Genomic DNA, 56010 nt, shown 5'->3' on the forward strand with positions numbered 1-56010 from the left:
CTGCCTACTACCGGCATGCCGTCAATTCCGTAATGCTCCAGCTTATCAAGCACTGATCTGACAGAATCGTCAGGACTTGCCACATAACACTTGCCTTTTGGTATCATAATCGTTTTTAAGTACATATCCATCCCCCTAATTTGCTTACTATTCAGGTATGACTAATGTCTGTCCTGCCCCGATTGCATTGCCTGAAATGCCATTGGCACGTCTAATCTTTTCTACGTTTGCAGGTGTACCACTGCCATAATATTTAATGGCAATGCGGTATAAATTCTCGTTGGCGCCTACAACGTGAGTCGCTGCTACTGTATGATGGCTATCTTCAGTTGTGACTTTCTCGGAAGCCGGTGTTTCTGTCGTTGGCACCTCTGTTGTCGGTGCTTCTGTTGTTACTTCTTCAGTTGCTACTTCTGTCATCGGCGTTTCCGTCGTCGGTACTTCTGTTGTTACTTCTTCGGTCATCTCTTCGGTCATCGGTGCTTCTGTCGTTGGTGCTTCTGTCATTGGTGCTTCTGTCGTCACTTCTTCAGTTGCTGCTTCGGTCATCGGTGCTTCTGTCGTTACTGCTTCTGTCGTCGCCGGCTCTTGAGCTGTGTCTGTCGTTTCAGCCTTTGATTTCGTCGCAGCTTTGTCTTCTGTAGACTGCTCTTTATTTTGAGTGACCGCTACTTGATCCTGCTTTGGACCGTTGATCTGCTTGTTAATATACATTCCAATCAGCAGTATGATCGGTATTAAGATTAACAGAGCCGCTAACAGAGGTATCAACTTGCTTGCAGGCTTATGCTCGTCTGCTTCATCACTTTCATGTTCTGCTGCGACGGGCTCGACAGGAGTCGGCTCAACCGCATCCGCTTCTGCACTTTGTTCCGCCGTGCTGCCGGCACCGGCAACAAATGTCGTCCGGCTGATTGTTTGATCCGCTTCACCGGCTGCCGCGTTGCGCTTACGCCGTTTGTCTCTTCCTCTTTCTTCCGCCGGTTCATCTTCGTTCTGTTCGACACGACGTCGTCTTTCTGCTGAACGGTTCTTTCTGGACACACCACGCTTCAGAAATCCTTGCGTGTCATCCGCCTGCGCATCAGACGTCACCGTCGGCTCTTCTGTCACATCTTCCTGTCTTTCGATAGGCTGTCTGCTTTTTTCAAATTCATCTCTAAAATCATCTTTTGACATGTTCTCACCTGCTTATTCTTTATATAAATATATTATTTATTATAGACAATGAAAGACTTATTAGTAAAGCACTACTAGGCCGGAAACAAAGAATTAATGTATTCCTTGTAGCCGAGCTCTGTTTTCTGCTGCAGCACCGTCTGGAAGCTGAACGCTTGATCACCGACACAGACTTGACAATGTCGGCACCCTTCTTCTACATCATAAAGCCTGCTGGTCAGACAATGGTCTTTTGCCCCGTATTCAGTCATCGCCCGCAGCGCCTCATATTTGACGGCGGTTTCCAGTGTCAGCAGCCGCTCAAGTTCCTGATACGAAAATCGTCTGAGCAGAATCGAGATAGACTCCTGTTTCTCTTCACTGAGCCGGATATTGTCCCGATATAATATCAGGTCTTGTTCTGTCACCCGGTCTTCTTCAAGAAATCTGTAGGCAATATTCAGGTCTTCTGCATTAAACAGCAGAATGGCCTGGGACTGCTCACCGTCACGCCCCGCCCGGCCGATTTCCTGCACGTATTGAAACATCGACTTCGGGACATGATAGTGGATAACCGTTCTGATATTCTTCTTGTTGATTCCCATGCCAAACGCGCTGGTGGCGCAGACATACTGGATGCTGTCATTCTGAAAGGACAGCTGCACGCCCATCCTATCCTCATAGCTCATATCAGCATGATAGGTCATCCCCTTGAAACCCGCACTTGTCAGCTGCTGATGGATATCATCGCACATCCGCTTTGAAGAGAAGTAGATGATTGACGGTCCGGCAGACCACAGCAGCTCTTTCAGCAGCGACATTTTCCTGGCAGATGGCGCAGGCAGCACCTTCAAAAAGATGTTCTCTCTGACCGTTCGATTGTCGATGACATGAAGGCGCCGGTGCAGCAGATGCTGGATGTCATGAATGGTCTTATCATTAGCAGTCGCTGTCAGGGCTATCACCTGGACGCCGGCATAATAATCCAGCAATTCGTTCAGCAGCAGATAATGCGGCCTGAAATCATAACCCCACTCAGAGAGACAGTGCGCTTCATCAATGATGATATGGGTGAAATCAACAGCAGAGATAAAGGCGCGCGCTCTATCAGTCGCAAGCCATTCAGGAGAGCAGAAGATGAAGTGATACTGCTGGAGCCGATCAAGAATCATCCGCTTCTCCCGGATATCAAGATGGCTGTGAATGCACACCGCTTTGATTTTCAGCCGTTTAAGCTCTGCGACCTGGTCCTCCATCAATGAAACGAGCGGTGTAATGACCAGCGCCCTGCCGTTGACAGTCAGGACAGGAAGCTGATAGCAGAGTGACTTGCCGCCACCTGTCGGCAGCAGCGCGAGAATATCCTCGCCGCGGTTCGCTGCCTCAACAATAGCCTCCTGCCCGGGACGGAGCGTCTGGAAGCCGTATATTTGCTTAAGAATCTGCTTCTGGTCCATTATATTCCCCCTTAATTACAAGACAGATGGCAAGCTTAATCTTGAAGTAATCATCGATACTTGAGTTTTCGAAGTAAGGCTTCAGCCGTTCAAAAGCATGCTTGTCGTACAGCGCCCGAATTTCACCGACCTCTGCCGGCCTGATGAAGCGCTGCCAGTCAAACGGATAATCTTTAATCATCATCTCTATGAGGTGATCTTCTATAGTGTGATGTTTAACCCCGCGGGCAGCAGCCATCTGCTGAATGGTGAGCCGCCCGCTGAGCAGTGCTGCTGTTTTCTCAGTGGCACTGTGAAGCGGCAGCCGGATGTAGAGAGGAGACAGCACCGGATGCTGTCGGATGAGCTCGGTCAGCAGATTGAACTCCTTCAGCAGTACAAGCTCCAGTGCGTCTGCAGGCAGCTGAAACCGGGTCGTCAGTTCGGACCTGCTACTATGCTGTCCGCATCCGTCCGGCAGCAGCAGGAAGCTGCAGCATGCGCCGAGCTGCTGTTCGACCTGTTCGTATAGACTGATAAGTTCCGCTTTAAATTCATCAGGATGATTTTTGTAGTAAGCAAAACAGTGCTTGACCTGCTGCTGCACATAAAGATGATTGGTGACCGGATAAAACGTCGTCAACTTCCCGGCATAGGCGGACAACGACTGTGTCAGCAGCCTCAAACTCTGGAAGGTCAGTGCAGCGGAATCATAGAAATAAGGATAGAAAATATAATCTTCCACCGCCCCATCCTGTTCAGTCAATAGTGCTTTAAGCTCAGGAAAAGCATGATAGAACGGCATCATCCCCTGCATTAAAGCATCGAAATACGTCTGGTGGGATTTATAGCCGGTCAATATATTAATGAAACTTTTATCCGTTTTTGACTGAAACTTCTTTTTTGCCGCCAGTGCTAGTACAGAATTCATTGGTTCCTCCGAATAATATAGGTTGAAAAATAAGGAATGAATCTCTAAAATAAGTATGTACTGATAGTGTAGCACTTTTATGTAAGGAGGCGAATAGTTTGGCAGGTAAATATACGATTGTCGATATGGATACATGTATCGCATGTGGTGCTTGTGGTGCCGCTGCGCCCGATATATATGACTATGATGATGAAGGCATTGCATTTGTAATCCTCGATGACAACAAAGGGACTCAAGAAGTTCCTGAAGAACTGGAAGAAGACATGATCGATGCGTTTGAAGGATGTCCGACCGATTCTATTAAAGTAGCAGATGAATCATTCGACGGAGATGCACTTAAATTCGAATAACCACATAAAAAACGGATGGAATCTATTATTCCATCCGTTTTTTTATGACAATCACTTTCTTAAACTAAGCTTTCTGCACGGTGATGGTCCATGACGCATCATCCAGCTGCTCATAGTTCGTCACCGGGTAGTTGTTGTCCGCTGCCCAGTTCGGAATGGCTTCTGTTGCCTGCGTGCAGTCGAAATCTATTTTAAGTTCTTCACCTACTGCTAGTGTCTCCATTTTTTTCTGAGCTTCGATTAACGGGAATGGACAGACCATCCCAACCGTCCCTAATTCGTGTACCATAATAACTTCTCCTGTCTATTAGGCAGTCTGCGCGACCGCTTTAGTTTTTGCTGATTTCTTAAACTGCTGCATCGGTCTGACAAATACAAAGTAACTCATAAACCAGGTGCCAAGGATCATAAAGACTAAGGACAGCCAGCCCTGCCATGACATCGTTGCTGTTGCCACCATACCGTTACCGATAGAACAGCCGCCTGCCATAGATGCGCCGAATCCCATCATCACACCACCGATGACGCTGTTTCTGATCGTCTTAATGTCCGGCAGTCTCCATCTGAATTCGCGTGACCCTTTAGCAGCGATGTATGAGCCGGCGACAATCCCAAGAACAAGGAATACGCCCCAGTCAAGCAGTGATACATTACCTGTCGTAATAAACTGAACCAGTTTAGCTGATGGTGTCGTGATGCCGAGACCGCCGACCCTACCAGTCGATATGCTCATCGGCCAGGCAAGTAGTGCGATCAAACCGATGACGACCGCTGCTGTAAATGTATGATAACGCTTCTCGAACAAGTAATGTCTTATACCTGTGTAGCGCTGTTTCAATTGAGGAACAGCGGCTGACTTTTTACTCAGTGAACGGTTCACAAAGAATAACGTGACGGCTGCCAGCACTACAACGAACACCCAGAATGGAATGCCTGTCGTTTCCGTCATACTAGAGCTGACGACTGTTTTGCTGTTGATTTTGTCGAGGACCGGTTTCAGGAATCCGAATTTCGTCGCTGATGCACTGAGAGCATACATGAAGAGGGCAATCCAGCTGCCGATCAGCCCTTCACCTGCACGGTACCATGTTCCTGTGGCACAGCCGCCTGCAAGAATAATACCAACACCAAAAACAAACGAGCCGATGATGGTTCCGACGACCGGAAATGCTTCATAGCTCAGCTGATAGACACCTGCCGCTGATAAGATCAGCAGCCCGATGCTCTGAATGGTAATGGCGATCAGTAACGCATAAAACATTTTGTTGCTTTTTTGCACGTACATATCTCTGAAGCCGCCTGTCAGACAGAATCTTGTCCGCTGCATGACAAAACCGAGAAGTGCACCTACGATTAAACCACTAATAATTGTCCAGATCAATTGTTTACCTCCTACAATTCCGATATATTTAATAAGATATATCATAATCAATAGGCGATTCAATTGCAAGTGTTTGTTTCCATAAAAAGAACCGGCAAATGCCGGCTCTGTTATGTCATGTTAGTTTGTTATCAAGTATGATGTTAAAAACGTCTGCGCAGCAGTGGCAGCAGCGGTCGTGCGATGAGCATGAAAATGACTGAGACAACTAACCCTTTAACGACATTGAACGGGATAATTCCTGCAGACACGATAACTTTTAAGTTCGCCGCGATATCCTCAAGATTCATGATCATGCCGTAAAGCGGCAGCAGCACAAAGTAGTTCAAAATGCTCATCACAGCTGCCATGACAAGTGTCGCCACTAAAAAAGCAGGTACGAGATGATGCTTCAGCTGCCGTCCTGACACAAAGTAGATGCTCAGCAGGAAAGATGCACCTGCTAAAAAGTTCGCTACCGGACCGACAGGATCGGCCGGAGTGAACAGGAAGTTAAGAATATTTTTAATCGCTTCTACAGCCAGTGCACCAGCGGGTCCTACAGTGAATAATGCCAGCAGTGCCGGAATATCACTGAAATCAATCGTTAAATAAGGCGGTAGAAACGGCAGTGGAAATTTGATGAACATCAAGATGAAACTGATTGCGCTTAATAGACTGATCAAGATCAGCCGTTTTGTCTTATGAATATTTGCCATGGTAAACTCCTTACATTCATCCGAGAATGAGGAGGTGGCATCACAAATAAACATGACGATATTCATGTGTTCCCTCCATCTTCTCCCATCCAGACTTTACTGTCGGCCCTGGAGTTCCACCAAGTCAGCCATCATCATACGATGACAGGTCGCGGGCTATAACCGCCGGTACGGAATTTCACCGTCCCCGAAGATGAATATTTAATTATTTTGGACTTAAGTCCATCACTAATCATATCAAAAACCAATAAAAAATCAATGTTTTGGTATTGAAATCATGAATTTTGTCCCCTGCCCTGCTTCACTGGCCACAGTAATCGTCCCGCCGTGAGACTGCACGATGGCCTGCACGATGAACAAGCCGAGCCCTGTCCCGTGATTCCCTCGCGTTCTTGCGGCATCCACTTTGTAGAACCGGTCAAAAATATGAGGAAGATGCGACGCCGCTATACCTACACCTGTGTCCATGACAATCATCTCAAGCACATCATCCCCGGCTGCCTGAAGCATAACTTTGTCACCGGCATGCGTGTACCTGATGGCGTTATCTATTAAGTTGGTCAGCACCTGGATCATCTTGTCATAGTCCATCCTCCAGTGCAGCTCATCATCCACTTCAACAGTCAGCTGGACACCGTTGTCGCTCAAGCGCTGGTTGAAGTTCGTCGCAACTTTGTCAAACAATGACTTCACCTGCACATCCTCCAGCAGCATTTCATTGCTGCCGGCATCATAGCGGGCTACGTTGAGCAGCTCGTTGACCATCCGGTTCAGCCGTTTGCTCTCATCGAGAATAATATAGAGAAATTCATCGCGTTCTTCCTTTGTCTCACCGATTCCGTCGAGCAGTGCTTCTGTATAGCCCTGCAGCATCTGAATCGGTGTTCTCAGTTCATGGGAGACATTCGCGATAAACCGCTTCTTCATCTCATCATTCTGATATTCCTCAGTCATGTCACGGATGAGAGCAACGGCTCCGATTTTCTGGTTGGTCTTCACCGGTGAGATGATGATGACAAAGTGATGATGGTGCGCGGTGACTGAATAAGTCTCCGTCTGTTCAAGTGTCGTCACTGCATTAAACCGTTCAGTGAGCACTGCTTTCGCTTCGTCGTCTATCAAGGCGAGAAACCGGTCGGCCATCGGATTTTTAAGCTGCGCTTCAATATCGAGATTGTAGCTGAGCACCCCGTCTGCCATCGCGTCAATCAGTTTGTCCCGCACGTTCCGTTCTGCTTTGATGGAACTGATGTTGCGGCGTATGTCCTGTTCCATCTTGTTGAAAGCGACCGTCAGTTCACCGATCTCATCCCTCGACTGCGTATCCAGTCTGCCGGTCTGTTCACCGCGTGCCACTTTGAAGGCCGAGTCTTTCAGCAGCAGCAGCGGCTTCGTGATTCTTGTCGACAGAAAGAAGGCAAAGATCGTCGTCAAAATAATAAGCAGCAGTGTGACGATGAGGATAATCAGGCAGATGTACTGGATGGTGTCCGAGATGGAGTTGATATCCTGATAGAGGATGATCGCACCGTTCGTATTAAAAGCCTGGGAAGGAAAACCGAGCAGAATATAGCGGTGCAGCTCTCCTTGATACTGGACATTGATAGTCTTTGTCACGTGCTGCTCCTGCTCAAACACCTTCTTGTAATCTTTGTTCGTCCGCACTTGATCAACCATCATTTGTTTGAGCGGGTCATCAAACGGTTTCGTCAGTGCAGCCTTACTTTTAATGATGATCAGTCCGGCCGGGTTCTCAATCAGCTCCTTGGCATAGTCCAGTGAATCCTGCTGATTGTGCCGGCTCATCAGCACCTGTTCTATTTTAGTGGCATTCTGATAGAGGTTGTTGCCCGTCTCAGAAATGAAATAAGCGTTGAAGAAACTGACGAGTGCTATCGACAATATAATTAAAACTGTAGTCACTATCAAAATGATAGTTAACCACAGTTTAATGACGACACTATTTAAATACTTCATTGGTCTTTGACCTCAAATTTGTAGCCCACGCCCCATACCGTATGAATCATCTCGGCTGTCCGCGGGGATACTTTATTCAGCTTCTCACGCAGTCGCTTGACGTGCGTATCCACTGTGCGTAAGTCACCATAAAACTCATAGTGCCATACTTCTTTCAGCAGCTGTTCACGGTCAAAGACTTTGTCCGGTGACTTTGCCAGAAAGAGCAGCAGTTCATATTCCTTCGGTGTCAGATTGACTTCCTTGTTTTCTGCGCTCACCCGGTGGGCATCATTATCGATGACGAGGGAGTCGAATACTATTAAATCTTTGGCATGACTGTCATGCTGAAAGAACAGGGAACTTTGTGAGCGTCTTAAAATCGCTTTGACACGCAGCACTACTTCGCGGGGCGAAAACGGTTTGACGATATAATCATCAGCGCCGATCTCAAAGCCTTCCACCCGGTTGTTCTCCTCGCCTTTAGCCGTCAGTATAATAATCGGCGTCGACTTCTCCTCCCGGATTTTGCGGCAGACTGCCATGCCGTCCATACCGGGCAGCATGATATCCAGTAAAATACAGTGGAAGTTGCTCGCCAGTGCCAGCTCGAGTGCCTGTTCACCATCTGCTGCTTCCACGGTTTCAAAGCCTTCCCGTTCCAGATACATCTTAGCAAGTTTTCTAATTCTATCTTCATCATCTACAATCAGAATTCTCTCTTTCATATGACACATCCTTTTCTAGGCGTATGAATGCAGCCCTGCAATAATTAAGTTTACCGCAATGACGTTAAATAAGATGATTCCCATACCGACTACTGCAAGCCATGCTGATTTCTTGCCTTCCCAGCCGCGTCCTAATCTTAAATGCAGGAAAATGGCATAGAACAGGAACGTAATCAGTGCCCATACTTCTTTCGGGTCCCAGCCCCAGAATCTGCTCCAGGCGATCTGAGCCCAGATGCTTGCAAATAATATGCCGCCTAGCGCAAACAGCGGGAAGCCGATAATGACTGAGCGGTAGCCGATTTCATCCATCATCGGCAGTGAAACTTTGGTCGTCAGTGGTTTGACCATCGAAAAGATCGTCCTTCTTGCAATCAGGCGAATCAGCGCGTAAAGAATCGAACCGATAATAATCGACCAGAGCACAGTCGTTAATTTCTGTGCGTTCAATACCGGCGGGACTTCAATACCGGTCATAAAATGTTTCGTTTCTTTCCACTGATTATCACCATTCGGATTGACAGGAATCGCATCCTTAAATGTGATCAGCGCAGGGAGGTGATAGCTTGCGACCGCATCACGGCCATTTTTATCCGTATAGAAGAAGTTGTCCTCATAATGGACAATGCCTTTCATCACAATCGTCGTCAAAATAAAGGCGATGACAAGGACGATGAAATACATGACGACTTCAAGCCAGAATGCATCTTTTGATTTCTTGCTGCTGTCAACATAGCGCAGCAAATAGATGAGACCGGCTATAGAACTGACCGATAAAATACCATAGGATAATGTCACTGTAATGACGTGAATAGCCAGCCAGTTACTCTGCAGCGCCGGAATCAGCGGTGAGACATCGTGCGAAAACATACTTGCATAAACGATGACCAGCATCGCTACCGGCAGTGAAAATAAGGCAAGAATCGGTGTATGATAGATGGCGTTGATGACGAGGAAGCCGCCGACCATCATAATCCCGAACATCGTTAAAAATTCATACATGTTGCTGACCGGCGCATGACCGGCAGCAAGCCATCGTGTGACAAAGTAGACAAGCTGCATAATAAAGCCGACAGCTGTCAGTATGACAGCGATGCGTTCGCTTCCTTTTCTTTTTGCTTTAATGCTTGCAGAAAAAGGAACGATTGCTATTAAATAAAGAATGAATGCAGCGTATAACGCCGTGCTGCTGATATTCAATAGTGTATCATGATTCATGACTGATCCTCCGATTCATCATTTTTGTCCTTAACTTCAGGTAGATGATAAGTTTCTAATAAACTGTTGATTTCATTTTTCAGACCGAAATAGTTTTTGTTCGTATGTGCTGCCAGTTTAAAGCCGTTCTCCTGATTGATCCATATTCTGCGGTGATTGATATAGGAGCCGATGAACAGCCCGAGCAGGAAGATAGTGAAACCGGCGAATAAAATAGGCAGCGTCAAGTCTTTTTTCACTGTCAGGAAAGTCAGTATATGATTAGTCGCACTGACAAACTTGATGGAATAGTCGTTCCCCTGTGAAATGTCTTGAGATGAACGGATTTTCAGCATACTGAATTCAGGTTTCCGGCCTTTCTCCGCAACTTCAAAGACGAAGGCCGGGTTGATCGTATTCGGTGACTTTGTAGACAGTGTACCATTTGCCTCGACCTTATCAAAATCAGGGGCATAGTTCCTTAAATGAATCGATAAGTTATTCGCGATTTTATAATCGGACGCGGGTTCATCCAGGTTCACCGTGAACTGTTTCCCTGTCTCCTGCCCTGTCTTGTTATTGATGAGTTTAAAGGTCATTTCCTTCAGCTGGCTCTGATCAAAGCTGTTCTGATAAAGCTCGAAATGGTCAAACTTAAACGGGTGATTGACGCGGATACTGCCTTTTCTCAGTTCATTGAGAGCAGGTTCTGCACCCGGGATGTTCTTATTGCCATTGGTAAAGAGTGTCAGCTTCGTTTCGTAGTTCTTTGCTATCATATTCTCTGACGCATCTGCTTTCATCGAAACAGTATTGGACTGCGCCGTCTGATCATACTGCTCAAAAATAAACTTGTCGTGTCTGATGTAGTAATGCTTGTTTGTGCCGGGAACACTTTTCGTATCCCCTTCCTTCAGCGCGATCGAGCCGTCGTAATAAAACGCCGGAATAAAACGCAGCATACTGCCGGCAAGCAGAATAATCAGCCCGAGATGGTTGATATAAGGACCGTAACGGCTGATCCTTCCTTTTTCAGCAAGCAGTGAGCTGCCTTCTATTTTCACTTTATAGCGTTTTTTCTCAAGCGTCGCTTTGACGTCTTCAAGCGCCACTGTTTTAGAATCAGTCAATGTCAGCCGCTGTCTTTTCAGGAAAGACGGATGCTTTTTGACTGTCTGGCTGCGCAGCGACTTAAAGAGCGGCACACCGCGGTCAATACTCGCTGCAATGATTGAGAAGGCAACCAGTGCCAGCAAAATCAAAAACCACCATGATGTATAAAGGTTATCAAACCCGAGCTTGTAGTAGAGATAGCCGATAGAGCCGTACTTCTCACTGTAGAATGTTGCGGGGTCTTCATTCAATGGGATGAAGTACTGCTGCGGCAGTATAGAACCGATAGCCGCTCCGATGACGGTCAGCACAAGAAGTGTCACTCCTGTTTTGACCGAGCTGAAGAAGATCCATATTTTATCGATCAACGTTCTGTTTTTCGTCTTACTGCGCACGGCAGAACCATCGTAACGCATAATATCTGTCGTTTTCTTCTTATCATAATCATCGTTGATCAATCGTCCGCAGTTCTGGCACAGCTGTGTCCCCGGAGGATTGACGTGTCCGCATGTGCAGACTATTTGTTTTTCATTCATTGACCGGCCCTCACTTACGGTGTAATGCTTTTCATGTATTTTTCGATAGTCCCGCTGTTCATTTCGCCTTCATGGACCGCTTTGACTGTGCCGTTCTTATCAATGACCACAGTCGTCGGCAGCGGATCGATACCAAAGGCATCGCTCACTTCATTGTTGTTATCAAAAGCAATGGGCAGCCGGACCGGTTCATCCAGTCCTTTAAAGAACTGAGTCACCTGCTGCGGCGTCTTCTTAATATGGATGGCAAGTACTTCGACACCTTGCTTCTTATACTTCTCGTAGTTCTTATTCAGCGCAGGCATCTCCTTGCGGCACGGCTTACACCATGTTCCCCAGAAGTTCAGGATGAGCCCTTTACCTTTATAGTCACTCAAGTTGACTGTTCTGCCGTCCATTGTCTTCAGCTGAAAGGCAGGTGCCTGCTCTCCAACTTTCACAATACCTTTGTTGTCTTTTGTCATCGTGATGTAGATGATGAACCCGATCGCCGCGATAATCAGCAGCATAACGATATATTGAGTGATTTTCTTCGCTTGTCTGGACATAACATACTCCTTACTTAAACATGATTATGTCTATTATAGCATTCAACAAAATTGATTTAGTGGCAACAATGTGAATTTTAGCCTTTAAACTGTGCCATCTGACGCAGCGTCTTCACTTCATGCGGCGAGAGTTCGCGCGCATCTCCGGCATTCAGACTTTTCAGCGTCAGATTACCGTATTCAATGCGTGATAACTTCACCACTTCATGACCGAAATGCGCAAACATACGGCGGACCTGCCGGTTTCTGCCTTCAGATATAGTGATCTCAACGAGCGTTGTATTCTTCTCCCGGTCCTGTGATTTCACTTTGACCACAGCTGGTGCCGTTTTGCCGTCTTCAAGCATGATGCCTTGCTCCAGCTGTCTCACTTGTTCACGCAGCAGATAGCCTTTCAGCTTCGCCACGTATTTCTTCTTCACTTTATATCGCGGATGTGTCATGTGGTTCGCAAATTCGCCGTCATTCGTCAGCAGCAGTAATCCTGACGTCTCGTAGTCCAGCCGGCCGACCGGGAATATCCGTTCCTGCAGCTGCGGAAAGAAATCAGTGACGACGGTTCTCCCTTTATCATCGGATACACTTGTAATGACTTTCGCCGGTTTATGGAATAAAATATACAGCTTATCCGGATTCTCAAGCGGTATCCCCTCCACTTCTATCTTGTCGGTCGGTTTCACCTTCGTGCCCAGTGTCTTGACGACTTCACCGTTCACAGTCACTTTACCTTCTGTAATGAGGACTTCCGCTTTTCGGCGTGATGTTACACCGCTTTGTGCAATGACTTTCTGCAGTCTTTCAAATTGTTCACTCATATGAGTCTCCTTTGTCGTTCATAGATTTAAAGAACTGTTCCATCTCAAGTTCATGTTCTGTCGTGCTGTCCGCAGGCAGTTCAGCAAGTGATTCAATGCCGAACACCTGCAGGAAATAATCAGAGGTATAAAGCTGCTGACTTCGTGTCTCCTCCTGCTTAGTGATGACCAGACCTTTGTCGAGCAGCGTCTTGACAGGACCGTCGGAACTCACGCCCCGCATCGCTTCAATATCACTTCTCGTTACGGGTTGATTATAAGCGATGATGGCCAATGTTTCCATTGAGGCCTGTGTCAACTTACGTCCGACTTCCTGTGTCACCAGCCGGTCGATATAAGGATTCAGTTCCGGCATAACGCCTAAAAAATAACGGCTGCCGTATTTTTGGATGCGCATGACCCGCGAGTCGAAGTGCGCGACGAGTTCAGTGATTTCATCTGCGGTGACATCAAGCAGCTCACAAAGCGTCAGCTGTTCAATGCCTTCGTCTCCTACGGTATAAAGGAGACCTGTTAATATATCCTGATTGCTTAACATGCTAACTTCCCTCTTCTAATTTCGATTTCGCCGAACAATGTCTCCTGGCTGACGGCAATTTCCTGATGCTTGATCATCTCAAGCATCGCGATAAAAATGGTCACGAGCCGATGCCGGGATTCATTGAACGTAAATAAGTCCGTAAAGCGGATATGACCATCCGCACTCAAGCGCTGCCTGATTAAGTCTGTACCCTGCTGTATCGTATAGGATTCACGGGCAAGTGTCACTTCAGGCACCTGCACTTTCTTTCTGGCCCGTGCCTTCTGATAGGCCGCCATGAGGTCAATCACAGACAGTTCCAGCGCTTCATTGACAGGGCGCTCGTACTGAGACAAGTCTGCCGGTGCTTTAATGAAGAACTGGTCCCGTTCGTGCCGCTTCTCTTCCAGCAGTTCTGCATAGTATTTATAATTCTGATATTCAATCAACTGAGATACCAGCTCATCCCGGGGATCGTCTTCACTGGCTTCATGCGGCACAGGGAGGAGCATTTTACTTTTAATGCGCAGCAGTTCTGACGCCATGACCAAATATTCACTTTGCACATTGATATCCAGTTCAGTCATTGAATTGATATAATGAAAGTACTGTTCAGTCAGATGTTTCATCGAGATGTCATAAATATCGATTTCAAATTTTTTGATGAGATGCAGCAGCAGGTCTAACGGACCTTGAAAGGCATCGAGTCTTACTTCGTACATAACGTCACCTCACAGTCAGGAGTTTTCTAATGAATATAATGTTGAATTACTACTATCAGTTTTTACATGAACGTCACTACTTTGAATGCCATGAACTGCTGGAGGACGTCTGGAAAGCCAGACCCTCCTATAGCAAGAAAGACATTGAAGTCGCGTTTATTATGCTTGCGACCAGTCAGTATCATCACCGGCGCGGTAATACGGCCGGCGCTGCACGCTGTCTGCGAAAAGCAGTGGACGGCTTCCGGCGGCATGCCCAGCTGCTGACTGAATACGGTGTTGAACCAGCCCTTATTCCTATACTGGAGAAACGGCTTGGAACAGCCGGCCCATACACGCCGCTGCAGCTGCCGCTGACCGCTTCATGTCTCCGTCAGCTTAAAGCGCTCTATCCGGACTTTGATTCCGAGCGTCCGGCCGATGACGCCTGGATTAATTTCCATGCGACAAGAGACCGCAGTGCAGTGATCGCTGAGCGTGAACGTCAGTTAATGGGCAATAAACATCCAGTAGTAGATCCCCCAGCCAAGGGCAATGGCCAGTAAAACAATCAATGTGATGTACTTATTCTTTTCCTGATTCATAACAGCCTCCTTATGCTCTTGGATGTGTCTTCTTATAGACATCCCGTATTTGTTTCTTCGATATATGGGTATACAGCTGCGTCGTGCTGATGTCCGCATGGCCCAGCATCTCCTGGACCGCACGCAGGTCCGCCCCGTTTTCAAGCAGATGGGTCGCAAATGAATGCCGCAGTGTATGCGGCGTCAGTTTTTTCTTGATGCCTACTTCTTCCTTCAGCTGCTTAATAATTTTCCAGAAGCCCTGGCGTGTCATCCGGCGGCCGTGAAAATTGAGGAACAGGCTGTCGGTGACTTCTTTTTTGAGCATTTTCGGACGCGTATGCTTAATATAATCAGCGAGCACGGTCATCGATTTGGAGCCGAGCGGAATGATCCGTTCCTTGTTGCCTTTACCGAACACCCGGACATAGCCCATGATCAGATTAATATCCTCCAAATCAAGATTGATCAGCTCGCTGACCCGCATGCCCGTCGCATATAACAGTTCAAGCATCGCCTGATCTCTTCTGCCGAACAGTTTGGATGTGTCAGGCGCTTCAAGAAAAACATCGACTTCGGCAATAGACAGGACGTCCGGCAGATGTTTCGCCACTTTCGGCGGTTCGAGCATGACTGACGGGTCTTTCACCGCGTATTTCTCCCGGAGGGCAAACTGGTGAAATCCTCTGATGGATGCTGTGTTTCTTGCGATGGTCTTCTGAGACTTGTTCTCTTCTTTCAGCTGACCTAAATACAATGTAATGGTAAAGCGGTCGACGTTATCCAGATGGCCGATTTTCTCTCGCTCAAGAAAGTTGATATAACCTGTTAAATCTCTTCTGTAGGCAGCAATCGTATTCTCGCTCAGCCCTTTTTCAATCATAATGAAATGCAGAAACTCTTCTACTATATCACGCATCTTCTCACCTCTCATTAAGTTTACCATAATCTTTTTATAATCATAGAAAAAACCGCATTCTTGACGACTGCGGTTAGCGCTGGCACCGGTGACATATTCCGTGGAACGTCAGACGATGGTCCATAATTTTAAAGTTGTAGTCTCTTTCCACTTTCAGTTCTACTTCTCCGAGAAGGTCTTCCTCTATTTCATCGACGGCACCACATTCCATGCACACAAGATGATGATGGAAATGCTCTGCCCCTTCTTTTCTTAAGTCAAATCTTGCCACACCGTCTCCGAAATTGATCTTATCGACCACTTTAAGTTCAGCAAGAAGTTCCAATGTCCGGTATACCGTCGCAAGTCCTATTTCCGGCGCCTTTTCTTTGACCTTTAAATAGACATCCTCAGCACTGAGGTGATCTGCTTCATTCTCAAGCAAGACGATGACAGTCGCTTCTCTCTGGGGGGTCAATTTATAGGAAGCTGCGTGCAGCTGGTCTTTAATTTTCTGAATTCGTTCCTGCATGTGTCACCTACCCTAGCACCCTGATAATATATTAATAAAATAGCAGTAATTCACGTACTTTGCAACTACAAATGGTCATTTAATTAGAATGATTACAATTTAGCAGTAAATACTGGAGTGCCAGCATCGTCTTGGCATCTCTGACTTGATTTGACTGCAGCAGCTGTTTCACTTTATCCACCGGCACCCACATTTTTTCGACAAATTCATCATCGTCTGCTGTCAGTTCGTCGGATGGAATGAGCTGGTCCGTGTAATACAGCGAAATCAATTCGTCACAAAACCCCGGCGAGACATAAAAATCATAGAGATGTGTGATATCATCCGTCGTATAGCCGGTCTCCTCCTCCAGTTCACGCAGCGCTGTGTAATCACGGGTCTCTCCCTGTTCGACCTTGCCGGCCGGCACTTCAATCAGCACTTCCTCCATCGCTTGACGGAACTGTTTAATGAGCAGCACTTTACCTTCATGGACCGCAAGGACAGCGACGGCACCCGGATGCTTGACGATTTCTCTTGTTGTTCTATGACCGTTCGGCAGTTCTACATCATGTTTCTCCACCGTAATGATGCGGCCGCTGTAAATCTCTTCTTTCTGCAATGTACGTTCTTCAAATGTCATTATTTTGCCCTCATTTCTCAACGTGTTAAACTATGATTATCATACCACTAGGAGGGAACATTTGTGAATTATAGACGTACAAGAGGCGGACTGGAACTATCAGAGATGGGGCTCGGCTGTATGAACTTACCCCATCGCTATAACGATGCCGCTCTGATTATGAACACAGCTATCGATCAGGGCATCAATTATTTTGACACAGCTGATTTATACGATAAAGGGAAGAATGAAGAACTGATCGGCAAGTTTCTGAAGGAGCATAACAAACGCAGTGATATCATCATCGCGTCAAAAGTCGGCAATGCGTTCAACTATGAGGATGATGACGTAAAGTGGGACCCATCAAGGGCACATATATTGTCAAGCGTCAAAGAGAGTCTGAGAAGGCTCGGCACAGACTATCTCGATTTATATATGCTGCACGGCGGCATGATTGAAGATAATAAAGATGAAACAATCGATGCCTTCAATACATTGAAACGTGATGGCCTGATTAGAACGTATGGCATCAGTTCCATCCGGCCGAATGTCATCGACTATTATTTAAACCACAGTGACATCGATGTTGTGATGATGCAGTTCAATATGATTGATAACCGTCCGGAAATGCTGACGGAAGCCATTGCGGCCCACGATGTCAAAATACTTGCACGCGGCCCGGTCATGAAAGGCCTGCTGACTGACAACTATGCAGAAGTCATCGACAGAAAATTCAAAGACGGCGTCATGGATTACAGTCGTGAAGAACTGACAGAGACGCTCACAAAAGCCGCTCAAGATGCGCCGCTCGCTGAAAGCGCCATCCGTTACCTGCTCAATCAGCCGGTCGCATCGATCGTCTCCGGTGCAAGCAGTGTGGACCAGCTCACGACTAACCTTGCTCATTACGAGCAGGTGAGCAATTCCAAGACAACAACACGTGATCACTTCAAGGACCTTGACTACAAGGACCATTTATCATGAACTGGAAGCAGGCAGCGCTTGTCACTTCTCTGGCGACAACGGGTGCACTTGTAACAACCGGTCTACTCGCAAGCAACTATATTCTCAACTTCAAGCTGCGGGACGTTGAAGTCATCCGCCGCCGGGAGATCAAGGCGAAACGGCTCGACGAGAAAGCCTACTATGCCCTGAAGCCGAAACAGGTGACCATCTCATCGAAAAACGGCTATAACATCGAAGCGGAAGTCATCAAGAAATACCCCCACAAAAAATGGATGATCTTCTGCCACGGAGTGACTGAAAATCGAATTACATCTATTAAATACATGAACTTATTTCTTGAGCTCGGCTTCAATGCGATCATCTTCGACCATCGAAGACACGGCTCAAGCGGCGGTGTCTATTCGACTTACGGCTACTACGAGAAGTTTGACCTTGAAGCCGTCATTCTCCATTTGAAAGAGCATTACGGCTATGATGTGGAATTCGGTATTCACGGAGAATCTATGGGTGCCGCGACGATGCTGCTCTACGCCGGCGAGCTGGCCAGTGAGGCTGAGTTCTATATTTCTGACTGCTCCTTCTCTTCTTTCGAGCGGGTGCTGACACACATTATCGGAGCGCGCCTTAAAATCGGCTCCGGCTTTCTGCTGTATATCATCAACATTTTCCTACGCATGCGCTCCAAGTTCTCATTATATGCCGTGTCACCGATCAAGATTGTCGAGAACATTGAGCAGCCGGTGCTATTCATCCACTCGAAGCCCGATACGTTCATCCCGTATACGCATTCAGTGGACTTGTACAACAAGAAGAGAGGCCCGAAGATGAAGTGGTATCCGGAGTACGGCGGCCATGCCGCAAGCTACAACGTCAATCCAGTTACTTACCGCAAAAAAGTCACTGAGTTTCTTGAATCCTATCATCTGCTGCCTGAACAGCAGAAGTAATGCCCGGCCATTTTTCGGCCGGGCATCACTTCTTTTATCATTAAGATTAATCCAGCCTGCTCTTGGACAGAAATGGCCGTTCAAGTTTCCGCTCGATGAAGCGTGGGAACAAATTGTAGAGCGTCAATCCATAATGCATCCACTGCGGGCGGTTGATCTCTGTTTTCTTTGTCACTATCCCGTCGACAATTTCGCGGGCGAGCTTATGGCGGTCCAGCTGCAGCCGCTTCGTCATCGCGTCATACTTCCCGCTGCTGTCTGCACGCGTAAAAAACGCAGTGCCGATGGGTCCTGTCTGCACGGTCATCACATGCAGCGGCTCTTCCATGCGCAGCGCATTGGTGAATGCTGATAATCCTGCTTTGGAAGCAGCGTAGATGGAGCTGTAAGGCGTCGTCACTCTCGCTGCCTGTGAGGAGATGTTGACGATCGACCCCTCTGCTCTTATATAAGGGATCACCAGATGAGTCAGCAGTATCGTCTGCGTCAGATTGACATTCAATACATCATGAATCTCTTCAGGCGTGTGGTCCATAAATGATTTGAAGTAACCGAACCCCGCATTGTTGATCAGTCCGTCATAAACCGTTTGCCCGCTGCGCAGAAAATCTCCGAGCCGGTCGACCGCTTCCCGTTCGTTCAAATCCGCCTTGAACACGTCCACTTGTGCCGGATATTTGGCCGTCAACCCAGCCAGCTTCTCTTCATTCCTGCCGATGACCGTGACGAATGCCCCGTTTCTAATCAGTTCTTCAAGTATCGCTTCCCCTAGTCCGCCAGTTCCACCGGTCAGTAAAAACTTTTTACCAAGCATGACTTCATCCCTCCTTGTGTCATAGTAGCAACTTACAGTGTTATGGTACACTAATACTGATATTAATTAAACAGCACAGGTGTCAAAGATGAAAATAATCTTCTGCGGTGCAGTAATATGGCTGTGAAAGACTGATGGACTGCAGCGTCCTTCACAGCCACGATATTTGACGAACCGTTTAAGTGAAGCCATGCTGAAAGGCTGTCAGGAGAAATTCAATATTAACTGCGGCTATAATGGGAACTGCTGACCAAGTGTTTTTAGCGGCCAGGTATTACGATGTTCAGTCGCTCGCACAGCGTATTAAAGATAAAATCAGACCCGAAAATCATTTCACCTCTATTATGGCAGGCATATCGATCCATCAGATCAAAACCATGCTTAACACTGCAAATCCTGTCGCACGACTTATGCCGAACACCAATGACCGGCTGCAGCACTCCATGACCGGCATTACATTCTCTGAGTCATTCGCTGAGCGTCATAAGGCTGAGAATTCGGCGCTTGAAGTGGCAGAAGACATGCAGCAGGTGACTGCCTGCAGGAAGGGCACAAACGCAGCAAGGAATTATCCGAATAAATAGAAGCCCTCAATTGATTGAGGGCTGCTATTGTAATGAACTACAGTTCATAACACATATAGTCTTCTGCTATCCGGAAAGTGAATTCAGGATGCTCGTCCTGCAGCCGGCGCATGAGCACTTCAATATCTTCCTTCGTGTAGCGGTTGCTCACATGATTGAGCAGTGTCATCTTGACACTGCTTGATACTGCCAGCTGCATGACATCTGCGATATGGCTGTGGTAATATTTATGGCTCAGTTCATGGTCACCTTCCAGATAAGTGCACTCATGAACGATGACATCCGCCTGGTCAGCCAGCTGAGCTTCACTTGCGGCAGGCATCGTATCCCCGAAGAACGTGATGACTTTACCGCGTTCTGCCGGCTCCTTGAAGTGAGCCGTCGTATATATCACCCCGTTATAGTCGACAACGTCCTGCGTCTTAAAGGCTTTATAGATAGGTCCCGGTTCTATCCCTGCTTCCTGCAGCGACTGCTGCTTCAGGCTTCCTTCCTTATCCGGAAACTGCAGCCTGTAGCCGTATGAAGGGATGCCATGCTGCAGCAGGCGAACCGAAACTGTGATGTCATGAATCAGCAGCTGGTTTTCGTCACCTTCCAGTTCAATGATGTCAAGCGGATAGTTCAGATGAGAGGCCGATACAGCAAGCGTCGTTTCTATATACTGCTTAATCCCCTTCGGTCCGATGACCTGCAGGGGTTTCCCTTCACCGCCCTGGAAACTTCGTGATGTCAACAGCCCCGGCAGACCGAATATATGGTCCCCGTGAAGATGCGTGATCAATATGGTCGTCAGTTTGCCGAGCTTGATGTTCGTATTTAATATACGGTGCTGAGCGGCCTCACCGACATCGATGAGCCAGTATTCGTTATAAACCGGGTTTAAATCCAGCACTGTCGTCTGCGTATTCCGCTCTTTAGTCGGCAGGCCCGCGCTTGTGCCTAAAAAAGTAATTTTCATTCATTTCACCTTCTTAATTAATCAAGTCATTATAGCATGTTTTATTTGTGTTTTCAGAGATTGTATGAAAAAATAAAAAGGACTTTTAACGAATCGAGGTTACTCAGTTGGATATCGAAAAACAAAATATACCATGTTTAATCACAATTTTTGGAGCGACCGGCGACTTGAGCCATCGAAAGCTGTTCCCATCGCTGTTCCATCTATTTCAACAGAATAATCTTAATGAACATGTCGCAATTATCGGCGTCGGCCGACGTGACTGGACCAACGAAAAGTTCCGCGAAGAAATTAAGGCTTCCATCGGTGAGCACGTGAAGGATACGCATCGCATCGATGAGTTTATGACGCATGTGTTCTATCAGCCCAACGATGTCAATGACCTGAACAGTTACAAAGCGCTCATGACTTTGTCTGATGAGCTCGACCAGCAGTTCAAGCTTGAAGGTAACCGGCTGTTCTATCTGGCGATGGCACCTGAGTTTTTCGGCATTGTAACTGATGCTTTGAAATCAAGCGGACTGACTAAGACGAAAGGTTTCAAGCGATTGATCATCGAGAAACCGTTCGGTACTAACTTGAAGACAGCGGAAGCACTGAATAAACAGATCACTAAATCTTTCAAGGAAGAAGAAATCTTCCGTATTGACCATTACTTAGGGAAAGATATGGTGCAGAACATTGAGATCATCCGCTTCAGCAACGCGATGTTCGAACCATTATGGAACAACAAATACATCTCGAACATCCAGATTACTTCATCTGAGACGCTCGGTGTTGAAGACCGCGGCGGATATTATGACAATTCCGGCGCGCTGAAAGATATGGTGCAGAACCACATGCTGCAGATTGTATCACTGCTTGCGATGGAGCCCCCTATTTCTCTTCAGTCAGAAGATATACGGAACGAGAAAGTCAAAGCGCTGCGCTCCATCCGTCACGTGAGTGCGTCTGAAGTGAGAAACTACTTCGTCCGCGGTCAGTATGATAAAGGGATCGTCAATGAAGAAGAAGTGCCTAAATACCGCGATGAAGAACATGTAGACCCTATGTCCAATACGCCGACATTCGTCGCTGCCAAAGTAATGATCGACAACTTCCGCTGGGCAGGTGTGCCATTTTATATCCGGACCGGGAAACGCATGAAGAAGAAGGAAATCCGCGTCGTTGTTGAATTCAAAGAAGTGCCGATGAACCTTTACTATAAGAAAGACCAGCATCTGGATTCCAATCTACTGGTCATCAATATCCAGCCGAACGAAGGCATAGAGCTTCACCTGAATGCCCGTAAGTATATCGAAGGCATTGATACAGAGCCGGTGAAGCTATCCTACGCCCTGACGACTCAGGATAAGATGAACACAGTCGATGCCTATGAAGGACTGATCTATGACTGTCTGCGAGGCGATTCAACGAACTTCACGCACTGGGAGGAACTGAAGGCGACCTGGGCTTATGTCGATACAGTCGACCAGTACTGGAATGATAATCCAGCGCCTTTCCCGAACTATCCGGCCGGTTCAAACGGACCGGTCAAAAGCCAGCTGTTACTCAGCCGGGATAACCTGCACTGGTGGGAATTTTAATAGAGACCTCTTCCGTAGTGGAAGAGGTCTTTTACAGGAGGCGCACTAATGGATTATGATACTTTACTCCACATTGAGACCAATGGCACGAACCACCAGTTTCCGACCATCAGGCACTATCACCGCTACGAACCGACGAGTTATGACGACCTGTTGACATTAAGCAGTCAGTTACAGCCTTTCATCCGGAAAAATGACAGACTCGTTGATTTCGGCTCAGGACTGATGCGTGTGCCTATCTTTATGAACTACAGATTTGATATCGATACAGCGGGTATTGAACTGAATAAAGCACTGTACATGGATGGGATGAAAAATATCCGCTCCTATGAAATGCATCATCAGGCAGCCGGTCGCGTTCATGCCTTCAATCAGAATGTGACGGATTACCGCTTCACCGGCCGCGAGACGATCCTCTTTTTCTTCAATCCTTTTTCAGCGGATATATTCAAGTCTGTGCTGCATCAGTTCCTGACCCATGCTGCTTACAACACACGCGTTTTAGTGATATTATATTATGCAAAGAGTGACTATATCGATGTCATCAACCAGCTCAATCTGTTCACTGAGATCAGCCGTATCCCGCTCAGCGGTTATCCTGATGATAAGAATGACTTGATGATCATTTATCAGTTCGGCTCATGAAAAAATAATGGAAGTGTGATTTAATGGAAGCTTTACAACTGGTGCAGCAGACCATCGTCTATCTGGAGGACCATCTGCTGGATCACATCGACTTAACAGAAATGGCGGACTACATCGGTGAGACTGCCTATCATCTGAATCAGACCTTCACGATGATCTGCGGCATGAACCCTGAAGAGTATGTGCACCGCCGCCGGTTATCAGAAGCGGCACAGGAACTTATGACTGGTGACCGCCGACTTATAGATGTCGCTGAATACTACGGCTATAACGACGCGCATAGTTTCTCTGATGACTTCAGTGACTACCACGGCATCTCCCCGATGCTGGCAAGAACGACTAAGGAATCCTTGAAAGTATTCAACCGACTGTATGTGAGACTCGGAGTGACTGAACAGCCGCCTCTGTCATTCAGCATTCAGGATTTTCATGAAGTCCGGCTCGCCGGCTACCGGACGATGGTTGACCATCAGGAATTATTCAATCATTTTCTCATTCCCGACCTCTTATATGAAGCGAAGGAAAGCGGCCATTTTGATGTTTTGCGCAGCCTGACTGCCGCTCAACAGCTTCATGTAGTCGTTCATCCGACGAAGGACGGGACCGAAATCTTCTACGGGGTTCCATACGACGCGCATACGACACTTGACATTGAATATATGAAAGAGACGAAAAGCGCTGTCTTCCAGCAGCAGGGCCATATCGATTTTCTTTATAACAAGCTCTGGCAGTCGATAGAGCAGCAGCTCATGACACTGGAATACAAGAAAAATGATTACTACGTCTCCCTGCTGCCGCTTCAGCTTGATTTTGACAGCGATTATACACGGATGACTTTTGTCCTGCCGATTAAATAAAACCATGATGACTGAGTCATCATGGTTTTATTGTTATTTCCAGTCTGTATGGAAGATGCCTTCTTTATCTTTACGTTCATAAGTATGGGCACCGAAGTAGTCACGCTGCGCCTGAATTAAGTTGGCCGGCAGGTTTTCTGCTCGGTAGCTGTCAAAATAAGTGATGGCAGCTGCAAATGACGGCACCGGGAATCCTGCTTCGATGGCAGTTCCAGTCACTTTGCGCAGTGAACCGTTATATTTGGAGACGACATCCTTGAAGTAAGGATCAAGCAGCAAGTTCTGCAGCTCCGCATTGTTATCATAAGCCTCTTTGATCTTCTGCAGGAACTGCGCACGGATGATACATCCTTCACGCCAGATCATCGCAAGATCGCCGAGTTTAAGATCCCAGTTGTTCGTTTCACTGGCGACTTTCATCTGGCTGAACCCTTGGGCATAGCTGCAGATCTTGCTCATATACAACGCCTGACGGATCTGCTCAAGAAACTCCTCCTTATCGCCTTTGAATGAATATTCCTGACCGACGAATTCCTTCGCGGCGATTCTGCGTTCGTCTTTCTGTGCGGAGATGAAGCGCGCAAATACGGATTCCGTGATGATCGTAAGTGGAATACCCAGTTCAAGTGCATTGATGGATGTCCATTTGCCTGTGCCTTTCTGTCCCGCTTTATCCATCACTTTCTCAACGAGCGGCGTGCCGTCTTCGTCAAGTTTACGGAAGACATCCGCTGTGATTTCAATCAAGTACGAATCCAGTTCACCGTTATTCCATTCCGCGAACGTATCAGCGATGTCATGATGGTCCATCTTCAATACATTCTTCATCAAGTCGTAGCTTTCTGCGATCAGCTGCATATCCGCATATTCAATGCCGTTATGCACCATCTTGACATAATGACCTGCCCCGTCCGGACCGATGTATGCAACACATGGCTTGCCGTCGCTTGCTTTGGCAGAGATAGCCTCCAAGATCGGCTTCACTAATTCATAGGCCGCTTTCTGGCCACCCGGCATAATTGACGGTCCGTGAAGCGCGCCTTCTTCACCGCCGGATACACCGGTACCGATGAAGTTGAGACCTTTTTCTGACAAGTATTTGCTGCGGCGGATCGTATCCAGATAATTCGTGTTACCACCGTCAATCAGAATATCGCCTGCGTCAAGCAGCGGAATCAGACTTTCAATCGTATGATCAGTCGCTTCGCCTGCTTTGACCATCATCAGAATTCGTCTTGGAACTTCAAGACTTGCTACGAACTCTTCAAGAGAGTATGTCGGGAAGATGTTTCTCCCTTCAGATTCCTGGACCATTTCATCTGTCTTCTGGGGAGAACGGTTGAACACCGCCACAGAATAGCCTCTTGATTCAATATTCCATGCCAGGTTCTTACCCATTACGGCAAGACCTACGACACCGATTTGCTGTTTAGTCATGTACATACCTCTTTCCTAGTATTTTACTCAATCATTATAACACAGTCCAAGTACCGTCACTAAAAGAAAGACTGAAGAAAATCATGACTGCTTCTTGAATGGACCGGCGCTGTGCCATAACAAAACCAGGGCTGTAGCCCTGGTCCGGATTAAACAAGTTTAATGATTTCGAGCACTTGCGCTGTCAGTTTCTTCAGCTGGTCAATCGGCATTTTTTCGTTCTTCGTATGGATTTCCTGATAACCGACAGCCAGCACAATCGTCGGTACGTCCAGACTGTTGAAGATGTTCGCATCGCTGCCGCCGCCGCTGTGGATAAGCTCCGGTGTGACACCGATATTTTCTGCCGCCTGCTTTGCAACCTGCACGACTTTCGCCTCTTCTGCGACATTAAAGCTCGGATAGGCAGGGATGATCTTGACGTCTGCCTGGCCGCCCATCTCTTCAGCGGTCCGTTCAAATGTCTCTTTCATATGAGCGGTCTGCTGCTCCAATTTGTTCTGATTGATACTTCTCGCCTCACTGAGCAGGTAGCAGCTGTCTGCGACGATATTCGTTACTGTACCACCTTCAAAGCGGCCGATGTTCGCTGTTGTCTCGTGGTCTATGCGGCCGAGTGTCATACGGCTCACGGCTTTTGCAGCGATATTGATGGCACTCACGCCTTGCTCCGGCGCGACGCCTGCATGGGCCGTCACACCTGTGATTACTGTCTCTACTTTCGCCTGAGAAGGTGCTGCAGTAACAATCGTTCCGACAGTGTTACCTGAATCAAGCGCAAAACCAAAGTCAGACGTCAAATACTTCTTATCGAACGCTTTAGCGCCGACGAGCTGGCTTTCTTCCCCGACTGAAATCACAAACTGCAGATCGCCGTGCGGCAGTTGCTCCTCCTGGATCACCCGTATGCTTTCAATCAATGCTGCGATCCCTGCTTTGTCGTCTGCGCCAAGAATCGTTGTGCCGTCTGAGGCAATGATGCCGTCCGCAATAACCGGTTTGATGTTCCTGCCGGGTGTGACGGTATCCATATGACATGAGAAATATATCGGAGTCTGGTCGGTCGTCCCCTTCATGTTGATGATGAGATTACCTGCACCGAATCCTGTTCTCTCCTGGCTGTCGTCTTCTGTGACGTCAAGACCGAGACTTGTAAACAGCGCTTTCAGATGGTCTGCAATCGCTCGTTCCTGGCCTGTTTCACTGTCTATTGTGACAAGTTCGACAAATGTTTCTACTAATCTCTGCTGGTTGATCATACGTTCACTCCTCACGAATAATTAAATTTGCTATAATAGAATAAAACTTGAAAGGAAGATATCACTTGAACAACAAACGTTTCAGACAAATTTTCATCTACCTGATGCTGATTGCTATCGTGGCGTCACTTATACTCTCAAGCTTAATTCCATTGCTCGCAAACTAAGTCTACTTCATCGTAGACTTTTTTTAGTAATTTTTCAAAGACCCGAACTTCGACTTGATCGTCAAGTAGGATTCTATTTCTTTGAGCAGCTGCATGGCGGCTGCCCTTGAATGCAGTTCCTGGTAGTTCTTCGGCAGCTCATGCGCTTTCATATCGAGCCTGACTTCATACAGATCATGCAGCCGTATCGCCGTATAGTCATTGCTGGACACGCCGCGGCTCATGTCCGCTAAAATGTCACTGCATCTGCTGTGGATCTGATCTGCACGGTCCATCTCATTGATCAAGTCAGCCATGCGGTACATCAGCTCCACCTGCTCGCCCCGCATATCAAAGTAGTAATAATAGGAGTTCTCATTTCTGACGAAGTGGTTCTCGACATCCATGAAAGCCACAGATTTCGCTTTTTCTATCGTATGGTTCAACTGATCAAGTACGCCTGTCTCCAGTTTAATGTCAACGTATCTCAAGGCATCGCTGAACTGGGACAGTATTTGCTGGAAGTCGCCTTCTATACGCTTTTTATACTGCTCAAGCTCTGCCTGGCGGTTAGGCATATAGCTGTTTAAGATAAGGGCGATGCCGAGGCCGACGACGAGCAGGATCATTTCGTTGACCATAAGAGCCGGTGTGACATGGCCGGAGTTGAAGCAGTGCAGCATGATGACACAGGCGGTCACCACGCCTTCCTGAGCGCCGAGCATGACGGTCACCGGAATAAACAACAGCACAAGTAAACCGAGGACGACCGGATTGTACCCAAGAAATTCAAAGAAAATATATGAGAACAAGATGGCAATCATACATGACACGAGACGCGACAGCGCCGCTTCCATCGATTTGATTTTTGTGTTTTTGACGCACAGCACGACTAGAATGGCCGCTGACGAGAAATTCTCAAGACCGAGCAGCTTTGCAATCAGGACGCCGAGCGCCATACCGAACGCCGTCTTTATTGTTCTGTAGCCGATCCGATAAGGTTTCAAGGAAAAATTCTTCATCAATGAAAATAAAGCCGGGGGAAATCCCCAGGCTTATCTCTCCTCCCCGTGTTCTTCGAACAGGGCTTGAATACTTGTAATGACGCTCATCGGATCATGGCCTTCAATTTCATGACGTTCAATCATCGTCACGACTTTACCATCTTTCACTAAGGCGAATGACGGGCTTGACGGCGGATAACCTTCAAAGTATTCTCTTGCTTTTGCTGTCGCTTCTTTATCCTGTCCTGCAAAGACAGTCACCAGACGGTCAGGCAGTTTATCATAATGCAGCGCATGCGCAGCAGCAGGACGTGCAATACCGCCTGCACAGCCGCAGACTGAGTTGACCATGACAAATGTTGTACCCGGTTTGTCAAGTGTCGCCTGTACGGCTTCTGCTGTACGCAGCTGTTCGTAGCCTGCGCTTTCAATTTCCTGCCGCGCAGTATCAACGACCTGGTTCATATAAAGATTAAAATCCATTTCCATTACTTACACCTCTTCAGTTAGTCATATTATTATATTACATAAATCAACATGAATAATCTAGAGAGTTGTTTGACTAATAAATCGATGTGTTGTCAACCGTCATCTGTTCCAGGTTCTTTTTGACGTGCTGCAGGAACTGACCGGCGACAAGTCCATCAAGAATTCTATGGTCTATCGACAGACAGAGGTTGCACCTATCGCGCACGGCGATCATGCCGTCAATGATGACCGGACGTTTAACGATGGTTTCAACCTGCAGAATCGCGGCCTGCGGATGATTGATGATGCCCATGGACTGAACAGAGCCGAAAGAACCGGTGTTGTTCAGTGTAAATGTGCCGCCCTGCATATCGGCACTGCTCAGCTGATGGCTGCGTCCTTTGTCAGCCAGTTCACTGATGCGCTTCGCGATTCCTTTGATGGACAGGTCATCGGCATGATGGATGACCGGCACATACAGTTTATCGTCACTTGCGACAGCAATCGACAAATTGATGTCCTTATTGATGACGATCTGGTCGCCCTGCCATGAACTGTTCAGCATCGGGAATGCTTTCAGCGCTTCAGCCACTGCTTTGGCGAAGAAGCTGAAAAATGTCAGATTATAGCCTTCCTGCTGCTTGAACTGATTCTTATGTTTGTTGCGCGTTGTCACAAGCTCAGTGACGTCCACTTCGATCATCATCCAGGCATGAGGAATTTCTGTGACACTCTGCACCATTTTATTCGCAATCGCTCGTCTCACACCGTTGACAGGAATTGTTTCGCCTGCAGCAGGTGCGGGAGCTGGGGCGGATGATGGTGCCGAAGATGGAGCTGCTGCTCGTTCAGGCATCGTGCTGTCTTCACGTGCTGCCGGTGCTTCAGGCACACCGTTCTCTATCGCATTCATGATGTCTTTCTTTGTGACGCGGCCTTCAAACCCCGTTCCAGTGACCTGCTCAAGATCAATACCGTGTTCGCCGGCAAGCTTGAAGACGACCGGCGAAAACTTGCCGTTGTTCTTGCGGCCGGCTGACTGTGCGGCAGGCTTCACTGACTCTTTCACTTCTGCCTTCTCTTCGTTTGGTGTTTTCACTTCAGCCGCTGCCGGCACTTCACCTTCGCCATCGGTCGCAATGCGGCAGATGACTGTTCCGATATCCACGGTCTCTCCTGCTTCAACAACAATCTCACTGATGGTTCCAGTCACTACAGAAGGGACTTCTGCTGTCACTTTATCTGTGATCACTTCACATAACGGCTCGTACTCATTGATTGTATCTCCGACTTTGACGAGCCAGTTCTCTATTGTTCCTTCATGTACACTTTCACCGAGTTTCGGCATTGTTATATCCATGATTAACCTCCATTAAAAGTTTGCAAGCTCGCGCATTGCATTTTCAATTTTTTCCGGATTCACCATGAAGAAATCTTCCATCGGCGGTGAATAAGGCATCGATGGAACATCCGGTCCAGCCAGCCGTCTGATCGGCGCGTCCAGGTCGAACAGACAGTTCTCAGCGATGATGGCTGATACTTCACTCATGATGCTGCCTTCAAGATTATCTTCAGTGACGAGCAGCACTTTCCCGGTTTTCTTAGCCGCATTGATGACATACTCTTTATCGATCGGATAGACGGTTCTTAAATCCACGACTTCTGTCTCAATGCCTTCTGCAGCGAGCTTCTCAGCTGCCTGCAGTGCATAGTTGACGCACAGGCCGTAAGTGATGACTGTGATGTCATCGCCTTCACGTTTAGAGTCTGCCTTGCCGATCGGTACGATGTAATCCTCTTCCGGCACTTCCTGCTTGAGCAGGCGATAAGCTTTTTTGTGTTCGAAGTAGAGCACAGGGTCGTCATCACGAATCGCCGCCTTCAGCAGCCCTTTCGCGTCATATGGTGTTGACGGAATGACTACTTTCAAGCCGGGTGTCGACGCAAAAATCGTCTCGATGGACTGCGAATGATACAGCGCCCCGTGAATACCGCCGCCGAACGGTGCACGGATAGTCAGCGGGCAGTGCCAGTCGTTGTTTGAACGGTACCTGATTTTCGCCGCCTCATTTAAGATCTGGTTGGTCGCCGGCAGTATATATTCAGCGAACTGGATTTCTGCGACCGGACGCTTGCCGACCATTGCGGCACCGATAGACGCGCCGACAATATTTGATTCCGCAAGCGGCGCATCGATGCTCCGGTATTCACCGAACTTCTCCTGCAGCCCTTTTGTCACACCGAAGACACCGCCTTTTTTACCGACGTCCTCACCGATGACAAAGACACTGTCATCGCGTTCCATTTCTTCAGCCATCGCCTGGTGAATCGCTTCTAAATAAGATAGTTTAGCCATGATTAACCTCCATAAACATGCAGCAGCGCTTCTTCAGGTGCCGGGTAAGGTGCCTGCTCTGCTTTCTTCGTGGCATCGTTGACGATAGTAGTGAGTTCTTTGTCCAGCTCTTCAAACCACGCCTCGTCTGCTGCCCCGTGTTCCAGAATATATGCCTTGAATCTGATGTTGCAGTCCAGCTCTTTATTGGAATTACGTTCATCGAGTGTCCGGTAGCTGTCATCATCATCTGACGAATGGGCCGTCAGTCTCGTCGACATCGCTTCGATCAGCGTTGCACCGTCACCATTCACTGCACGTTCTCTTGCCTCTTTTACCGCTTTGTAGACAGCAATCGGGTCATTGCCGTCGATATGTTCGCCGTGCATGCCGTAACCGATGGCACGGTCCGACAGTTTGTCAGCCCCGTACTGCAGTGTATGCGGCACACTGATCGCATATTTATTGTTTTCAATGATACAGATGAACGGCAGGTCATGCACGCCTGCAAAATTCAGTCCCTCATGAAAATCACCCTGGTTGCTTGACCCTTCGCCCAGTGTTGTCAATGCGATTTTTTTCTCGCCGTCCATCTTGAAGGCAAGTGCGGCGCCGACTGCATGCAGCACTTGTGTCGCGACACATGAGCCCTGTGTTAAAATACCGCATGACTTCTTACTGAAATGTGACGGCATCTGCTTGCCGCCGCTTGAGACATCTCCTGACTTTGCGAATGCTGAAAGCATCGTCTCTTCAGGGGTCATCCCCATATGGGTCACGAGCGCAAGGTCACGGTAGTACGGTGACGTGATATCTCCTGATTCCAGTGCATAAGCCGCGCCGATCTGCGTGGCTTCCTGCCCCTGACAGCTGATGACGAACGGTAGTTTACCGGCGCGGTTCAGCAGCCACATGCGCTCGTCCAGTTTTCTGCCGAGCAGCATTGAGCGGTACATTGCTTTTAAATCATCCGGTGTGAGTCCGGCTTCTTTGTGATCCATCATTACTACTTCCTCCTATATATGAATGGCACGGCCTTCACCTGCAAGTCCGAGTTCCATCAGTACTTCCGATACAGACGGATGAGCATGGACCGTCAGTCCGAGTTCAAGTGTCGACGCATTCATAAATTTTGCCAGTGCCACTTCATTGATGATCTCGGTGACATTCGGGCCGATCATAGACAATCCAAGCACTTCATCACTCTTTTTATCTTTGATCAGTATGGCCTGCCCGCTCGTATCACCATTGATGACTGCCTTGCCGATCGCTGCAAACGGCACAGCTTTTGTCACTGTGTCAAAGCCTGCGTCCTTAGCAGCTGCTTCGGTCATACCGATGCTCGCTACTTCCGGGTTTGTATAAATACATTTCGGCACGGTGTCGTAATCAAGCGTGATCGGTGCCGCATCGTTCATATGCTCGACTGCAATGACACCTTCCTTTGTGGCTACGTGTGCCAGCTGCAGATTGCCGATGACATCGCCGACCGCATAAATATGCTTATCTTCAGTCTGATAGAATTCATTGACTTCGATAAAGCCGTTTGTCGCTTTGATCTTAGTGTTATTCAGACCGATGTCATCGCTGTTCGGCCTTCTGCCGATAGCGACCAGCACCTGCTCGGCATTAACCACTTCAGACAGCGTGAATGTGATTCCCTGCTCATCCTGTACAATCGTCTCCGCTGACAGGCTTTCGCCAGTCAGAAACTTGATGCCTTTTTTCTCAAGCTCCTTCTGCAGAATACGGCTGATTTTCTTCTCTTCAGCCGGGATGATCGAAGAACCTGCTTCGATAACAGTCACTTCCACTTCCAGATCAGCAAGCAGCGAGGCGAATTCAAGGCCGATGACACCACCGCCGACAATGGCCATCGATTTCGGCAATGTTTCAAGCGTCATCATATCATCACTTGATAATACTGTCTTATGGTCAAAGGGCAGAAACGGCAGTTCCCGCGGTGTGCTTCCCGTGCAGATCAGCACGTGCTTATTGACCAGCAGCTCTGATTCTCCGCTGCTGTTCTCAACAGAAACGGTACCCGCCTGTGGTGAGAAGATAGACGGCCCTAGAATTCTGCCTGTCCCAGAGTAGACATCGATATGGTTGGCCTTCATCAAATGCTGGACGCCGCCGTACATTTTCGCTACGACTTCATCTTTACGGTTCCTGATATCTTTGAAATCATAGGCAGGCGTCTGTGCCTGAATGCCGTACTTCGCCGCCTGCTTGATATAAGAAAACACTTCAGCAGACTTCAGCAGACTTTTCGTCGGAATACAGCCTTTATGCAGACATGTGCCGCCGAGCTTCTCTTTCTCGACAATCGCTACTTTCATTCCCAGCTGTGACGCACGGATGGCAGACACATAGCCTGCCGTACCGCCGCCGAGCACTACTAAATCATATTCATTTGCCATACTAATCTCCTTTATGCATAGACTTTAGGCTGTTCTTCCTTGTTCAGGACGCGCAGGACACCTGCAGTCAATGCCTCCATTTCTTTTTCACCGGGCATCACTGTGACACCCGCAATAAACTGCACGCGCTCTGTGATCATATTGACGAGACGATTGCTGTAGGCAAGTCCCCCGGTCATAATAATTTGATCGGCACTGCCGTTAAAGTAGACGCTTGCCGCGGCAATGGATTTTGAAATCTGATAGGCCATCGCTTCATAGGCAAGAACCGCTGCCGCGTCACCCTGCAGTGCACGCTGTTCAACAGCAATGGCATCTGTCGTACCGAAGTGAGAGACAAACCCGCCCCGCTTCGACAGCAGCTTTGCCACGTCATCGATAGTCAGCTGGCTTTCGATGACGTGGCGCGCCAGCTGATTCGCAGGCAGAGAGCCTGCACGTTCGGGACTGAATGGTCCCTCACCGGATAATCCATCATTGACATCGACGACCCGTCCTCCTGCATGTGTCCCGACCGTAATTCCCCCGCCGAGATGGGCGACAATCAAGTTCAGCTCTTCGTAGCTGCGATTGATCCGCTCGGCGTAGTTTCTTGCCACAGCCTTCTGATTCAGTGCATGAAATATGCTGCGGCGTTCCATGAATTTCAGTCCTGTCATCTTCGCCATCGGGGACATTTCATCAACGACGACCGGATCAACAATGTATGCAGGTTTATTGTATGCCTTACTCAGCTGTCCGCCAAGTAATGTACTGATATTTGACGCGTGACTGCCATATTTAGAAGCCAGCAGGTCTTTTGTCATCGCCTCATTGATCAAATAAGTGCCGCCCGAAATCGGCTTCAGCAGTCCCCCGCGCGCCGCTATAGCATCGAATGTCTCGATATGATGGTTCTGCAGAAAATTATTGACGACCTGCAGACGAAAGGCCGTCTGTTCCTCCACTGTTCCACTGACTTCTTCGACTGTATGTCTCAATGTCTCCGTAATTACACACGTATGGTCATCAAATAAAGCAATCTTGGAAGATGTACTACCAAGATTGAGTGTCAATATATGTGCCATTATTTTCTTCTTGAGATGAGCGAGTGTTCGTTAATGCTGAACGTGCTGCGGACGCGCATCATCTGGTTGATTCTTTCTTCTGCCATACGGTCTGCTGCCAGTGCAGTAGAGATATTATCACGCGCTGCGATTGCAAACACTTTATCCATCTGGTCATAAATCTCTTCGATTTTCTTCGTTGCACGACCTTCATTGTAACCATGCAGTTCATCAGCCACATTGATCACACCGCCTGAATTGACCACGAAGTCCGGAGCGTAAATGATGCCGCGTTCTGCAAGCATCGCTGCGTGCTTCTCAGTTTCTCTCAGCTGGTTGTTGGCACTGCCGCACACTGCTTTGACTTTCAGCTGTGGAATGTTGTCATCATTTAAGATGCCGCCCAGTGCACATGGTGCAAAAATATCAGCTTCCACTGCATAAATTTCATCAGGTGCCACTGCTTTAGCGCCAAACGCTTTAACCGCACGGTCGATGGAATCCTGGTTAATATCTGTGACGATCAAATGAGCGCCTTCTTCATGCAGATATTCACATAGGCTGTATGAGACGTTGCCGACCCCTTGCACAGAAACCGTTTTTCCTTCGAGCGAGTCAGAACCGAACGCTTCCTTTGCAGTCCGTTTCATCGCTTTGTATACACCGAGTGCAGTCATCGGACTTGGATTACCTGAAGAACCGAAGCTCTCAGACAGTCCTACGACATAATCTGTCTCCTCGTGAATTGTATCCATATCTGTCACTGTCGTACCGACATCTTCCGCAGTGATATAGCGGCCGTTCAAGCTTTGGACATAGCGTCCTAATGCGCGGAACAGCGCTTCTGATTTATCTTTTTTAGGATCGCCGATGACCACGGTTTTACCGCCGCCGAGATTTAAACCTGCTGCTGCATTTTTATAAGTCATACCGCGCGCAAGACGCAGTGCATCATCAATCGCTTCTTCCTCACTTGCATACGGCCACATTCTGCAGCCGCCAAGAGCCGGGCCAAGTGTTGTATCATGAATGGCGATGATCGCTTTCAGTCCACTCGCTTCATCATAACAGAACACTACCTGCTCATAATCATATTGTTCTAATCGTTCGAAAATCATTCGGATACCCCTTTTCATGATTATATTAAGCTCATTACTTCTTTAATTTTACATTAAAAACTTTACTAATCAAATATAAATTATAAAACTTACAGTTTACATGATTAAGTAAATGTTAATTTATTATTAAGGAATACGTCAAATTTTAACACTTTTATTTGATAAAGCGCTTACAAAAGCTGTCACTATAATTCATTCATGCGTTTTTTAATTTCTATACATTATATTATAATAATAATTATAACGTACTTAAAGCCAGTACGATGGAATTATATTTATCGCTGAATTTGTCTGCACGTGATGATAGAATGACCGGCACTTTCGCTCCGACGACCATGCTCGCTACATCTGCGCCGGCGAGATAGGTCAATGATTTATAGAGGACATTGCCTGACTCAATCTGAGGCATGACCAAAATATCAGCATCGCCGGCGACGACTGAATCCATCCCTTTATGAAGCGCCGCGTCCTTACTGATGGCATTATCAAGTGCAAATGGACCATCAATGATACCGCCTTTGATCTGTTTTCGCTGGCTCATCTGAGCGATCAATGCGGCATCAACGGTTGACGGCATCTTCGGATTGATGAGCTCGATAGCAGAAATCAGGGCGACTTTCGGCTCCGAATAGCCGAGCTGTTTTGCAGTGATCAGCGCATTGTTGATAATATCGACTTTTTCATCGAGCGTCGGACTGATATTCATTCCTGCATCTGTCACCATCAGCATTTTATGATAAAGCGGCACATTGAAGAATGCGAGATGACTGAGTTTTCTGCCGGTCGTCAGCTGATGTTCTTTCTTCAGCACTTCCTTCAGGATGACAGGCGTGGCGACAAGTCCTTTCATGAGCACATGGGCCTCGCCGCGCGCGACAGAGCGGACAGACCGCTCTACTGACTGCTGTTCTGATAGCGTATGGCGTATCTCAAGCCGCGCTGTCTGCTGCTGCTGCTCCTGTTCAAGCAGTGCTTTTATTTTCCGTTCATCTCCGTACAGCCTGAAAGTAGCTTCTGTCTCCTTGAGCGCCCTGCAGACTGCCTTAATGACGTCCGTATCTGCCGCCTGACAGACAGCGACTACTTTTTTTACTGATTTTCCTGCTGTTAATATATCATTGAATTGCATGTCATTCACCCTTTCCCTTTCATTGTAGCTGATTTACAGCAGTTAGCAATTTAATTTGTCAAACCTCTCCGGATTAAGTATAATGATTCCGGGTGATGATCATGCAGAAAATAATAGCGCTGCTCGTGCTCGTCGTTCCCATCTACTTCGCCGGTCTCGGTGTTAAATGGATGCGCGACGCCGTATTCGGTGTTTTAGTGCCGGAACTCCACTTTATATGGCTGCAGTTTCTGTTAGGGTTAATCCTTGCAGTAGCAGGCATTGCGTTCGTCGGCGGCTATATCCTTCATATGGAAAAAAGAACCGAACGGGTACAAAAAAAATTCATCGACAAGAGCAAACACTAATCTCTGTCAGATGAATTTTTTTGTGTTCACCGCCAGCTCGACGTCATCTGTAATAATGGCATCGACATCTGTCTTCAGCCAGTATGCTATATCTACCGCTCGATTCACTGTATACAGACGCACGTTCAGCTGCTCAGCGGCAATCTTAGCGGCAAAATCTTCAGACGTATAGAATGTATTCGTATGTATGCCGTCAAACAAGTAGACGGACTTCAGCTGCCATGGTCTATCGACATATCTGGAATAAAGATAAGCTGTCTCAAGCGCCGGCTGCAGCTGCTTGATGCGCCGCACTGACTCCAGCTGGAAGCTCGAAATAATGAGCCGCTCATCCATCGAATACCGGGCAAGCAGTTCAATAAGCCGTGCTTCAAGCACCCCGCCGGTCTTACCTTTGATTTCAATGTTGAGTTCAAGGGGCGTATCCTCCAGCAGGTCGAGAACATCTTTCAGCAGCGGGATGCGTTCGTATGTGAAGCGTCCCGTTCTGATTTTCGCCTTCCGCAGTTCAGCAAAGGTCAGGTCTTTCACAGTGCCGCTCCGATTCGTCGTCCGGTCCAGCGTGTCATCATGAATGACGACGAGCTGCTCATCCGCAGTCAGATGGACATCAAGCTCTATGCCGTCTGCTCCGTACTCAATGGCCTTCCGAAAAGCAAGCATGCTGTTTTCCGGAAACTTCTTCTTATACCCTCTATGCGCAAAAATTTTAACCATAAGCTACCTCATTAAGTAGTCGAGCAGTTCACCGACTGTCGGCTTTGTATATTTGCCTTCTGCCTGCCATTTCTGTTCAAATCCCTGCTTCCATGCTTTATCAATGGAATGCCGGATCGCTCGTTCAACACTTGCCGTATTGACATCATTCAGCTGCGCGATTTCCGGATACAGCGACCGGGTCAACTGCTCGATTTTTTCCGGCGTCTGTTGAAGAATCGCCATAGCGTCATTGATGTACTGCGTGCCTTTCAATTTTTCAGAGAACAGCTCATCAAGTGCCGGTTCAGCCATATGCTCACACAGCCGTCTGATAGTCTGTTCAATCACATCAAGATCGACTGGTTTAAGCAGAAAGTAATCCACGCCGAGTGCCGTCGCTTCAGTCAGCACCGATTCTTTGCCGAATGCAGAGAAACAGATGACTTTATAGTCCCGTTCTCTCGGCATGTAATTTTTCACAAGTGTCAGACCATCGATATTTGGCAGCACCAAATCCAGCAGCAGAACATCGAAGTTCCGTTTTTCGATCAGCTGCCGTCCATCCATGCCGTTATTAGCGATATCTGTAACAATTATGCCTTGCTTCGTCAGATGCGCTTTTATAGTTACCGCCAGTTCTTTTGAATCTTCGATGATAGCAACTCTTAACATCCAGTCACCTCCACCTATTCCTTTTTGTTCTGGGCGATCAGTTCTGCCGCGTGCTCTAAAGTGAGCGGCGTCACTTCCACCCCCGATATCATCCGCGCCACTTCATTGACTTTTGCCGCTCCTGTCAGTTCTGTCACAGAAGTCACCGTTCTTTCATCACGCTCATGCTTCTCAATATAGAGATGGTGATCGCTGATCGCTGCAACCTGCGGCAGATGGGAGATACAGATGACCTGCATATGCTTTGCGATTGCTTTCATCTTCTCTGCCATCTTCTGCGCCACCCGGCCGGAGACGCCCGTATCCACTTCGTCAAAGAGAATAGCGGTCTGCCCTTTGTTCTCAGCGAATATGCTTTTAAGCGCCAGCATAATCCGTGACAGCTCACCGCCTGAAGCGATCTTATACAGCGACTTAAGCGGCTCCCCTTTATTCGGGCTGATCATGAACTCCATCACTTCCAGCCCATCCATACTTGGTTCCGTCTTTGTAAATGCCAGTTCAATGTTAGCGCTTTTCATTTCAAGATGATGAATCTCTTGCAATATATCATTTCTCAGCTGATGCGCATCTTTTCTTCTTTCTTTCGACAGAATGCTCCCTGCTGACAGCAGCTGCTCATACAGTGCATCTATTTCTTCTTTCAAGTGAGAAGTGCTTTCCTCAAGATTTTCAATTTGATTGATCTCTGTCTCCAGCCTGCCGATCAAGTGAATCAGTCCGTCATGATCCACGCCGTATTTACGCTCCAGCTGCTGAATGAGATTCATGCGCTCTTCCAGTTCGTTCAGCGTCTGCTCATCGTAGTCATTACCGGTCATTTCATCATGGAGCCGGTGCTTGGCATCCTCGAGCAGATAATAAGTGTTCTGCGTTTCTTCCACGAGCTGCGTATACTGGCCGGACAGAATGTCATCGACTTCCTTCAGTGACTCCGTGAAATCAAACAGCTTATCCAGAATGTTATCCTCATTTGATAAACAGCCGACTGCTTTAGTGAGCTCAATATTCAGCTTCTCAAAGTTCCGCAGCCGGTTGATGTCTTCAGTCATCACTGTTTTTTCTCCTGTGACCAGCTTTGCCTGAGAGAGTTCATGATGCTGGAATTTAATGAGGTCCAGCCGCTGCAGCAATGAATCATCCTGCCGTTCCAGTCTTTTCAGCTCATCCTGCTTCTTCCGGTATTTGCCGTAAATGGTCTGATACTGCTGCTTGACAGCAGCATATCTCCCTTTTGAATACTCATCGAGCAGTGACAGATGATATTTCGGTTTGAGCAGGTGCTGCGTTTCATGCTGCCCGTGAATATCGAGCAGCTCCTGCATGATGGTCCGCAGCTCGTTCAATGTCACGGTCTGATTATTGATTCTGCATATACTTTTCCCTGACTTCATGATTTCGCGCTTAACAAGCATGAAGTCGTCCCGGTCAATTCCTTTAGCGTCAAGCATCTGCTGCACGACCGGATTATGATCGATGTCGAATACCCCTTCAACAACCGCCTTATTCTCACCGTGACGTACAAGATTCTGGCTGGCGCGTGCACCGATCAGCTGCGAAATCGCATCGATGATAATGGACTTACCTGCGCCTGTCTCACCGGACAGAACGGTCAGTCCTTGTTTCAGTTCAATTTCAAGTTGTTCAATGATTGCAAACTGTCTTATAGACAATGTCTGTAACATATTCTGCCTCCACCTAAAGCATATTAAATAAGCGCTCCGTCACCACTTTGCCTGAATCGGCATCTCTGCAGATGATCAGACACGTGTCGTCACCGCAGATCGTCCCTAAAATCTCATCCCATTCCAGCTGGTCTAAAATAGCACCGATAGACTGTGCATTCCCGGGCAGAGTCTTCAGCACAAGCAGGTTGCCCGTCCCTTCCAGCTTCACGAAAGAATCCATCAAGTAGCGCCCGAGTTTATCAAGCGGATGATATTTGCGGTCTCTCGGCAGACTGTAAATATATTGGCCGCTCGGCGTCGGAACTTTAATGAGCTGCAGTTCTTTTATGTCACGGGAGATTGTTGCCTGAGTGACATTCAAATTGAATTCATTCAGTTTTTCAACCAGTTCCTCCTGAGTTTCAATTTGCTGACTGGAAATGATTTCCCTTATTTTTATCTGCCGCATTGTCTTATTTGCCATATGCATCCCCCAATTGTATATTTATTCACTAATCGTAGCATAAAAACAAATAATTTCCTAACAAAAAAACCGTTTAATTCGTTAATTACACGGCTTTTTTCATATCTATCCAGCGATGACGTCAGCAATCATATCAGACGTTATTTCTGTATCACTTGGTGTATTTGATAAATAAACTAAATATTCTGTGTTACCGGCTGCCCCTTTGATCGGGGAGGTCGTCAGCGCCAGTGGAAAGAACTGGTCGTGCTGTGCCAGGGCCAGTACTTTCTGGATGACTTTATAATGAACAGCAGGATCCGTGACGATTCCTTTATCACCGACTTCATGACGCTCCGCTTCAAACTGCGGCTTAATGAGTGCGACCACTTCTGCCTGCTCAGCAAGTATCGTCTTCAATGTCTTGAAAATCAGTCCTAAAGAAATAAAGCTCACGTCAATCGTCGCGAAATTCGGCCGCGGATCAAACTGCTCAGGTGTCACATAGCGGAAGTTTGTCTGCTCCATCACGGTGACACGGGGATCGATGCGCAGCTCATAGGCCAATTGATTTGTCCCGACATCGATGGCATAGCTTTGCAATGCGCCGTTTTGCAGGGCGCAGTCTGTAAAGCCGCCGGTCGATGAGCCGATATCCACATGAACTTTATGCTGGATATCGAGGTTAAATGCAGCCAGTGCCTTCTCAAGCTTATAGCCGCCGCGGCTGACATATTTTTTGTTCAGACCCTTCACCCGGATCTTGACCGTCTCCGGTGTGATTTTTTCAGCGGCTGAGTGAATGCGTTCATGTTCGTTGAATACTTTGCCTGCCATAATGAATCTTTTGGCTTCGTCCACTGAATCAAAATATTCATGGCTGACAAGCCAGTCATCAATGCGCTGCTTCTTCATCCGTTTTACCTGTCAGCTGTTTAATTTCGTCGACGATATGCGCAGTCGTCAGACCGATGTCCTGCAGCAGCAGGTCGACATCACCCTGTTCAATATATTCATTATCGATGCCAAGCCGCTTCACTGCGACCTGCTGTTTCTGGTCATTGAAATAATTGACGACCAGTGAACCGAAGCCGCCGGTCAGCATGGATTCTTCCACCGTGAGCACCGGAATGTTTCTTGCCGCGAGTTCGTCCAGATAGTCTGTATCCAGCGGTTTAATGAAGCGTGCATTCACGACTTCTATATTAATCCCTTCTTTAAGAAGCAGCTCCTGCGCTTTCAGCAGCAGCTGAAGCGTCGGGCCGAATGATAATACTGCCGCATCTTCACCTGCTCTCAGCACTTCCCACTTGCCGTAAGGAATACCGGCAGCGGGATCGGTCACTTTGACGCCGAGTCCATTGCCGCGCGGATATCTGATGGCGATCGGTCCTGAATAATCAGTAAATGCGCTGTAGACCATCTTTCCTGCTTCATCTTCATCTTTCGGCATCATGACCGTCATGTGCGGCAGATGGCTCAGGAACGGAATATCAAATACACCTTGATGTGTCTCACCGTCAGCGCCGACAAGGCCTGAACGGTCGATACCGAAGACAACATCCAGCTTCTGGCGGTCAATATCGTGCAGCAGCTGGTCGTATGCGCGCTGTAAAAATGTCGAATAAATCGCGACATACGGCTTCATTCCGCTGGCAGCCAGTCCGCCCGCCATCGTCACTGCATGCTGCTCAGCAATACCGACATCAAAGAACTGTTCCGGAAGCTGCTGCTGAAATTTTGTCAGCTTGCTTCCGACCGGCATCGCAGGCGTGATCGCGACAATGCGTTTATCATGCTTCGCAAGTTCCAGTACGGCGTCGCTCATCAGCTGGCTCCATGACGGAGCTGACACTTTACCGCCGAGCTGTTCCCCTGTATCTAGTTTGTAAGGCCCAAGCCCATGCCAGGTGCCGATTTTATCATTTTCAGCATGGCGGTAGCCTTTCCCTTTTTTTGTGATGACATGAATGATGACCGGCCCGCTGATACGCTTCGACGTCTCAATCGCCTCTCCAAGTTCCCGGAAGTTATGACCATCGACAGGACCGACATATTTAATGCCCAGTTCCTCAAAGAACACACCGGATACAACTAAATACTTCAGGCTGTCTTTAATCCGGTCCGCTGAATCTCTGAGTTTAAGGCCGCCCGGCAGCTTGCTCAAAAAGCCGTCGATATCAACTTTAGCCCGGTTATAGTTCTGATTGGTGCGCAGCCGGCCGAACATGTTGTGCATCGCACCGACGTTCGGCGCAATGCTCATCTCGTTATCATTCAGGATGATCGTCATATTCGTGCGGTCATGACCGATATGGTTTAAAGCTTCAAGCGCCATGCCGCCTGTCAGCGCGCCGTCTCCGATGACCGGAACTATATGATAGTGCTCCCCCATGATATCCCGTGCTTTTGCCATGCCCATCGCCGCAGACAGCGAGGTTGAACTGTGTCCCGCCTCCCAGACGTCATGAACGCTTTCTGAACGTTTCGGGAATCCGCTTAATCCTTTGTGCTGACGCAGCTGATCAAACTGGTCACCACGGCCAGTCAGAATTTTATGGATGTAGGCCTGATGGCCGACATCAAATATAATCTTATCCTCAGGGCTGTTGAAATGCTTATGCAGCGCAATTGTGAGCTCCACCACTCCTAAATTGGCACCGATATGCCCACCAGTGACCGCACACTTTTCAATCAAAAAAGTTCTCATGTCTTCGCTGAGCTGTACGAGTTCACTTTCTGTGAGACTTTGTATTTCTGATGGATTTTTAATTTTTGCAACATCCATTTGAGTTCCACCTACAGTCTAAATAATTAGTTAAGTTTTATTATATCATTACAAAACATAATATGAACAAAAAAAGCCGCTAGGGCTTTTAGTAATACAGATGATTATTTAGTCCGTGCCACGATATAATCCAGAAGTTCCATCATCGACGTGCAGTTGTCGGTCAATTGACTGACCAGCTCGACTGCCTCATGATAGACATCCGTCATCGCCTGTTTTGCAGCCGGCAGACCAAGCAGTGTCACATAAGTCGCCTTGTCGTTCTGGGCATCGCTGCCAGCTGTCTTGCCCATCTCCTCAAGACTGCCTTCCACATCGAGAATATCGTCCTTAATCTGGAACAGCAGTCCGACTTTAGTGCCAAGGTCATGCAGCTGCGCCATGGCCGTGTCATCGAGACGTGCAATCACACCTGCACATAGGAAGCAGGCTCTAATAAGGTCACCCGTTTTATGAAGATGAACTTCCTCCATTTCAGCGCGTGTGAGTTGCCGATGTTCCGCAGCCATATCGAGCATCTGGCCGCCGACCATCCCTCTGCTGCCCGCTGCCCGCGAAATAATGCGGACCAGCGCAACCTTCACTTCAGCCGTCAATGTCTCATCACTCATCACGTGGTAGAAGCTGTCAGTCAATAGTCCGTCTCCGGCCAGTATCGCTGTCGCCTCACCGTACACTTTATGATTAGTCAGCTTGCCTCTCCGGTAATCGTCATCATCCATCGCCGGCAGATCGTCATGAATCAATGAATACGTATGAATCATTTCAATGGCCGCTGCCGCTGACAGTCCTGACGCCGCCTTTTCACCGCACATTTCAAGCGTCGTCAGCAGCAGCACCGGACGGATGCGTTTTCCGCCGGCTGATAATGAATAGTTCATTGCTGCATCGAGTTCAGCGCTTAACGCATCATCATAGAGATGACTCATATAATCGTTGATTAACTCAATAAATTTATGCTTCATTATTAACCTCAGCAGCGCTTACTTGATTGATTTTCTTCTCTGCTTCCGACAGCTGCTGCTGGCAGGCTTTTGATAATTTAATCCCTTGTTCATATAATTGTATAGACTCTTCAAGTGATACTTTGTCATTATCGAGCTTATTGACGATACTCTCCAGTTCCGTCATCATCGTTTCAAAGTTGTTAGCCATATTAATCCTCCTTCACCACTTCTACAACCGCACTTATTTCACCGTCAGCCATCTGGATATCGATGGTCTGCGAAACTTCCAGGTCATGAATGCTGCTGGTAATACCTGCTGCTGTCCTGACAATACTGTAACCTCTGTCCAGTATACCTGTCGGGTTGAGACTCGCGAGCAGTTTCTGCTGAAACTCCAGCGCTCTGGCAAGCGACTCGTGCTGCCTATTGACCGACTGATCCAGCTGCCGTGCATATTGCGAGAGCTGCTGCTGACTGAGCGCTATATGCGATTGCAGCCGGTCACCGGATAATCTACTGTCCAGTCTGACAAACCGCTCCTTTGCCCCGGCGAACTTGTCCTTCAGCAGATAGAACATCTTTTGTTCCAGTTCATCCTTACGCTGCACCTGCTGTTCAATCAACAGATCAGGATTGCGGAAGACCGGATGACTGCTCAGCCGCTGGACGCGCTGCTGCTCATACTTCAGCCGCTGCGTCAGCTGCTGCCGCAGAAAAACATCCGTCGATTTAAGCTGATTCATCAGCTCAGACTGGTCCGGCGTCGCCATAACAGCTGCTGCAGTCGGCGTCGGCGCCCTTAAATCAGCCGCAAAGTCACTGAGCGTCGTATCCGTCTCATGACCTACTGCAGAAATAATAGGCGTCTCTGCCTCGTAAATCGCCTGCACGACAGCCCGTTCATTGAATGCCCAGAGATCTTCGATAGAGCCGCCGCCACGACCGACGATCATGACATCAACACCCAGTGTATCGGCCTGCTTGATATTCTTCACGATATCTTCAACTGCCCCTGCCCCCTGGACTAGCGTTGAAATATAATGGACGTCTGCCAGCGGATAGCGTCTTGTCAGCGTCGACTCGATGTCACGGATAGCAGCACCGGTCGATGCTGTAAGGACAGCGATACGCTGCGGATATCTCGACAGCTTCTTCTTATGCGCTGCGTTGAACCAGCCTTTTGCTTCCAGCTCCTTCTTCAATGCTTCAAACCGCTCATAAAGCTGGCCCACACCATCAAGCGACATCTCATTGACGTAGAGCTGGTAGCTCCCGCGGGCTTCATATACTGACACGCGCCCTGTAATCAGTACCTGGTCTCCTTCTTTCGGAGTGAACGTCGTCTTTACCGCGTCGCGTTTGAACATCATGCCATTTAATACCGCTCCGCCGTCTTTCAGCGCAAAATAAAGATGACCGCTTGAATGATGCTTGACATTAGAAAGTTCACCTTTAATGTAGACATTCTCAAGATAGGGATCCCGTTCAAACTTTACTTTGATATATTTAGTCAGCGCGCTGATGGACAAATATTCTGTCATTGCAGCTTCTGCTTAATGACTTCGCTCAGCACACCATTGATGAACTTGTAGCTGTCATCATCTCCATAAGTTTTCGCCAGGTTTACCGCTTCATTGACGGCTACTTTTTCCGGGACGTCTGTGTACAGCACTTCATAGACCGACATGCGCAGAATAATGCGGTCGACTTTGCTCAGACGCTCCAGTGTCCACTGCTTCAGATGTGGGCGGATCGCTCTATCAATCGCTTCCTCATGTTCTTTGACACTTTCAGTGAGCGTATCCATGAATGCATCGCGTTCATTCGGTTCCAGAACAAATGACTTCGCTTCTGTTAATGTGATTGGTTCCTTCGTTTCCATCTGAAATAATACTTTTAATGCCAGTTCTCTCGATTCGCTACGACTCATAATTGTTCTCCTTCAAAAAGTGAGAGGATGCAGGCATCCTCTTAGTTATCTTTAAATTTAATATTGATGATATGGACATTGACCTGTTTAGGGTTCAGCGCTGTCATATTTTCCAGCGCATGTTTAATGTTCTGTTGAACTTGCTTAGCAGTTGCAGAAATTTTAGTGCCGTACTCAAAGGTGCAGTATGCATCGATATAAATGTCATCTTCTTTAATTTCAACATTGACGCCCCGGGCATTTTTAACACCTAATTTATCGAGGGATTTATTTTTCTGCAGTAAAGTGACACCTTTGACTTCGCTGACCGCGATAGTCGCGATTACTTCAATGACATTAGGCGAAATTTCCACTGTACCTAAGTTCTCTTTAGACATCGATTCAACCATGCTATTGCCTCCCATCGTATCATACTTACATCATACCATTATTCAGCGGTAATATTAACTAGATTGAATAGAATTCAAGCTCAAAAATAAAAGGCAAAAAACGGATAGAAGTGATCTTCCATCCGTTTAAGCTGTCCGACTGTCGCAAGCCCTGCCATTTAAATGCTGCGGCCGGTCGTTCAGTCGTACTGCAGTGTGTTTTCTTTCAGGAAATTCGTGCTGTATTCTTTGCTCAGGAACACGGGGTGCTTCAGTAATGCCTGATGGAACGGAATCGTTGTGTCGATGCCGTGAATAATATATTCATCGAGGGCACGCTGCGCACAGCTGATCGCTTCTTCACGTGTCGGCTGGAAGACAATCAGCTTCGCCACCATAGAATCGTAGTACGGCGGAATCGTGTACTGGTTATAGCATGCAGAGTCTACTCTGACGCCATAGCCGCCCGGCACTAAATACTGCGTGATCTGACCTGCTGACGGCATGAAGTTTTTCAGCGGGTTCTCAGCATTGATTCTGAGTTCCAGCGCGTGGCCATTGAACTGAACATCTTCCTGCTGAATATCCAGCCTTTCGCCTGACGCGATTCTGATCTGCCACTTCACGAGGTCAATGCCGGTCACCATTTCTGTGACAGGATGTTCCACTTGAATACGCGTATTCATTTCCATGAAGTAATATTTATTTTCGTTCAAGTCATAAATAAATTCAATCGTCCCTGCACCTTCGTAGTTGACGGTTTCGGCTGCTCTGACAGCTGCCTGTCCCATCGCGGCACGCGTCTCTTCACTGATAGTCGGACTCGGTGATTCTTCGACAAGCTTCTGCATACGGCGCTGAATCGTGCAGTCACGTTCACCAAGATGAATGACATGACCGTAAGAATCCGCAAGAACCTGAATCTCAATATGACGGAAGTTCTCAATGAATTTCTCGATGTATAACCCTTTATTACCGAATGCCACTTCTGCTTCCTGCTCAGTCATCCGGTAGCCGGTTACGAGCTCTTCTTCATTGCGGGCGATACGGATTCCTTTCCCGCCGCCGCCTGCTGTCGCTTTAATGATGACCGGGTAGCCGATTCTTTCGGCTTCCCGCTTCGCGATGTCAATCGTTTCAACAAGACCATCACTGCCCGGCACGACCGGCACATTCGCTTTGATCATCTCTTTTTTAGCGAGGTCTTTAATACCCATCTTCGTGATAGATTCATGACTCGGTCCGATGAACTTGATGTTGCACGCTTCGCACATTTCCGCAAAGTCTGCGTTCTCAGCGAGGAACCCGTAGCCTGGATGAATCCCTTCACAGCCGGTGGCACTGGCAATCGTCAATATGTTCGGTATGTTCAAATAAGAGTCTTTGGAATATTTAGGGCCGACGCAGTATGCTTCGTCAGCCAGCTGAGTATGTAATGCTTCTTTGTCGGCTTCAGAGTAGATAGCGACTGACTGGATGTTCAGTTCTTTCAGTGCACGGATGATACGCACAGCAATTTCACCGCGGTTGGCAATCAATACTTTCTTCATTACTTCACCCGGAATAAAGGCTGACCGTATTCCACCATTTGTCCATCTTCAACAAGAATCTCAACGATTTCGCCTGAGAGTTCAGCCTGAATTTCATTGAAGAGTTTCATCGCTTCCAAAATACATACAACCGATTCAGCAGATACTTGGTCACCGACTTTAACATAAGCACCGCTTTCAGGTGTCGGTGATTTATAGAATGTTCCGACCATCGGGGCATTGATTGTACGGCCCTCAGCTGCTGGTTCTTCCTGCGGGCGTTCAACTTCCGCTGCCGGTGCCTGAACTTGCGGCACCGCCTGAACAGGTGCTGTCTGAGCGACTTGTACAATCGTCTCTTTTTTCAGTTTGATTTTGTGGTTATCTTCTTCTACTTCTATCATTGTGAGTGATGACTGATCGAGTAAGTCGATCAGTTCTTTAAGTTCTTCAAAATTCATGATGTTCTCCTTTATACTTCATATTCATACTAGCTACCTAACCCATTTTACTTGAGTGGTCAGACCAATTCAAGTATTAAAAAAAGACATGCCTGAGCATGTCTCCGATTAACCACGTGAGACGTATGAGCCGTCTGTTGTGTTAATAATCAATTTGTCGCCGTTGTTGACAAACAGCGGCACGTTCAATGAGTAACCTGTCTCTACTGTCGCCTGCTTAGTAGCACCTTGCGCTGTATCGCCTTTAATGCCCGGTTCTGTTTCAGTGACTTCCAGTGTGACCGTGTTCGGTAATTCAACACCTAACGTTTCACCCTGGTAGCTTTGAATATGAACATCCATGTTTTCTTTCAGGAACTTCAGTTCATGAGTCAATGCTGTTTCAGGGATCTCTGTCTGATCATACGTTTCAGTGTCCATGAAGACATGAACATCACCGCTCGCATATAAATACTGCATTTTACGGTTGTCGATCTGCGCACGGCCTACTTTTTCACCCGCACGGAACGTTTTCTCCTGGATGGCACCTGTTCTTAAGTTTCTTAATTTTGAACGGACAAATGCTGCCCCTTTACCAGGTTTAACATGCTGGAATTCCAGAACACGCCAGATGCCGTTATCTACTTCAATCGTTAAACCGGTCTTAAAATCATTTACTGAGATCATTTAATAATCCTCCTAATTTTGCTGTCTATAAAATAATAAGGTCTTTTGTAGAATGTGTAAAGCGCTTTAGCCCACTTTCAGTGACAAGGACATCATCTTCAATGCGGACACCGCCGAGCCCGTCCACATAAATACCGGGTTCAAGCGTCACACACATATTCGGCTCAAGCTCAATGTGCGATGCGGCAGACAGACCCGGCCCTTCGTGTACTTCAAGTCCGATGCCGTGACCCAGCGAATGACCGAAGTGCGCGCCGTATCCTTCGTCCTCAATAATACGGCGCGCAATCGCATCTGCTTCCGCACCTGTCATGCCCGGTTTAATCGTTTCCAGCGCTGTCACCTGTGCCTTCAGCACGATGTCATAGATCTTCTTCATGTCTTCACCAGGATCTCCGACTGCAAATGTCCGGGTGATATCAGAAATATAGCCTTGATAGATGGCACCGTAGTCAAGCGTGACCATCTCCCCCTGCTGGATGACCTTGCCAGAAGCCACACCATGCGGCAGGGCACCCCGATGTCCGGAAGCGACAATCGTGTCAAAAGAAGAACTTGATGCGCCGTTCTTTCTCATGAACATTTCAAGCTCATTGTTCACCTCCATCTCAGTCATGCCGGGTTTCACGAATTTAAGAATATGCTCATATGTAAGGTCGGCAATATCTGCGGCCTGCTGAATAAGATGGATTTCATAGGATTCCTTGATCATCCGGATTCTTTCGATGGCACCTCCGATATCGACCAGTTCCATCGTCTCTTTCAGCTTCGCATACTGCTGATAAGTGATCAGATCTCCTTCAAAACCGACTGTTTCAGCATGCAGCTCTTTAATCAGATCCGCGACACAATCCAGCAGTCCCCCTGGCTGCTTGACGACCTCGAAATCAGCAGCCTGTTCAGTTGCCTGCGCTGTATATCTGAAGTCAGTGATTAAGTAGCGCTGCTCCTTCGTGATGACCAGTGCACCGCTGGACCCCGTGAACAGCGATAAATAACGGCGGTTGTAAGGCGACAGCACAACGATGGCATCAAGATTTTTGTCTTCCAGCAGTTGCGTGATTTTTTCGAATTTCATAGTATACCCCTTCTCTTGTTGTTTTAAAATCTTCTATTATCATGTTACCATAGAATAAGAACGACCGGATAAGGAGAACGTTTATGAAAAAACAATTAGTTATTGCAGCGACGCTCCTGCTTGCTGCGTGCAGCAACGAAACAGAGCAGCTGCAGAACAAACAGACTGAGCTGAAAGCATCTATTAAAACACTTAAAGAAAAAATAAGCGATGAAAAAACGAAAAAGATTTCCAATAGCAATACACTGTCAGCTCTGAACAAAGAGCTCGACTTGACAAACGATACAAGCAGTACTATTTCCAGTGAAGATTATGCCGGCTATTTCAACACATATACGCAGGTGATGGCTGATGCCTTCAGTGAATATTCCGCCATCGACAGTGAAGCCTCCGCCCTAAAAGATGACCCGGCTGTCCGGGCGCAGCTGTCGGCTATTCAGACGAAGATTAAAAGTTCCACCGACGCTTTCAATGCACAGCTGGAAGGCAAAAGCCTGCCTGCTTCCTACGAGGATATTCATAGTCAGGTGACCGAAGCCAACAAAGAATTTATAGCTGGAATGAATAAAATCGTAAAAGGCTATGCTGCTTCCGACCGGAAGACTTTCATTCAAGGCAGCGCCGCCTTGAATGAAGGCATCAACAAAATAGACAGCATTCAGTTTCAGTCATAAATTAAGACGCCCGGGTGAAAAACTTCACCCGGGCGTCTTGATCATATGCCAGCTTATCTTCTATATGTCCAGTCATCGCTCATATATTTCTTCGACAGTTCATGCACTTCAGCCAGCTGCTCGGCTGTCAGTTCGTAAGGAATAAGCTGAATATTAAGCCCCTGCTGGAAGCCGCGGTAAAAGGCATCTTCCATCTCCTCAATCGTCACTTCTTTATCGGTCAGCTCATTGATCGCTACTGCTTTGTCATGAAAGGCATCCTTCATTTTAGTCATCAGCCGCTCATTTTTGAACTTGAACAGGCCGAACAGTTCATCCACATCGATTTTCTGCAGAATAGAGCCGTGCTGCAGGATCACTCCTTTTTGTCTTGTCTGGGCACTGCCGGCAATCTTTCTGCCTTCGACGACCAGCTCGTACCAGCTCGGTGCATCAAAGCAGACCGAGCTTCTCGGGTCTTTCAGTTTCGCGCGTTGCTCTTCTGTCCGCGGTATCGCAAAATAAGCGTCCAGCCCTAAATTTCTGAAGCCTTCCAGCAGCCCTGTGGAGATGACACGGTAAGCTTCAGTCACAGTCTTCGGCATATCCGGATGACTTTCCGGGACGATGACGGAATAGGTCAGTTCGTGGTCATGCAGCACGCCACGGCCGCCTGTTGCACGGCGTACAAGCCCGATATGGTTTTCCTTCACTTTATCGATATCTATTTCTTTCTCAAGCTGCTGGAAGTAGCCGATTGACAGCGTCTTCGGATTCCAGCCGTAGAAACGCACGACCGGCTGCAGCTGTCCTTCCGATACCCAGTTCATCAGTGCTTCGTCCAGCGCCATATTAAAGTAGGGATTCTGTTTTTTCGTATTGATAAATAGCCATTGTTCTGTCATGTTGATCATCCTTATAGAGAGTTTAGTGAAAATTACTTTGAAATCAATGCCGTTAATCATTATAATGAAGTATATGTATTTTAGGAGGAATAGTTAATGAACACATGGATCATCCTTGGACTCATCCTTCTTGCGCTGATTGTCTATATTGCAGTCAATTACTTTATTAATCGTAAAGCTGTCGTAGAATTAAGTCAAGATGACTTTCAGTCAGGGCTCCGCCGTGCACAGGTCATCGACTTAAGAGAGAAAGCGGATTATAATTACGGCCATATTGTCGGCGCAAGAAATATACCGATGAGCATATTCAGAACACGTATGCTTGGACTACGTAAAGACCAGCCGATTTACTTTGTTGATAAAAACGGCATCCAGTGCTACCGTGCAGCGAGAATGCTGAAGAAGAAAGGTTACAGCAACCTTTACATGCTAAAAGGCGGCTATAAAGAGTGGAAGGGCCGAATTAAAGCCAAACATTAAGAAGCTTGAGGATATCCTCAAGCTTCTTTTTTTATGCTTCAATCGTTCCTTCGTATTTAAGGACCGGTTTTCTGGCAGCTGTCGTTTCATCGAGTCGACCGATCACTGTGTGATGCGGCGCCTCAAGGACGATATCCGGATTCTCTTCTGCTTCTTTAGCGATCTGGATCATCGTGTCACAGAAGCTGTCGAGCGTTTCTTTTGATTCCGTCTCCGTCGGTTCAATCATCATACATTCCTCAACGTTCAGCGGGAAGTAGATTGTCGGCGGATGGAAATTGAAGTCGAGCAGTCGTTTCGCCATGTCCAGCGTTCTGACGCCGAGTTTTTTCTGTCTCACACCACTGATGACAAATTCATGCTTACAATGTCTGTTGTACGGCAGCTCGAAATAAGGTTCGAGACGACGCATCATGTAGTTGGCGTTCAGCACTGCGGTCTCAGAAGCTTCCTTCAGCCCGTCCGGCCCCATCGTCCGAATGTAAGTATACGCCCGCAGATAGATGCCGAAGTTACCGTAAAATGGTTTTACACGCCCGATTGACTGCGGCATATCATGGTCAAACTGATAGCCGGATTCTGTTTTAATGATATGTGGTTTCGGCAGGAACGGGATTAAGTCAGCTTTCACACCGACAGGACCGGAACCAGGTCCGCCGCCGCCGTGAGGACCGGTGAACGTTTTGTGAAGGTTCAAGTGAACCGCATCAAATCCCATGTCTCCCGGACGGACTTTACTCATAATGGCATTCAAGTTAGCACCGTCATAATAAAGTTTCCCACCGGCAGCATGGACGATTTCACGGATTTCAAGAATATCCTCCTCGAACAGGCCGAGTGTGTTAGGATTTGTCAGCATGATCGCTGCCGTATCCGGCCCAACAACGCGTTTCAAGTCGTCAATATCTACCAGTCCTTCTTCATTGGACTTCACCGTGATGGTTTCAAAGCCGGCAACAGTTGCAGATGCCGGGTTCGTGCCGTGCGCCGAATCCGGGACGATGACTTTCGTCCGTGCATGGTCACCGTTTGCTTCGTGATACGCACGGATCATCATCAATGCCGTCCATTCACCGTGAGCACCTGCAGCGGGCTGCAGCGTCACTTCGTCCATGCCAGTAATCTCTTTTAAATGCTCCTGCAGGTCATAAATAACCTCAAGTGACCCTTGAACGGTCTTTTCGTCCTGCAGCGGGTGCGCAGCAGCAAATCCTGACATACGCGCCACTTTCTCGTTGATCTTAGGATTATATTTCATCGTACATGAACCAAGCGGATAGAAGCCGGAATCGACACCGTGGTTTTTGTTGGAAAGCTCTGTATAGTGACGCATCAAGTCAAGCTCTGCTATTTCAGGCAGCATCGGTGACTGTTTGCGGATGAATTTCTCCTCAAGAATATCTTCGACATTCTGATTATCTACTTCCACCGGCGGCAGAGAGTATGCAAAGCGGTTTTCTTTGGAGCGTTCAAAAATTAACGGGCTTGATCCTTTAAGCATTATAGACACCAACCTTCGCAATAAATGTATCAATCTCTTCTTTTGTTCTCAGCTCAGTCACCGCAATCAGCATATGATTGTTGAATGCAGCGTCTACACGGCCAAGGTCGAAGCCGCCGATAAAGCCATCTGTCAGCAGCTTGTCATTAATGTCAGCGACCGGCTGATTGAACTTAACAACAAATTCATTGAATGATGTGCCCGGAAGCACCGTGAAGCCTTCCTGAGTCATTTTGTCTTTCATATAGTTCGTCTTATAAAGGTTCTGCTGTGCCATTTCATAGACACCATTTTTACCGAGTGCGCTCATCGCTACAGATGCTGCCAGTGCATTTAATGCCTGGTTGGAACAGATGTTTGATGTCGCTTTGTCGCGTCGGATGTGCTGTTCACGTGCCTGAAGTGTCAGTACGAAGCCGCGCTGGCCTTCGTCGTCCTGCGTCTGTCCGACAAGCCGGCCCGGCATTTTGCGCATCAATGCTTTTGTCGCCGCGAAGTAGCCGCAGTGCGGTCCACCGAACTGCGCCGGGATGCCGAACACTTGAGCGTCACCAACGACGATATCTGCACCGAACTCACCAGGAGGTGTCAATAGACCAAGTGCCATCGGATTGCTTGAGACGATGAACAGTGCTTTTGTCCCTGCTGTCATCGCTTTTATCGCTTCTAAATCTTCAATGCTGCCGAAGAAGTTAGGATACTGCACCATAATACATGCTGTGTCAGCATCGACCGCTGCTTTCAGCTTATCAAGATCTGTCACCGTGTCTTTTAAGTCAATTTCCACGACTTCTAAGTTCTGACCTTTTGCGTACATGTGCAGCACTTCGCGTGATTCATTGTTCACCGCTTTAGAGACAAGGATCTTCTTCTTTTTAGTGTGGCCGCAGGCAAGCATGGCCGCTTCAGCGAATGATGTGCCGCCGTCATACATGGAAGAGTTCGCTACATCCATCCCTGTCAGTTCAGCAATCATCGTCTGAAATTCAAAGATAGCCTGCAGTTCACCCTGCGAAATTTCCGGCTGATACGGTGTATATGCCGTATAGAACTCAGACCTTGAGATGACGTGATCCACAACGGTCGGAATGTAGTGGTCATAGACGCCTGCCCCAAGAAATGACACATGCGTGTCACTTGTCATATTTTTAGCTGCAATCTGACCCAGTTCACGCAGCAGCGGTGTTTCAGCTTTGCGCTCCTTAATGTTTAACGGCCGGTCAAAACGGACTTTCTCAGGTATATCCGCAAACAATTCATCAATCGACTGAATCCCGATGGTCTTCATCATGTCCTGCTTATCAGTTTCTGTTAATGGAATATAACGATGGCTCATAATTTCTCCCCTTAATTTTTATGGAATGGTGTTATAACGATTTTCGCCGGCACTTTATTTTTTCTGATCTGCACGTACACGTCATTACTGGGCTCTGTTTCACTTGTTTCAATTAATGCGAGTGCGATGGAGCGGCCAGTCGATGGTGATTGTGTGCCGCTTGTGACATAACCGATTTTTTCGTCATTGCTGTTGAAGACTTCGTAGTCCGTCCGGGCAATGCCGCGTTCCTGCATCTCAAGTCCCGCAGACTTGCGTGACAGCCCCTGCTCTTTTTGCGCCGCCAGTGCTTCGCGCCCGATGAAGTCTCCTTTATTCAGTTTTACACTGAAGCCCATGTTTGCTTCGTAAGGCGAGATATCGGTCGACAAATCCTGTCCGTGAAGCGGCAGTGCAGCTTCCAGACGAAGTGTGTCACGCGCACCAAGACCGCATGGTGTGACACCTGCAGCAAGAAGGCCGTCCCAGATTTTTTCTGTGACCGGTGCCTCGCAGTAGATCTCGTAGCCATGTTCTCCGGTATAGCCGGACTGTGACAGAATCACCTTTTCACCGAACAGTTCTACGTCCTGAATATATTCAAACAGTTTCAGCCCGCTGATATCCTCAGCTACTAAAGATGCCATGATTTTCTCCGAATCAGGACCCTGCACAGCAAGCTGGCCGTATTCATGAGAGACGTTCATCACTTCTGCGCCGTCGATCTCATGCTGCTTCAGCCAGCTGTAATCAATATCCGTATTGCCGGCATTGACTACAAGCAAATACTTATCCGCCTCAAGCTGATAGACGACCAGATCATCGATGACGCCGCCCTGCTCATTACAGAGCATAGAATACTGCGCCTTATTCTGTGTCACTTTCGTGACATCGTTAGTCAGCACTGACTGCAGGTATTCCGAAGCTTTCTCACCTTTGACGATGATTTCCCCCATATGGCTGACGTCGAACATCCCTGCATGTTCTCTTACCGCATTGTGTTCCTCTTTAATGCTCGAAAACTGGACAGGCAGCGCCCAGCCGGAAAAATCAATGACTTTCGCTCCGGCTTCGATATAGCTGTCGTATAACGGTGTCTTCTTTAATTCCATCATTAATACCTCCATTTAAAA

The 56010-nt window shown here is 47.6% G+C and carries 63 protein-coding genes and 1 riboswitch (1 of these 64 only partly in view); of the genes, 12 read left to right on the forward strand and 51 right to left on the reverse strand.

Annotated features, from left to right (window positions below; translation table 11 throughout):
* The 4 genes from KFV11_RS06205 to KFV11_RS06220 all read right to left on the reverse strand — a co-directional run.
* Positions 1–125, reverse strand: the 5' end (the start) of a protein-coding gene (locus tag KFV11_RS06205) for a CBS domain-containing protein (RefSeq protein ID WP_149458638.1). 514 nt of this gene lie to the left of the window's left edge; only the first 125 of its 639 coding nucleotides appear in the window; it begins with the start codon at positions 123–125; its stop codon lies off the left edge, out of view.
* 22 nt (positions 126–147) lie between these two features.
* Positions 148–1179, reverse strand: coding sequence for a LysM peptidoglycan-binding domain-containing protein (locus KFV11_RS06210; RefSeq protein ID WP_254249498.1), 1032 nt, complete (start codon positions 1177–1179; stop codon positions 148–150).
* 74 nt (positions 1180–1253) lie between these two features.
* On the reverse strand, positions 1254–2615 hold the full coding sequence (locus KFV11_RS06215) for a RecQ family ATP-dependent DNA helicase (RefSeq protein WP_254249499.1): 1362 nt from the start codon (positions 2613–2615) through the stop codon (positions 1254–1256).
* A complete protein-coding gene (locus KFV11_RS06220) occupies positions 2593–3525 on the reverse strand; it encodes a helix-turn-helix domain-containing protein (protein WP_254249500.1) in 933 nt (310 codons plus the stop codon). The genes KFV11_RS06215 and KFV11_RS06220 overlap by 23 nt, the downstream gene beginning before the upstream one ends.
* Before the next feature lie 125 nt (positions 3526–3650).
* Between KFV11_RS06220 and KFV11_RS06225 the strand changes: the two genes are divergently transcribed.
* Positions 3651–3875: a ferredoxin gene (locus KFV11_RS06225; protein WP_149458848.1), complete on the forward strand. Its 225-nt coding sequence runs from the start codon at positions 3651–3653 to the stop codon at positions 3873–3875.
* 64 nt (positions 3876–3939) lie between these two features.
* On the opposite strand, the gene KFV11_RS06230 is transcribed toward KFV11_RS06225, so the two are convergent.
* The 11 genes from KFV11_RS06230 to KFV11_RS06280 form a co-directional block, all read right to left on the reverse strand.
* On the reverse strand, positions 3940–4164 hold the full coding sequence (locus tag KFV11_RS06230; protein WP_149458634.1) for a sulfurtransferase TusA family protein: 225 nt from the start codon (positions 4162–4164) through the stop codon (positions 3940–3942).
* 18 nt (positions 4165–4182) lie between these two features.
* Positions 4183–5256, reverse strand: coding sequence for a YeeE/YedE family protein (locus KFV11_RS06235; protein WP_254249501.1), 1074 nt, complete (start codon positions 5254–5256; stop codon positions 4183–4185).
* 143 nt (positions 5257–5399) lie between these two features.
* On the reverse strand, positions 5400–5945 hold the full coding sequence (locus KFV11_RS06240; protein ID WP_254250603.1) for an ECF transporter S component: 546 nt from the start codon (positions 5943–5945) through the stop codon (positions 5400–5402).
* 82 nt (positions 5946–6027) lie between these two features.
* Positions 6028–6153, reverse strand: a riboswitch (FMN riboswitch).
* A gap of 56 nt (positions 6154–6209) precedes the next feature.
* Positions 6210–7877 (reverse strand): ATP-binding protein, encoded by a 1668-nt coding sequence (locus tag KFV11_RS06245; protein WP_246143112.1) that lies wholly within the window; start codon positions 7875–7877, stop codon positions 6210–6212.
* A gap of 50 nt (positions 7878–7927) precedes the next feature.
* The gene (locus KFV11_RS06250) at positions 7928–8638 is read right to left on the reverse strand and encodes a response regulator transcription factor (RefSeq protein ID WP_149458630.1); all 711 of its coding nucleotides are present in this window, start codon (positions 8636–8638) and stop codon (positions 7928–7930) included.
* 15 nt (positions 8639–8653) lie between these two features.
* The gene (gene ccsB / locus KFV11_RS06255) at positions 8654–9856 is read right to left on the reverse strand and encodes a c-type cytochrome biogenesis protein CcsB (RefSeq protein ID WP_254249502.1); all 1203 of its coding nucleotides are present in this window, start codon (positions 9854–9856) and stop codon (positions 8654–8656) included.
* Positions 9853–11484 (reverse strand): cytochrome c biogenesis protein ResB, encoded by a 1632-nt coding sequence (resB, locus tag KFV11_RS06260; protein ID WP_254249503.1) that lies wholly within the window; start codon positions 11482–11484, stop codon positions 9853–9855. Before resB ends, ccsB begins: the two co-directional genes overlap by 4 nt.
* A gap of 14 nt (positions 11485–11498) precedes the next feature.
* Positions 11499–12032: a thiol-disulfide oxidoreductase ResA gene (resA, locus tag KFV11_RS06265; RefSeq protein WP_254249504.1), complete on the reverse strand. Its 534-nt coding sequence runs from the start codon at positions 12030–12032 to the stop codon at positions 11499–11501.
* 77 nt (positions 12033–12109) lie between these two features.
* Positions 12110–12847 (reverse strand): pseudouridine synthase, encoded by a 738-nt coding sequence (locus tag KFV11_RS06270; RefSeq protein ID WP_254249505.1) that lies wholly within the window; start codon positions 12845–12847, stop codon positions 12110–12112.
* On the reverse strand, positions 12840–13385 hold the full coding sequence (scpB, locus tag KFV11_RS06275) for an SMC-Scp complex subunit ScpB (RefSeq protein WP_149458625.1): 546 nt from the start codon (positions 13383–13385) through the stop codon (positions 12840–12842). The genes KFV11_RS06270 and scpB overlap by 8 nt, the downstream gene beginning before the upstream one ends.
* Entirely contained in the window at positions 13379–14089 is a 711-nt protein-coding gene (locus KFV11_RS06280) for a segregation and condensation protein A (protein ID WP_149458624.1), read from the reverse strand. The genes scpB and KFV11_RS06280 overlap by 7 nt, the downstream gene beginning before the upstream one ends.
* A gap of 29 nt (positions 14090–14118) precedes the next feature.
* Between KFV11_RS06280 and KFV11_RS06285 the strand changes: the two genes are divergently transcribed.
* Complete coding sequence (locus tag KFV11_RS06285) at positions 14119–14634, forward strand: DUF309 domain-containing protein (protein WP_254249506.1); 516 nt, start codon at positions 14119–14121, stop codon at positions 14632–14634.
* A gap of 49 nt (positions 14635–14683) precedes the next feature.
* On the opposite strand, the gene xerD is transcribed toward KFV11_RS06285, so the two are convergent.
* The 3 genes from xerD to KFV11_RS06300 form a co-directional block, all read right to left on the reverse strand.
* The gene (gene xerD / locus KFV11_RS06290) at positions 14684–15571 is read right to left on the reverse strand and encodes a site-specific tyrosine recombinase XerD (RefSeq protein WP_149458847.1); all 888 of its coding nucleotides are present in this window, start codon (positions 15569–15571) and stop codon (positions 14684–14686) included.
* A gap of 73 nt (positions 15572–15644) precedes the next feature.
* Positions 15645–16082, reverse strand: coding sequence for a ferric iron uptake transcriptional regulator (fur, locus tag KFV11_RS06295; protein ID WP_149458622.1), 438 nt, complete (start codon positions 16080–16082; stop codon positions 15645–15647).
* A 79-nt stretch (positions 16083–16161) separates the two neighbouring features.
* Positions 16162–16704 (reverse strand): NUDIX hydrolase, encoded by a 543-nt coding sequence (locus KFV11_RS06300; RefSeq protein ID WP_149458621.1) that lies wholly within the window; start codon positions 16702–16704, stop codon positions 16162–16164.
* 105 nt (positions 16705–16809) lie between these two features.
* Here KFV11_RS06300 and KFV11_RS06305 point away from each other — a divergent pair, with 105 nt between their 5' ends.
* The gene (locus tag KFV11_RS06305; RefSeq protein ID WP_254250604.1) at positions 16810–17667 is read left to right on the forward strand and encodes an aldo/keto reductase; all 858 of its coding nucleotides are present in this window, start codon (positions 16810–16812) and stop codon (positions 17665–17667) included.
* Complete coding sequence (locus tag KFV11_RS06310; RefSeq protein WP_149458620.1) at positions 17664–18596, forward strand: alpha/beta hydrolase; 933 nt, start codon at positions 17664–17666, stop codon at positions 18594–18596. The genes KFV11_RS06305 and KFV11_RS06310 overlap by 4 nt, the downstream gene beginning before the upstream one ends.
* Before the next feature lie 46 nt (positions 18597–18642).
* On the opposite strand, the gene KFV11_RS06315 is transcribed toward KFV11_RS06310, so the two are convergent.
* Together KFV11_RS06315 and KFV11_RS11685 are read right to left on the reverse strand one after the other, a co-directional pair.
* Complete coding sequence (locus tag KFV11_RS06315) at positions 18643–19410, reverse strand: SDR family NAD(P)-dependent oxidoreductase (protein ID WP_254249507.1); 768 nt, start codon at positions 19408–19410, stop codon at positions 18643–18645.
* 66 nt (positions 19411–19476) lie between these two features.
* Positions 19477–19602, reverse strand: a complete 126-nt coding sequence (locus KFV11_RS11685; RefSeq protein WP_302054833.1) for a hypothetical protein — start codon at positions 19600–19602, stop codon at positions 19477–19479.
* 44 nt (positions 19603–19646) lie between these two features.
* Between KFV11_RS11685 and KFV11_RS06320 the strand changes: the two genes are divergently transcribed.
* Positions 19647–19994, forward strand: a complete 348-nt coding sequence (locus KFV11_RS06320; protein WP_254249508.1) for a pyrroline-5-carboxylate reductase family protein — start codon at positions 19647–19649, stop codon at positions 19992–19994.
* 37 nt (positions 19995–20031) lie between these two features.
* On the opposite strand, the gene rnz is transcribed toward KFV11_RS06320, so the two are convergent.
* The gene (gene rnz, locus KFV11_RS06325) at positions 20032–20955 is read right to left on the reverse strand and encodes a ribonuclease Z (protein ID WP_254249509.1); all 924 of its coding nucleotides are present in this window, start codon (positions 20953–20955) and stop codon (positions 20032–20034) included.
* Between the two features lie 107 nt (positions 20956–21062).
* Here rnz and zwf point away from each other — a divergent pair, with 107 nt between their 5' ends.
* Genes zwf through KFV11_RS06340 form a run of 3 tightly spaced genes read left to right on the forward strand, consistent with a single transcriptional unit; the run spans position 21063 to position 24043 of the window.
* On the forward strand, positions 21063–22541 hold the full coding sequence (gene zwf, locus KFV11_RS06330) for a glucose-6-phosphate dehydrogenase (protein WP_149458616.1): 1479 nt from the start codon (positions 21063–21065) through the stop codon (positions 22539–22541).
* A 48-nt stretch (positions 22542–22589) separates the two neighbouring features.
* Positions 22590–23186 (forward strand): hypothetical protein, encoded by a 597-nt coding sequence (locus KFV11_RS06335; RefSeq protein ID WP_254249510.1) that lies wholly within the window; start codon positions 22590–22592, stop codon positions 23184–23186.
* Positions 23187–23209: 23 nt separating this feature from the next.
* The gene (locus tag KFV11_RS06340; protein WP_254249511.1) at positions 23210–24043 is read left to right on the forward strand and encodes a helix-turn-helix transcriptional regulator; all 834 of its coding nucleotides are present in this window, start codon (positions 23210–23212) and stop codon (positions 24041–24043) included.
* A 33-nt stretch (positions 24044–24076) separates the two neighbouring features.
* On the opposite strand, the gene gnd is transcribed toward KFV11_RS06340, so the two are convergent.
* Complete coding sequence (gene gnd, locus KFV11_RS06345; protein ID WP_149458613.1) at positions 24077–25480, reverse strand: NADP-dependent phosphogluconate dehydrogenase; 1404 nt, start codon at positions 25478–25480, stop codon at positions 24077–24079.
* Positions 25481–25629: 149 nt separating this feature from the next.
* Complete coding sequence (locus tag KFV11_RS06350) at positions 25630–26739, reverse strand: M20/M25/M40 family metallo-hydrolase (protein ID WP_254249512.1); 1110 nt, start codon at positions 26737–26739, stop codon at positions 25630–25632.
* Positions 26740–26804: 65 nt separating this feature from the next.
* Between KFV11_RS06350 and prli42 the strand changes: the two genes are divergently transcribed.
* Positions 26805–26906 carry a stressosome-associated protein Prli42 gene (gene prli42, locus KFV11_RS11690; RefSeq protein WP_149458611.1) on the forward strand — a complete coding sequence of 34 codons (102 nt, stop codon included), beginning with the start codon at positions 26805–26807 and terminating at the stop codon, positions 26904–26906.
* A gap of 23 nt (positions 26907–26929) precedes the next feature.
* Here the strand turns inward: prli42 and KFV11_RS06360 are convergent, their stop codons facing one another.
* The 9 genes from KFV11_RS06360 to KFV11_RS06400 all read right to left on the reverse strand — a co-directional run bounded on the left by KFV11_RS06360 (position 26930) and on the right by KFV11_RS06400 (position 36408).
* The gene (locus KFV11_RS06360) at positions 26930–27907 is read right to left on the reverse strand and encodes an aromatic acid exporter family protein (RefSeq protein WP_254249513.1); all 978 of its coding nucleotides are present in this window, start codon (positions 27905–27907) and stop codon (positions 26930–26932) included.
* A gap of 33 nt (positions 27908–27940) precedes the next feature.
* Positions 27941–28378 carry a BrxA/BrxB family bacilliredoxin gene (locus tag KFV11_RS06365; RefSeq protein WP_149458609.1) on the reverse strand — a complete coding sequence of 146 codons (438 nt, stop codon included), beginning with the start codon at positions 28376–28378 and terminating at the stop codon, positions 27941–27943.
* A 73-nt stretch (positions 28379–28451) separates the two neighbouring features.
* Positions 28452–29717, reverse strand: a complete 1266-nt coding sequence (locus KFV11_RS06370; RefSeq protein ID WP_149458608.1) for a dihydrolipoamide acetyltransferase family protein — start codon at positions 29715–29717, stop codon at positions 28452–28454.
* Positions 29718–29729: 12 nt separating this feature from the next.
* Complete coding sequence (locus tag KFV11_RS06375) at positions 29730–30713, reverse strand: alpha-ketoacid dehydrogenase subunit beta (protein WP_149458607.1); 984 nt, start codon at positions 30711–30713, stop codon at positions 29730–29732.
* Positions 30714–30715: 2 nt separating this feature from the next.
* Positions 30716–31696: a thiamine pyrophosphate-dependent dehydrogenase E1 component subunit alpha gene (locus tag KFV11_RS06380; protein WP_149458606.1), complete on the reverse strand. Its 981-nt coding sequence runs from the start codon at positions 31694–31696 to the stop codon at positions 30716–30718.
* 12 nt (positions 31697–31708) lie between these two features.
* Positions 31709–33115, reverse strand: a complete 1407-nt coding sequence (gene lpdA / locus KFV11_RS06385; protein ID WP_149458605.1) for a dihydrolipoyl dehydrogenase — start codon at positions 33113–33115, stop codon at positions 31709–31711.
* 11 nt (positions 33116–33126) lie between these two features.
* Entirely contained in the window at positions 33127–34182 is a 1056-nt protein-coding gene (gene buk / locus KFV11_RS06390) for a butyrate kinase (protein ID WP_149458604.1), read from the reverse strand.
* Positions 34182–35279 (reverse strand): Glu/Leu/Phe/Val dehydrogenase dimerization domain-containing protein, encoded by a 1098-nt coding sequence (locus KFV11_RS06395; RefSeq protein ID WP_254249514.1) that lies wholly within the window; start codon positions 35277–35279, stop codon positions 34182–34184. Before KFV11_RS06395 ends, buk begins: the two co-directional genes overlap by 1 nt.
* Before the next feature lie 238 nt (positions 35280–35517).
* The gene (locus KFV11_RS06400; RefSeq protein ID WP_149458602.1) at positions 35518–36408 is read right to left on the reverse strand and encodes a bifunctional enoyl-CoA hydratase/phosphate acetyltransferase; all 891 of its coding nucleotides are present in this window, start codon (positions 36406–36408) and stop codon (positions 35518–35520) included.
* 101 nt (positions 36409–36509) lie between these two features.
* On the opposite strand from KFV11_RS06400, the gene KFV11_RS06405 reads away from it, so the two are divergent.
* Positions 36510–36755, forward strand: a complete 246-nt coding sequence (locus tag KFV11_RS06405) for a DUF2627 domain-containing protein (RefSeq protein WP_149458601.1) — start codon at positions 36510–36512, stop codon at positions 36753–36755.
* Between the two features lie 6 nt (positions 36756–36761).
* Here the strand turns inward: KFV11_RS06405 and KFV11_RS06410 are convergent, their stop codons facing one another.
* The 15 genes from KFV11_RS06410 to KFV11_RS06480 all read right to left on the reverse strand — a co-directional run bounded on the left by KFV11_RS06410 (position 36762) and on the right by KFV11_RS06480 (position 50023).
* Positions 36762–37472 (reverse strand): glycerophosphodiester phosphodiesterase, encoded by a 711-nt coding sequence (locus KFV11_RS06410; RefSeq protein ID WP_254249515.1) that lies wholly within the window; start codon positions 37470–37472, stop codon positions 36762–36764.
* A gap of 3 nt (positions 37473–37475) precedes the next feature.
* Entirely contained in the window at positions 37476–38126 is a 651-nt protein-coding gene (locus tag KFV11_RS06415) for a response regulator (protein WP_254249516.1), read from the reverse strand.
* Between the two features lie 14 nt (positions 38127–38140).
* Positions 38141–39811 (reverse strand): DNA repair protein RecN, encoded by a 1671-nt coding sequence (recN, locus tag KFV11_RS06420; RefSeq protein WP_149458598.1) that lies wholly within the window; start codon positions 39809–39811, stop codon positions 38141–38143.
* Positions 39812–39824: 13 nt separating this feature from the next.
* The gene (gene ahrC / locus KFV11_RS06425) at positions 39825–40277 is read right to left on the reverse strand and encodes a transcriptional regulator AhrC/ArgR (RefSeq protein WP_149458597.1); all 453 of its coding nucleotides are present in this window, start codon (positions 40275–40277) and stop codon (positions 39825–39827) included.
* 105 nt (positions 40278–40382) lie between these two features.
* A complete protein-coding gene (locus KFV11_RS06430) occupies positions 40383–41171 on the reverse strand; it encodes a TlyA family RNA methyltransferase (protein ID WP_149458596.1) in 789 nt (262 codons plus the stop codon).
* Complete coding sequence (gene dxs / locus KFV11_RS06435; protein ID WP_149458595.1) at positions 41152–43044, reverse strand: 1-deoxy-D-xylulose-5-phosphate synthase; 1893 nt, start codon at positions 43042–43044, stop codon at positions 41152–41154. The genes KFV11_RS06430 and dxs overlap by 20 nt, the downstream gene beginning before the upstream one ends.
* 104 nt (positions 43045–43148) lie before the next feature.
* Complete coding sequence (locus KFV11_RS06440; protein WP_254249517.1) at positions 43149–44009, reverse strand: polyprenyl synthetase family protein; 861 nt, start codon at positions 44007–44009, stop codon at positions 43149–43151.
* Positions 43999–44199, reverse strand: a complete 201-nt coding sequence (gene xseB / locus KFV11_RS06445; protein WP_149458593.1) for an exodeoxyribonuclease VII small subunit — start codon at positions 44197–44199, stop codon at positions 43999–44001. The genes KFV11_RS06440 and xseB overlap by 11 nt, the downstream gene beginning before the upstream one ends.
* Position 44200: 1 nt before the next feature.
* Positions 44201–45532: an exodeoxyribonuclease VII large subunit gene (gene xseA / locus KFV11_RS06450; protein WP_149458592.1), complete on the reverse strand. Its 1332-nt coding sequence runs from the start codon at positions 45530–45532 to the stop codon at positions 44201–44203.
* The gene (gene nusB, locus KFV11_RS06455) at positions 45529–45921 is read right to left on the reverse strand and encodes a transcription antitermination factor NusB (protein WP_149458591.1); all 393 of its coding nucleotides are present in this window, start codon (positions 45919–45921) and stop codon (positions 45529–45531) included. The genes xseA and nusB overlap by 4 nt, the downstream gene beginning before the upstream one ends.
* 41 nt (positions 45922–45962) lie before the next feature.
* Entirely contained in the window at positions 45963–46310 is a 348-nt protein-coding gene (locus tag KFV11_RS06460) for an Asp23/Gls24 family envelope stress response protein (RefSeq protein WP_254249518.1), read from the reverse strand.
* Between the two features lie 179 nt (positions 46311–46489).
* On the reverse strand, positions 46490–47839 hold the full coding sequence (gene accC / locus KFV11_RS06465) for an acetyl-CoA carboxylase biotin carboxylase subunit (protein ID WP_149458589.1): 1350 nt from the start codon (positions 47837–47839) through the stop codon (positions 46490–46492).
* The gene (gene accB / locus KFV11_RS06470; RefSeq protein WP_149458588.1) at positions 47839–48279 is read right to left on the reverse strand and encodes an acetyl-CoA carboxylase biotin carboxyl carrier protein; all 441 of its coding nucleotides are present in this window, start codon (positions 48277–48279) and stop codon (positions 47839–47841) included. Before accB ends, accC begins: the two co-directional genes overlap by 1 nt.
* Positions 48280–48387: 108 nt before the next feature.
* Entirely contained in the window at positions 48388–48945 is a 558-nt protein-coding gene (gene efp / locus KFV11_RS06475) for an elongation factor P (RefSeq protein WP_149458587.1), read from the reverse strand.
* A 25-nt stretch (positions 48946–48970) separates the two neighbouring features.
* On the reverse strand, positions 48971–50023 hold the full coding sequence (locus tag KFV11_RS06480; RefSeq protein ID WP_149458586.1) for a M24 family metallopeptidase: 1053 nt from the start codon (positions 50021–50023) through the stop codon (positions 48971–48973).
* Between the two features lie 83 nt (positions 50024–50106).
* Between KFV11_RS06480 and KFV11_RS06485 the strand changes: the two genes are divergently transcribed.
* The gene (locus KFV11_RS06485) at positions 50107–50697 is read left to right on the forward strand and encodes a hypothetical protein (RefSeq protein ID WP_254249519.1); all 591 of its coding nucleotides are present in this window, start codon (positions 50107–50109) and stop codon (positions 50695–50697) included.
* Between the two features lie 53 nt (positions 50698–50750).
* On the opposite strand, the gene KFV11_RS06490 is transcribed toward KFV11_RS06485, so the two are convergent.
* Positions 50751–51581 carry a lipoate--protein ligase family protein gene (locus KFV11_RS06490; protein WP_149458584.1) on the reverse strand — a complete coding sequence of 277 codons (831 nt, stop codon included), beginning with the start codon at positions 51579–51581 and terminating at the stop codon, positions 50751–50753.
* Positions 51582–51677: 96 nt separating this feature from the next.
* Here KFV11_RS06490 and KFV11_RS06495 point away from each other — a divergent pair, with 96 nt between their 5' ends.
* Positions 51678–52061: a rhodanese-like domain-containing protein gene (locus KFV11_RS06495; protein ID WP_254249520.1), complete on the forward strand. Its 384-nt coding sequence runs from the start codon at positions 51678–51680 to the stop codon at positions 52059–52061.
* A gap of 31 nt (positions 52062–52092) precedes the next feature.
* Here KFV11_RS06495 and gcvPB read toward each other — a convergent pair whose 3' ends face one another.
* The 3 genes from gcvPB to gcvT are packed head-to-tail and all read right to left on the reverse strand — an operon-like array spanning position 52093 to position 55992.
* Complete coding sequence (gene gcvPB / locus KFV11_RS06500; protein ID WP_254249521.1) at positions 52093–53562, reverse strand: aminomethyl-transferring glycine dehydrogenase subunit GcvPB; 1470 nt, start codon at positions 53560–53562, stop codon at positions 52093–52095.
* A complete protein-coding gene (gene gcvPA, locus KFV11_RS06505) occupies positions 53555–54898 on the reverse strand; it encodes an aminomethyl-transferring glycine dehydrogenase subunit GcvPA (RefSeq protein WP_149458581.1) in 1344 nt (447 codons plus the stop codon). Before gcvPA ends, gcvPB begins: the two co-directional genes overlap by 8 nt.
* An 11-nt stretch (positions 54899–54909) precedes the next feature.
* Entirely contained in the window at positions 54910–55992 is a 1083-nt protein-coding gene (gcvT, locus tag KFV11_RS06510; protein WP_436970197.1) for a glycine cleavage system aminomethyltransferase GcvT, read from the reverse strand.
* Positions 55993–56010 lie beyond the last annotated feature (18 nt).

It is taken from the genome of Macrococcus equipercicus, assembly GCF_024205945.1.
Classification (GTDB): Bacteria; Bacillota; Bacilli; order Staphylococcales; family Staphylococcaceae; genus Macrococcus; species Macrococcus equipercicus.

Coding starts and splice junctions, on each gene's coding strand:
- KFV11_RS06285 (WP_254249506.1), top strand. CDS start 14,119: ATGAATATAATGTTGAATTACTACTATCAGTTTTTACATGAACGTCAC.
- KFV11_RS06395 (WP_254249514.1), bottom strand. CDS start 35,279: ATGATTTTCGAACGATTAGAACAATATGATTATGAGCAGGTAGTGTTC.
- buk (WP_149458604.1), bottom strand. CDS start 34,182: ATGGCACATATATTGACACTCAATCTTGGTAGTACATCTTCCAAGATT.
- xseA (WP_149458592.1), bottom strand. CDS start 45,532: ATGACAGAATATTTGTCCATCAGCGCGCTGACTAAATATATCAAAGTA.
- KFV11_RS06230 (WP_149458634.1), bottom strand. CDS start 4,164: ATGGTACACGAATTAGGGACGGTTGGGATGGTCTGTCCATTCCCGTTA.
- KFV11_RS06400 (WP_149458602.1), bottom strand. CDS start 36,408: ATGCAATTCAATGATATATTAACAGCAGGAAAATCAGTAAAAAAAGTA.
- KFV11_RS06335 (WP_254249510.1), top strand. CDS start 22,590: ATGGATTATGATACTTTACTCCACATTGAGACCAATGGCACGAACCAC.
- fur (WP_149458622.1), bottom strand. CDS start 16,082: ATGCAGGAACGAATTCAGAAAATTAAAGACCAGCTGCACGCAGCTTCC.
- scpB (WP_149458625.1), bottom strand. CDS start 13,385: ATGTTAAGCAATCAGGATATATTAACAGGTCTCCTTTATACCGTAGGA.
- KFV11_RS11685 (WP_302054833.1), bottom strand. CDS start 19,602: ATGGCTTCACTTAAACGGTTCGTCAAATATCGTGGCTGTGAAGGACGC.
- resB (WP_254249503.1), bottom strand. CDS start 11,484: ATGAATGAAAAACAAATAGTCTGCACATGCGGACACGTCAATCCTCCG.
- efp (WP_149458587.1), bottom strand. CDS start 48,945: ATGATCTCAGTAAATGATTTTAAGACCGGTTTAACGATTGAAGTAGAT.
- xerD (WP_149458847.1), bottom strand. CDS start 15,571: ATGCGTGATATAGTAGAAGAGTTTCTGCATTTCATTATGATTGAAAAA.
- KFV11_RS06310 (WP_149458620.1), top strand. CDS start 17,664: ATGAACTGGAAGCAGGCAGCGCTTGTCACTTCTCTGGCGACAACGGGT.
- KFV11_RS06315 (WP_254249507.1), bottom strand. CDS start 19,410: ATGCTTGGTAAAAAGTTTTTACTGACCGGTGGAACTGGCGGACTAGGG.
- KFV11_RS06410 (WP_254249515.1), bottom strand. CDS start 37,472: ATGGTTAAAATTTTTGCGCATAGAGGGTATAAGAAGAAGTTTCCGGAA.
- KFV11_RS06215 (WP_254249499.1), bottom strand. CDS start 2,615: ATGGACCAGAAGCAGATTCTTAAGCAAATATACGGCTTCCAGACGCTC.
- accC (WP_149458589.1), bottom strand. CDS start 47,839: ATGAAGAAAGTATTGATTGCCAACCGCGGTGAAATTGCTGTGCGTATC.
- gcvT (WP_436970197.1), bottom strand. CDS start 55,992: ATGATGGAATTAAAGAAGACACCGTTATACGACAGCTATATCGAAGCC.
- KFV11_RS06440 (WP_254249517.1), bottom strand. CDS start 44,009: ATGAAGCATAAATTTATTGAGTTAATCAACGATTATATGAGTCATCTC.
- nusB (WP_149458591.1), bottom strand. CDS start 45,921: ATGAGTCGTAGCGAATCGAGAGAACTGGCATTAAAAGTATTATTTCAG.
- KFV11_RS06280 (WP_149458624.1), bottom strand. CDS start 14,089: ATGTACGAAGTAAGACTCGATGCCTTTCAAGGTCCGTTAGACCTGCTG.
- xseB (WP_149458593.1), bottom strand. CDS start 44,199: ATGGCTAACAACTTTGAAACGATGATGACGGAACTGGAGAGTATCGTC.
- KFV11_RS06490 (WP_149458584.1), bottom strand. CDS start 51,581: ATGACAGAACAATGGCTATTTATCAATACGAAAAAACAGAATCCCTAC.
- KFV11_RS06250 (WP_149458630.1), bottom strand. CDS start 8,638: ATGAAAGAGAGAATTCTGATTGTAGATGATGAAGATAGAATTAGAAAA.
- KFV11_RS06485 (WP_254249519.1), top strand. CDS start 50,107: ATGAAAAAACAATTAGTTATTGCAGCGACGCTCCTGCTTGCTGCGTGC.
- KFV11_RS06380 (WP_149458606.1), bottom strand. CDS start 31,696: ATGATGGATCACAAAGAAGCCGGACTCACACCGGATGATTTAAAAGCA.
- KFV11_RS06495 (WP_254249520.1), top strand. CDS start 51,678: ATGAACACATGGATCATCCTTGGACTCATCCTTCTTGCGCTGATTGTC.
- resA (WP_254249504.1), bottom strand. CDS start 12,032: ATGTCCAGACAAGCGAAGAAAATCACTCAATATATCGTTATGCTGCTG.
- KFV11_RS06415 (WP_254249516.1), bottom strand. CDS start 38,126: ATGTTAAGAGTTGCTATCATCGAAGATTCAAAAGAACTGGCGGTAACT.
- KFV11_RS06270 (WP_254249505.1), bottom strand. CDS start 12,847: ATGAGTGAACAATTTGAAAGACTGCAGAAAGTCATTGCACAAAGCGGT.
- KFV11_RS06300 (WP_149458621.1), bottom strand. CDS start 16,704: ATGACATTTGAAGAACGTACATTGCAGAAAGAAGAGATTTACAGCGGC.
- KFV11_RS06220 (WP_254249500.1), bottom strand. CDS start 3,525: ATGAATTCTGTACTAGCACTGGCGGCAAAAAAGAAGTTTCAGTCAAAA.
- KFV11_RS06405 (WP_149458601.1), top strand. CDS start 36,510: ATGCAGAAAATAATAGCGCTGCTCGTGCTCGTCGTTCCCATCTACTTC.
- KFV11_RS06305 (WP_254250604.1), top strand. CDS start 16,810: ATGGGGCTCGGCTGTATGAACTTACCCCATCGCTATAACGATGCCGCT.
- KFV11_RS06480 (WP_149458586.1), bottom strand. CDS start 50,023: ATGAAATTCGAAAAAATCACGCAACTGCTGGAAGACAAAAATCTTGAT.
- KFV11_RS06360 (WP_254249513.1), bottom strand. CDS start 27,907: ATGAAGAATTTTTCCTTGAAACCTTATCGGATCGGCTACAGAACAATA.
- accB (WP_149458588.1), bottom strand. CDS start 48,279: ATGAATTTTGAAGAACTTAAAGAACTGATCGACTTACTCGATCAGTCA.
- ahrC (WP_149458597.1), bottom strand. CDS start 40,277: ATGGCAAATAAGACAATGCGGCAGATAAAAATAAGGGAAATCATTTCC.
- gnd (WP_149458613.1), bottom strand. CDS start 25,480: ATGACTAAACAGCAAATCGGTGTCGTAGGTCTTGCCGTAATGGGTAAG.
- KFV11_RS06375 (WP_149458607.1), bottom strand. CDS start 30,713: ATGGCTAAACTATCTTATTTAGAAGCGATTCACCAGGCGATGGCTGAA.
- dxs (WP_149458595.1), bottom strand. CDS start 43,044: ATGGATGTTGCAAAAATTAAAAATCCATCAGAAATACAAAGTCTCACA.
- KFV11_RS06210 (WP_254249498.1), bottom strand. CDS start 1,179: ATGTCAAAAGATGATTTTAGAGATGAATTTGAAAAAAGCAGACAGCCT.
- rnz (WP_254249509.1), bottom strand. CDS start 20,955: ATGAAAATTACTTTTTTAGGCACAAGCGCGGGCCTGCCGACTAAAGAG.
- KFV11_RS06225 (WP_149458848.1), top strand. CDS start 3,651: ATGGATACATGTATCGCATGTGGTGCTTGTGGTGCCGCTGCGCCCGAT.
- KFV11_RS06370 (WP_149458608.1), bottom strand. CDS start 29,717: ATGGATATAACAATGCCGAAACTCGGTGAAAGTGTACATGAAGGAACA.
- KFV11_RS06430 (WP_149458596.1), bottom strand. CDS start 41,171: ATGAAGAAGCAGCGCATTGATGACTGGCTTGTCAGCCATGAATATTTT.
- KFV11_RS06340 (WP_254249511.1), top strand. CDS start 23,210: ATGGAAGCTTTACAACTGGTGCAGCAGACCATCGTCTATCTGGAGGAC.
- KFV11_RS06350 (WP_254249512.1), bottom strand. CDS start 26,739: ATGATCAACCAGCAGAGATTAGTAGAAACATTTGTCGAACTTGTCACA.
- ccsB (WP_254249502.1), bottom strand. CDS start 9,856: ATGAATCATGATACACTATTGAATATCAGCAGCACGGCGTTATACGCT.
- gcvPB (WP_254249521.1), bottom strand. CDS start 53,562: ATGCTTAAAGGATCAAGCCCGTTAATTTTTGAACGCTCCAAAGAAAAC.
- KFV11_RS06365 (WP_149458609.1), bottom strand. CDS start 28,378: ATGGAAATGGATTTTAATCTTTATATGAACCAGGTCGTTGATACTGCG.
- recN (WP_149458598.1), bottom strand. CDS start 39,811: ATGTTACAGACATTGTCTATAAGACAGTTTGCAATCATTGAACAACTT.
- KFV11_RS06320 (WP_254249508.1), top strand. CDS start 19,647: ATGGGAACTGCTGACCAAGTGTTTTTAGCGGCCAGGTATTACGATGTT.
- lpdA (WP_149458605.1), bottom strand. CDS start 33,115: ATGGCAAATGAATATGATTTAGTAGTGCTCGGCGGCGGTACGGCAGGC.
- KFV11_RS06460 (WP_254249518.1), bottom strand. CDS start 46,310: ATGGTTGAATCGATGTCTAAAGAGAACTTAGGTACAGTGGAAATTTCG.
- gcvPA (WP_149458581.1), bottom strand. CDS start 54,898: ATGAGCCATCGTTATATTCCATTAACAGAAACTGATAAGCAGGACATG.